Here is a 57,671-nt window from a genome sequence, read left to right as displayed (position 1 = left end):
TACCGAGCAGGCAAAGAGCGGCACAGAATTTATGCGTTACCGTACCTCCAACTAGTAACACGTCATACAAGTCCCTTCTGTAACGAAGGGACTTTCAATCAATACAACAACTTTTACAAATTCGAGTTCTAAAAGATTGGATGTGATTAGACCACCAGCTGTTCCTTTATTAACAGTAGATCCTTATTTCAATGTGTGGAGCAGTAATGATCATCTTTATGACGACCACACGCACCATTGGACATACAATGCAGGCGGAACAACGGGTATCCATGGGATGACAGGAATGATCCGTGTGGACGGTAAAGCATACCGCTTTATGGGTAAACTAGCTACAAACGAAAATGATCAGGAATTAGATCATTTAGAACAAATACAGCTGACCGTCCATCCATTAACTACTATCTACGTGTTTGAAGGGGCTGGAATCACCCTTCAAGTGGAATTTATGACTCCACTTCTGTTGGATAAATTGGATGTGCTATCCAGGCCAGCCTCTTATATCACGTTTGAAGTATGGGCAAATGATCAGGTTCAGCATGATGTGCAGATTTATATGGATGTGACAGGCGAATGGTGTGTACATGATACCAAACAAGAAGTAAGCTGGGCCAGATACACACTAGCAAATGATCGAACCGTGATGAAAATGGGCTCCCATGATCAGCCTGTATTAAAACGTAAAGGAGATGATACACGAATTGACTGGGGCTATCTGCATGTATTGCCCCCTGCTGACCATAGCGATTCAGTAATTGCCTCTAGCGCTGTCCGACAGAAATGGGCAGCAAACGGCGTCTTGCCCGATATAGATGACGAGCATATGCCTCGCAGCGCAGAGAAGAACTGTCCTGTAATGGCAGCTGTGATCAACTATGGTACAGTCGATCAAGACAAGCAATCCAATTATCTAGTACTTGCATATAATGATATTTTTTCGATTGAGTATTTTCATCAACCTCTGCCGGGATATTGGAAAAGAAACGGACAAGAAATAGATGAGATATTGCAGGCAGCCGCAGCTGAATATCCAGCACTCAGACAGGAATGTGCGGTATTTGACCAACAGCTGAACCAGCAAACAACCGCTGCCGGCGGTGCCGCTTACCGGGATATCACTGCTCTGGCATACCGGCAGGCAATTGCAGCTCATAAGCTTGTACTGGATAATCAGCAACATATCTTATTTCTATCCAAGGAAAATAACAGTAATGGATGTGTGGGTACGGTTGATATAAGCTATCCATCTACCCCGCTGTTTCTTCTTTATAACCCGGAACTGGTAAAAGGTATGATGCGCCCTATTTTTCGTTTTGCACGTTCAGAGGAATGGCCTTTTGACTTTGCTCCTCATGATGTTGGCTGCTACCCGATTGCCAATGGACAGGTTTATGGCGATAACAAGTTCGAAAATCAGATGCCTATTGAAGAAAGCGGCAATATGTTAGTGATGATGGCAGCTATCTGTTTAGCGGAGGACAAGATCGATTTCGCTCAGGAAAATTGGGATTTACTAACACTATGGGCTCAATACTTAAAAAATAATGGCTTGGATCCAAAGCAGCAGCTGTGCACAGACGACTTTGCCGGCCACCTCGCCCATAATACCAATTTGTCCATCAAAGCCATTATGGGCATAGCCAGTTATGGTTTGTTATGCGGATGGATAGGTAAACAAGAGGAAAAGAAACAATGGCTGGACCAGGCTCAGCAGATGGCCAAGGAATGGGAACAGATGGCGCTAGATAACGACCATTACCGTCTGACATTTAACCAGCCAGATACATGGAGTTTGAAGTATAACTTAATTTGGGATGATATTTTCTCGTTACACTTATTTTCTGAAGACGTTAAACAAAAAGAAGTAAACTATTATATCTCACAACAGAATCGCTATGGAACACCGTTAGACAGCCGGGAAACCTATACAAAAGCAGATTGGCTGGTATGGGCAGCGGCATTAGCGGAACAGAGAGAAGATACACTCTCCTTAATAGAACCACTTTGGCGTTTCTTACACGAGACTCCAGATCGTGTACCATTTTCAGACTGGTATGATACAAAAACAGCCAAACGGTTAAACTTTAAAAACAGATCAGTAGTAGGCGGCGTATATATACTGTTACTTTTGCAATCAGATTGGAACACCAATAACCATATATGTCTGGAGGAGAACCATGTATAGTACAAACAGATCGGAAGAAAAAACAGGTTTTCAAGAAAGCGCACCCTACCAGCCCACGATTGACTTACAAACAGATTTTGTAATGGTTTATGGAATAGATGATTCCATGCCCAAAAGGATTAAGGAATGGAAACAAAGGGGCTATGTCATCCACTTGATGACAGGGGTAGCTTGGGGAGAATACCAACATTATTTATACGGCAAAGTAGATGGACAAAACCACTGGGATGAAGCACAAAAAAACAGAATGGGCGAAATAATCAGTCATGGAGAAGATGTGCCATATATGGTACCAACGATTTCGTATACCAACTTCTTAACACAAAGGATCAAAAAGGCAGTTGATGCCGGTGTTGAAGCAATTCATCTGGAAGAACCGGAATTTTGGGTCGAGGGCGGTTATTCGGAAGCCTTTAAAAGGGAGTGGCAAATTTATTATAAAGAACCTTGGATACCACCTCATGCATCTGTAGATGCACAATACCGGGCTTCCAAATTAAAAGCCTTTCTGTATAAGCGCTGCTTGGACCGGTTGTGTACAGAACTGAAGGATTATGCGTTGACAACTTACAATCGTGAAATCCGTTTTTACGTGCCTACCCACAGCTTAATTAATTATACGCAGTGGCGGATAATCAGCCCGCAGTCCCAGTTGCTGGATTTACCAACAGTCGATGGCTATATCGCCCAGGTATGGACAGGAACTGCGCGAACACCAAACGTGTACAAAGGAATAACTAAAGAAAGAACCTTTGAAACGGCCTATTTAGAATATGGCATTATGCAGGAACTTACTCGCGGGACTGATCGAAGAATTTGGTTCTTACATGACCCAATTGAAGATAACCCTAACTATGACTGGGATGATTACAAGACTAACTATATCAAAACATTGACGGCATCGCTGTTTCATCCCAATGTATGTCATTATGAAATATCCCCTTGGCCAAATCGTATTTTTAATAAGTCTTATCCGAAAAAAGATGGAAATGGCAAGGAGTCTATTCCAGAAAGCTATGCCACTAGCTTACTGGTTATTATGAACAGCTTAAGGGACTTGCAGCAGGATGTCGTCGAATGGGATGGAAACGCAGATACGATCGGCGTATTTCTTTCTGATACTGCCATGTTTCAGCGAAACCCGCTAGATATTCCTACAGAAGACGAGGCACAGCGGTATGATGGAACGGAAAAGGAAATGCTGAAAAGCGACAAATCGAAGGAATTACTGCACTGGTCTGATTTCTACGGCTTAACACTGCCGCTTCTGAAGTCAGGTATACCAGTCAGACCAGTTCAATTAGATAATGTCCGACGCTTCCCTTCTTATCTGGAACCTTATCATACATTGATTTTAAGCTATGAATTTATGAAACCGGAATCACCAGATATTCACCTTGGCTTAAGTAAATGGGTACAGGATGGCGGCTGTTTAATTTATGTTGGCGATGGCAGTGATACATATCATCAAGCAAAGGATTGGTGGAATACAAATGAAAAAACATATGCCAATCCGGCAGCACATCTATTTGAAGTCTTAGGTATTGACCCACAAGCCAAGCAGGATATGTATCAAATAGGTGAAGGGATCGTTCATATACTGCCTAAGAGCCCTAAAGAATTTGCTCAAAGCGCGCAATTGGCCGAACAATTAAAAGAGACAGTGAAACGAACAAAGGCAGCAGGAAAGCAAGCTGATCAGTGGAAAGAAAAAAATTATCTGTCACTGCGGAGGGGACCTTATATAATCAGCGCCGTGATGGATGAATCGGTTTCTGAAGAACCTTTGCAGCTGGATGGTTTATACGTGAATTTATTGGAGGCTGGTTTGGCGATTCAAGAAAAGGTTCGCGTATTCCCTGGCGAGCAGTCATTTATCTATGATTTGAATGCTCAGCAAGAAAAGCATGCATTTGAAATCATTGCAGCCTCTTCCCGAATTGAAGCAAGCGAAAGGAAGTCATATGATTTCTCCTTTTTAGCCAAGGGACCGCTGAATGTACCAGGAGTATGCAGAATAAGGTGTCCCCAAAAGCCTAAGGAAATTTCTCTTGCAGGACAGCAAGCGAAGAACTTGGAATGGGATGCAAGAAGCCATACACTATTGCTTCATTATGACAATCATCCAGATGGTGTCAGGTGTCACATCAAGCTGTGAATACAAAGTGAACGTTAGTTGCATCAATCGGGCCGTTACTGGCTGTTGGATCTCCCACTTAGAAATGAGGTGTTCCCTTATTTCTTGAAGTGGGAGGCTTACAACCAGTTACACTGCGAGAAACTTAACTACAGAAAGTCGGAGGGTCAGGAATGCCATACGAAAAAATAAAGCCAGATAAATTACACAAGATGAAAGCCTTTATCGCAGACAAGATCTATGAACAGCTTATTCCTCTAAAAGTAGAAGCTTGGGTAACCAAAGAACCTGTTCTATTTGAAGAAAGAGAGCAAGGAACCTATCTTTCCTTGTCTGCTGGTGATAAATGGGGAGAGCTCTGGGACTGTGCCTGGTTCCATTTTACAGGAACCGTCCCGACAGCTGCAAAAGGGCAAAAAATCGTTTTGCTCATCGATATCAATGGTGAATTATGTTTAGTAGATCAAAAAGGCACGCCTTTGCAAGGCTTAACCAATGTGAATTCAGAGTTTGAATTAGCATTAGGGAAACCTGGAAAAAGAGTGGTTGAAATCACTGACCATGCCTTAGGGACAGAGGAAATTTCTCTATGGGCCGATGCCGGTTGTAATGACTTATTTGGCCATTACAGATCCGGCACGCTCAAAGAAGCAGTGATTGCCAGCTGTAATGAGGAAGTGCGATCACTGTACTATGATGTTGAAGTACTGCTGGAGTTGGCTGAACAATTGGAAGATGACTCTGTTAGAAAAGCGAGAATTCTGCAGGCGCTTTACGAGACTTCGCTGTTGCTGACAGATTGGTCTGATACAACAATAAGTAATGCCCGTGAGATACTGGCAGTACCTTTAAGCAAGCAAAACGGCGATGCTGAACTTACCATCAGCGCGATTGGTCACGCCCATATTGATTTGGCCTGGCTGTGGCCGATACGAGAAACGATTCGCAAAGGGGCAAGAACCTTTGCGACCGTGCTTCGCAATATGGAAAAATATCCAGACTATATGTTTGGTGCAAGTCAGCCCCAATTATATCAATGGATGAAAGACTACTATCCAACGCTATATGAACAAATTAAACAACGAATTGCTGAAGGCCGCTGGGAAGTTCAAGGCGCTATGTGGGTGGAACCGGATTCCAATATTCCGAATGGAGAATCTTTTATTCGACAAGTATTACATGGAAAAAAATTCTTTGCCGATGAATTTGGCAAAGAAGTCCGAACGTTGTGGGTGCCCGATATTTTCGGCTACTCCCCTGTCCTGCCGCAAATTTTGAAGCAGTCCAATGTGGACTATGTGATGACACAAAAATTGTCATGGAGTGAATATAACGATCATCCGCACCATACCTTTTTTTGGCAAGGTATTGATGGAAGCAAGGTGCTGACCCACCTGCCTCCTGAAGATACGTATAACAGCCCTGCTGCTCCAAGATCGATTAAGAAAATAGAGCGCGAATATTACGACAAGAATATCTCAGAGCATAGTTTAATGCTGTTTGGCATTGGAGATGGAGGCGGTGGCCCAGGTGAAGAGCATTTAGAACGGCTGCAACGCGAAAAAAATCTGCTGGGGCTGGCACCAGTTGTACAGGAAACATCGATCCAATTCTTCGACAAACTGGCGGAAGCTTCTAATAAGTATAAAACATGGGTTGGGGAGCTTTATTTGGAGAAGCATCAAGGAACCCTAACATCACAGGCACGAAACAAACGCTTTAACCGTTTCATTGAAATAGCCTTACGCGAATTAGAATTTGCAGCCGCCTTAACAATGATCAAGGGAGTAAAAGAGTATCCTGCCGCTGAGCTAGAGACCATCTGGAAGGAAGTGATGCTGTATCAATTTCACGATATCCTTCCCGGCTCCTCGATCGGCCGTGTCTATGATGAGTCATTGGAACGCTATCAAATCATTCTCGATCGATTAGAAGAAATGATCGCCGAACACTACCAAGCTCTAAGCGAGCATTTGGGACTGTCTGGGTTGACCCTGTTTAATTCCCTGCCATGGTCAAGACAGGAATGGGTAGAAGCTAGCGGAACATGGAAAAAAATAGTCGTACCGCCAATGGGATATCTCCCGCTACAGAAAACAGATCAGGCGCAATATATACAGGAAGTACAACCATTACGAGCGGCACCAGACCTGCTGGAAAATGATCTGCTTAAAGTTTCTTTTCATAAAGACGGCACCATTCGCTCAATATATGATAAGGAAAACCAGCGGGAAACCATTGCCCCTTATGCTTCCGCCAACCGATTGACCGTCTATCATGATCATGGCGATGCCTGGGATTTCCCAGCAGACTATCGATCAGCGGCCAAGATGTATCCCGTGCTTGATCATGTTCAAGCCAAGGTTGCTGGACCACATGCGACCGTTACCCAAGTCTATCAATTTGGCCATTCGACCATCGAACAATCGATTAATCTAACGTTATCAAGCAGACGGCTTGATTTTAAGACAAAGGTAGATTGGCAGGAAGCGAACAAAATGCTGAGAACTTCGTTTCCACTCCATGTCAAAAGTGAGCATGTACATTGTGATATCCAATTTGGTTATATCAAACGCACCACCCATCGTAACACATCATGGGATGCTGCCAAGGATGAAATTAGCGCCCATCATTGGATCGATTTATCGGAACCGAACTATGGTGTGGCTTTGTTAAATGATTGTAAGTACGGTCATCGCGCAGAAGGAAATGAGCTGGATATTAATCTATTGCGAAGTTCAGCCAGCCCTGATCCTGAGGCTGACCGGGCTGAGCATGAGTTTACTTACAGTTTCTATCCGCATAAAGGAGATTTTATCGCTGGGAACGTCTATAAGGAAGGATACGAGTTAAACATACCAATTCGTTCCGTCAAACAGACGGTGACGAACAAGGACAATTGTGGACAGAATACCTCTGCCTCTTTTGTCCAGCTTATTGGAGATCGTGTTATGTTAGGCTCCTTGAAAAAGGCAGAAATGGATGATGATATCATTATCCGATTATATGAAACATCTGGCAGTCATTCACAGGCAAAGCTAATCCTTCATTTTGATGTTCAGGAAATCGTGGAAACAAATTTGTTAGAGCAGAAAAAACAAGTCATTGATCTGGATAACCCCATCCCTTTTGATCCATTTGAGATTAAAACCTTTAAACTAAAATGGAAAGCATAGTTATTACAAATATCGCAGTCCCCTTTTTGTCGGAAAAAATGAGGAAGATAATAGAGCACAGTAAAGCCTTGCGGAGGCTTTACTGTTTTATTTTACGCCAGTACTAGCTTTTCTTCGCTACAAATAAAATATTCCGGATGCTCCAGCAGGCAGTTTATTAACCATTTGCCTAAACCCTTTCCCCGATAATCCTCTTCGATCACGACATCTAGTATCTAAGAGAAGACTGCTTTGTCTGTCACAACTCTGGCAAAACCAATTTGTTGTTCACTCATACAGTCCAAAGGCTAGAGAATGATCAATACTCTTCTCTATTTCCGCTTTTGTCCTGTCAGCTGCCTAATAAGTAGCTGACAATAACTGTACAACTGTTGGAATATGAAGCCTCTCTCTACTGTCACTTACAATATACACTTCTTTGTACCATTCCATCGCATTCCTCTTCCCCCTCTGAATTTCCAGTTATTTAATTAATATCTTACCTTTGCTTTAGAAAGGATTCAACTCTGTTTATGACCGCGGAACAGTTAGTATCGTACCAAAATAAAAGAGCCCCTTAACGGAACTCTTTGCAAAATATATCGAATTTTATTTTTTCACGTGGAACATTGTCGTTACAAAAATGGGTTAAATAGAGACATGGATGGTTTTTTTAAAAGATTCAGAAGAGAATACACATGCTTGATAAGCAAAATAACTATTTAAAGGAATAAACCTTTTGAAACCTATTTAGCTTCTTGTAATACAATCTATGCAAGCAAATTACCTGCTAAAAAACGTTACTCAACCTGCTGCGGCTTCCCATTGCCGTTTTGCAGCTTATAAAATGTGGGCAGTGCAATCATTAACCATAAATAACTAATCGCACTGCCCAAGAAAAATAACATCACAATCGGCATCTTGGCCATAAGGAAAAACACACCATACCCGATAATAACCATTAATGTGGCACGAAAAGGAGCCGCAAATGCCATTAACACAGCCATTTTAATATACTGAAACCATTGCAAATCAAAGTGAACATACACAGGAAAAAAATAAACTGCCACTAATAAAAACAAGAAGGCAATCAAATATAGGATTAATTGTACGATCTGCATCATCATGGTTGGCGCAAAATCAAATACAAATACGTCAATATACATAATATAGCCAATCACAGCCATCAGACAGCCTGCACCATTAGCCTTTACAAAGTCACGCCGATAATAATCCCAAAAGGTGGAGAACACAGAAGCGGACAAGTTACCCATCCCCCACTTTCTAATCACGGCAAACATTGCTGCTGTCGCAGGAAAGAAGCCAAATACCAGTAAACCGGCAAGTGTAAAACCAATCCATAATAGATTTAAATAAGCCAACCGTGAAAACCATTCGGCGAAACGGACAAGTCCATTTTTCCATCCCTGTGTTTTCTTCATACTCTGACTCCCTTTTATCATGCTAGATTTATCATTTTTACCCATCATGCAGGATAAGATGTGTTACTCCCGCACTCTTTATCCCGGTACACCAGCTATCCACGAGCCCTTGCTATATACTAATCTCTATCAATAACGGAGATGGTGTGGAAGGACAATCTATCACACAGATGGAAGGATCTGATCCCAACTGGGTGACTGCCGCTTTTTCTCCATTAACCAAGACATTGACAGGCTTCGACTCTGTGGCAAAGGCAAATCGCCCGCCTTCACGCAATTGCACCACCAATCTATCTTCTGATCTGTATAATATCTGATAGCTGTCTGTCGGAATATATTTTTCTATTAAACCGATTGGAATGATGGACTGTTTTGGTATAAAGATATATAATCCATATTCTTCATGGTTTAATGAAATCGGTTTGGTCTCCTCTATTTTCATTATCTCACTAGTTTGGTTGAAATAATCATACACCATATATTCTGAGGCAGTCATTCCTTCGATGTCGCTAGGACTAATCGTTCCCGTAACCATTTCATTCGAATGATGTATATGAAAAACAGCTAACACACCAGCCCCATTATTTTTGTTCCAAACTTTCATCGGTACGAGTGTATTGACAGGATCGACCATTAATGTGTCAGCTGTTGGTTTTCCAGGCTGGTCACAACGAATAATCCGGCCATCCTTATAAATAAGCGGGCGCAACAAATCTGCATCTGTTTGGCCAACTCGGTCACTGGTATAAATGGGACCGCCGCTAATTGCCCTCAATAATGCATGTCGCTTGGCATCGCGGTGGATCGTCCAGAACATATCCCAATCCCCGTAATACAGTTCTCCATGATAAAAAGAGTTATATACATTCTGCAAAGCATGTTCCGCAAAGCCATATTCCTGCACATCTGGTACAAAGTCATCACTGCTCCTTGATACAGCGGAAATAGGGCGATTATACACATTCTCCTGCGCCATGCCCATACAGTTAATGATGCAATGATCAAAGTGGATACCCACTGAGGCCTCTATTGCCTTATGTGTTTCCACCGAAGCTTCTCCTATGGCCATATGTTCTCTTAAGAAGTTATTGATCCCACTTTGTCCATCCACTTTAACAAAATCGATACCTTGCTGTTCTAAAAAATGATGCCATGTCTCCCAAAAACCATAGCCTTTTGCTTTATCCGGATAAGGAACTAACCGGCCGCTATTGGTTTTCAAAAGATGCGAGGCCATTTCCAAAGCTAGCGGACTTCCAGGATCAACCCCACCCCAATAACCTGCTAGGGTATGCCAGACACCGATAGAATCAATATCATAAGTTTCCTTCAATTCCTTTGTAAGTGACTTAAATCCATTTGGAAATTTGGCTGGATCAGGTTCAAATGAACGTAACCTTTGATCATTAACTTGTGACCAGCCATCATCAATCATCAGCCATTTTACCGGTATGTCTTTATCTTTCAGCTCCATCACTTTATTGCGTATACCATCTTCGTTCACTTCTTGATAAAAAGCATCCCAGCTGCACCAGCCTAAATAATCTAAGCGTTCAGGATAGCGTTTGTCAGCGATAGCTTTACCATTTCCCGTTAATTCGAGTACTCGTTTAGTAATATTTCGGGACAACGCAAATGGATTATCTCCTTTGGCTAAGACGAACGCTAATGACTTAGCCTGTGTTCTCCCGCCATCATAGGAAGAAAGCTCCATCTGAAAGCCTGTCGCCGCACCCGTCAGCTCTGTTTTAAATGTGGAGTCTGCGACCGGCAATAGTTGATAAAACTCATGCCCGCATTCCCATAATAAAGATTGTGTTCTGTCCGGTAATGCTGCTAAATCATGACCAAAATAAGGACGAGTCCACCAGTCTTTATGACGATAGTGTGCTACTAGATTGGTCATATCCACTAACTGATCGACCTTAATAATGATGCTCTTTTCTGAAGTCAAATAATCATGATAGCCTTGAGGTCTATCATTATGAACCACTGCCTCCACATAGGCATGAACATAAGAGGCATAACAATGGACAACAAACGTGAAATCAATCTTCTCCTCTTGCTTGTAGACATACTTCATCTGCTGATACTCTCCAAACCGATCTTGTTTGTATTCTGTGGATACCTCAGCCAAATCTAAGTTTATGGTGCCTAATGCATCAACTTGAACTTGGAAATGAATCTGATCCAAGATACTTTTTTGATTATTCAAGAGTTCCAGCCGCTCGCCCTTCTCTGCAATACTAAACATCATTTTCCTCCTTCTCTAAAGAAATCGGGTCCAGTTCTAATTGATATAATTCAATCAGATTGTTTCTAAGCACATGATTGGCAAATTCACAAGCTTCCTTGACTGTCATATCGCCCAGTTCCACTTTAGCTGTCAACGCCTCGGTAAGAATTCTCCGAGCCAGCTTTGCATGTGCATAAGTACCCTCCACTTGGCTATAATCTCCACCAAAGCCTAATATTTTTGATTGTGGCACCATTTCAATCATCTGCATCAGCATTTGCTTAGTAGCTGTTGGTGACAGAATGTAACACCAAGTTAAATCGGCATAGGCATTCGGAAAATTTTTCACAATCGATAAGTACTCATTATAATAAGGATAGCCGCCATGCAGAAGAACAAATTTCGCTTGGCTGTACTCTAATAAAAGCGGAATCAAATCAGTAACTTGCGAATGAGTCAGGATGTTGCCATTTCCAGATACGCTTGGTTCTTGATGTCCTGTGTGGATTTGAATCGGTAACTCATGCTTGATCGATGCTTGTATGACTCGATGAATCATATAGTCCTGTAAAGGCTTGGCCTCTTCCTGTGGAATCCACTCCCCTAAATGATTTGCTTTTATTTTATTAAATGCTTGTGCAGCTGCTTCTTTTGTTGGTTTTTCCACAGCAAGGGTCCGCCAATATGCTGCCCCAATTTTGGTTGCAACCATCCCTTCATTAACATATCGTTCGATTAATGTATCCATAGCTGATACAAGGTCATCCAATTCATAAATAGTCATATCAGCTTCTTTTTCTAGATTAATTATTTCTTGTAATGTTCGCAGCTTAAACACATGATCCGTCCACATAACCGGTCTAAACAGCTCAAAGTCAACCTTTGTAGTAAAAATCAAGGTAAAGGCTAAATCGATCCCTGCCTTTTCCTTTAAAATCTTATGATAGAGTAACGGATCTTGAGAGGCCTGTTTCACCTGTTCGTTCAGATGGCAGATTCCGTCTACTGTCCAGTCTTTCATTCCATATATATCTTCTACCGCCCAGCGCAGCATTTGTGCATAGGTTGTATTTTTGGTTTTTACCCAGTACTTCAGAAATACTGCCGCCTTCTCTCGATCGGACATTTGATTTTTCTTCTTATCAAAGAAAGCCGAATCGATTCCAGCAGTAATCAAATCAGATTGCAAATAATGTAATAGATCGAAGAAATCACTATTCATTTTTTGGCGGTCCTTTTGAGGGATGAGGTGTTCATGACCATCAATCAACTTGATGTTATTTATATGTTGGGCAATAATACTCATAGTCCATCTCCTTTAGCAGATCGGCGACTGCTTGCATGAGCAGTCGCCATTGGCAATAATGAAGCTCAGCTACTCTACGTCAACATTTGGATATCCATTCTTGACGGAATCCTTAAACTTGCTGAGTACGGTATCATAATCTTGGCCATTATCTACAGCTTCTGCTGCAGCATCGTACCATAACGCACTTATTTCCTCGTTATTTTCGGTCGCTTTTACGGCTGGAATCTCCATGACTTGTTCTTTATACGTATCTAGTATTTTTTGGTCTCCAAAGAATTCATGTGTAAATGAATCTCCGTTCTCATCATAGATGGTTGTAAGTGCAGGCATATTCCCTGTCTCTTCCAGGTTGTACTGCTGCCATTCTTCACTTGCAATAAATTTAATAAACTCATAGGCTAAATCTTTGTTTTCAGAACCTTCGTACACAGCTCGATACGTACCGCCATCATAGTAGCCGCTTGGTGTCTGTGCCAAGCCATATTTACCGTTTGCTTGTCCATCATCATTACCGACCATGAAACCTGCCCATGCTGGGTTGGCGAACATGATAACACCGCCTTCATTTAGTGCGTCTCCCCATCCAGCTGAGAAATAGCCAAGTTTCGCATCGACACCTTCCTCTCTAATCTGTTTCATGTTATTAAAGACGGTCTCCCATTCTGGATCAATAACTAGTGTATCGTCTTGTACCCATAGCTCTTGGTTTGCTTTTTCCGTATTAAATACATCACCAAAATGAGAAATTAACTGTACATCGCCATTGCTATCTGCTGCTACCTGCTTGCCTAACTCAATAATGTCATCCCACGTACTAACCATTGCAGAAACCTCGTCAGGGTCGGATGTTCCTAAGTATTCCTCTGCCAAATCACGATGGTACCAGAATGCACCTGGAGACGAGTGATCAGATATGGCACGAACGGAACCATCCTCTCCAACCCCCAGCTCTTTGACATATGGTACATAGTCTTCCACCAATTCATCTGCACCCATCGCCGATAAATCAGCTACAAAATCTTGATTAATAAATTTGCCCATATATCCTCGCTCGAGATCAAAAATGTCTGGGATATCTGTGCGAGAATTAATCGCATTCATTAATTTCGTTTGATATTGATCACCAGGAAACACACTCACATTAACAGAAACGTTTGGATATTTTTCTTCAAATTGCGCACCCATCTTCTCTACATCACCAAAGAATGTCCAAATTTCCAATTCTCCTTCAAAATCTTCCGGCGCTTTTGCTTCTCCATTTTGGCCTCCCGAGTTATCATTACTTCCTTCTGTATTTTCCGAATCGTTACCACTGCAAGCCGCCAGAACACCTAGGAGTAAAGCCAGAGCTAATAATATACTAAGTTTTTTCATCATTTATTCCCCTTCTTATTTAGAATTCCATGCACTTTATCACTAGCAAACACCGCCTTTGCCTACTGTTCTCACCACCTCCTCGAATATTCCAGCTATTTATTATTCTTTGACAGCACCAGCCATTACATTTCCAATAATCTGTTTAGAAAAGATCGCAAATACAATCATGATCGGAATGATGGAAATCACAATGCCAACATATTGTGCACCATAGTCTACATTGAATTGACTTCTTACACTGGCGATCAGTACTGGCAGTGTCTGAAGCTCTGTATCAAATATTAGAATCATCGGCTGCAAAAACTCATTCCATTTTCCGATAAATTGAAAGATTCCCATGGTTGCTAAGGATGGTGCCATTAACGGTAAACCGATTTTGTGAAATATCGCCAGTTCTCTTGCTCCATCTATTCTGCCTGATTCCAGCATAGCTTGAGGAACCGTGTTATCTGCTACCTGTTTAAAGAAAAACAGAGCAAAGGCATTGCTGATAGATGGTAAAATCAGCGGCCAATACGTATTCAACATCCCCATTTCATTTACTAACCGGAAGAAGCCGATAATCCCTAACTGCCCAGGAACCATCATCGTTGCTAACACGGCTGCGAATAGGAGGCTGTTCCCTTTAAATTGATATTTAGAAAAACCATAACCACTTAGTGCGGAAAAATATAAGCCTAGAATAGTGGAGATAATGGTTATAAATAAACTGTTAAGAAACCCTCTCCAAATCGGAACCACATCAACCAGCCGATTGTAATTATCAAAAAAGTGATCCCCTGGCACTAACAGCAGCTTCCTCGCAATCTCTGAGTTGGCATGAGAGGAGGTAATGATCATACTGTAAAACGGCATTAAACAAATACCAGCTGCAATAATAAGCAATATCCATATGATAGTTCTTACGATTAATGTGTTGCGCTTCTTCTTTTTTATATCTGCCTCTGTCAGACTAGAAGATGATTTGAATCCCTCCGCATTTCGCACTTGATTACGCCTCCTTTTTCTTTCTTACACCTGGAATTAAAAAGGTGATGACCGTAGCAATCGCAATAACCACGAAGGCTCCATAAGCAATCGTCGCGCCATATCCATAGTCATATCTAATAAATGCTGCTTCATACAAATTCATAATCATGGTAAGCGTTGAATCATTCGGTCCTTTACCAATCATTAATGGTGCATCAAAGATTTGCAGCCCACCGATAACTGATGTAATAAGGGTAAAGATTAATACAGGCCTCATTAATGGGAGCGTAATTCTGATGGCCGTTTGGAATTTAGAAGCACCATCGATTTCAGCCGCTTCATATAAATCATGCGGAATAGCTTGTAATCCAGCTAAAAATACCAGCATATTAAAGCCAAAATTCTGGAACATCATTACTCCAGCTACAATAATTCGTGACAACCATACATCATTTAGCCAATAAATAGGTTCACTGATGGCTCCAACTGCTTCCAGTAGTTTATTGATACTCCCTGTCTGCCAATCAAACATTAAGGCAAACATCACCCCTAAGGTGATCGGCGTAATAATATTGGGAAAATAGAAAATGGCATGAAATAAATGTCTGCCCCTAATAAACTTCTCATGCAGCACAAGCGCTAAAGTTAACGCAATCGTCAGCTGAGGTATAATGGAAAAAATCCATATAATTAATGTGTTTCCAATCGATTTAAAAAACAAAGCATCCCCTAATAGTCTTTCATAGTTAGCAAAACCAACAAACGAAGGCTGGTTAAACCCGCTCCAATCCGTAAAACTCAAATAAAAAGAATAGAGGATGGGACCTAGACCAAACACAAAAAAACTAATAAAAAACGGGGCAATAAAGTAATAGCCATGTGGGTTCTTGTTTATTTTATTTTTAAACATGAACACTTTACCTCCTTTGTATCATAAGTTCCTGCATGATTGACGAACGACAAGTTTTGGATCTATCAATATCCTCTGCTCTTGAATGTCCTGCTCACCTTTTAACTTAGCTATTAAACCAGTTGCTGCCTTCTCCCCCATCGGATGAAGCGGCTGCTTTACAGTTGTCAAAGGAGGGTATACCCATTTGGATACCTCAGTATCATCAAAGCCGACAATAGATAAATCCCGCGGAACGTGAAAACCAAGCTCACTAGCATAAAGCAGGGCACCAATGGCCATTTCATCATTAGATGAAACAACAGCTGTAATATCTTTAAATGCCAATAATTCACTCATGGCTTTATGACCGCCAGCTTTCGTCCAATCCGAATCGATAATCCATGACTCCTTATAAGATAAGCCCAATTCTTTTAACGTATTCTCATATCCTTTTTTACGCCAATAACTCGCTGAGAAATGTTCCGGACCATTAATATAGGCTATATTCCTATGGCCAATTCTATATAAATAGTGAACTAGCTCGCTTATTCCTAATTCATTGTTCACATCAACAGAGAAGACCCCGCTGTCGTAATCTGCATCTCCTATCAATACAATAGGGATAGCTAACTTCTTTACTTCATCCAACATTTCTTGGGAACGTTTTAAAAAACTAACAAGAATTAATCCATCTACTTCCCCTTCGTTAGCCAAATCCATAAACCCAAATTCCCCTTGGTAATTGGATGTTCTGCTGTAATAAGCACATCGGTATCCATAGCTGTTTAAAACGCTTTCTATTCCTCGTAATATATCAGCATAGAAAATGTTTGCTATATCATCAACTACAATTCCAATGACTTGTGTGTTGTTTTTGACAAGTCTTCTTGCATTGGCATTCGGATGATAGTTTAACTCTCTAATCGCTCGGTCTAATGCTTCTTTTGTTTCTTTTTTTACCTTGTATCCATTCAGATAGCGGGAAACTGTGCTTTTGGAAGTATTCGCTAATTTGGCAACATCGATTATCGTTGATTTATCCATTCCATATCAATCCTTTCCAGACAATTGGTAACCGCTTACTTACAAATCAATACTTAGAACGGTTCAATGGTTTATATTTATACTGTATTTATCCTTTATTACAGGAAAAGACTGATCTAAAATGGGAACGTTCCCATTTTGGAGATCTATAATTTTATTCTAAATCATCAAACAACATAATGCAACATGTTTTTGTGCGAATCCGTCAAAAAAATATATATGTTGACGGATTTTACACACAAAACCACATTTTGGCTGTTTGTTTTTCTCACGCAAGATGAAAAGAGTAGTAATGTCCGTAATCTACGTTATCTTTCACCTGAACTGCACAGCTATAAAGCAAAAAGTCAGAAAACAGAACGAAAAGCACAAGGCGCCCGTTTAAAACGGATAGATTGAGTGGCACAACAGAGATAAAGGGCACACGGCAAGGTACGAACCGACGTTGACTTATCGCAGGACATAGTGCGAAATCTCTACAGTTTGACGTTTAAAACCGGACAAGGCTCTCCTTGTATAAGAATAAGAATGCATGGATGCCTCATTATATGCTTATCTTTCAACACAAAGGGGGAGTATCCCCCTTTGCTGCTATTCTTCCCATTCCAATAGATTCGTTTCTACGACTGGTTTGGCGGTATCTTTAGGAATACGGAATGTTTTAATTTCACAAGGCCCAAAATCTGCCTCAATCGTTCGATTCCATTTAGGCAGTTCAATCACAGCTTTCGTTGCCACTCGATTGGTTTCATATAGGCGCAGGATAATATCATCATTTTCTTCTGCCTGCTTCATCGCACCTACCAGCACATTGTCTTGATTCACAGAGATATACGAATCTTTCTGCGGCAGACTTCCTTCGTGATAGGTTTCGATCAATGCCACTGGCCTCTGATTCACCTCTGCAGCATGTTGCACCGTTCTTGCCTCTTCCCAGCTATCTTCATGTGGCAGCATGGTATAGCGGAAATGCTGGATACCCTGATCAATAAAGGAATAGTGCCCATCTGGATCTGGCACCAGTGGATCATGGTGTGCATAAATAGCACTGCGTAATACAGTAAGGCTGATTTCATTACCTTCCACACTATAACTGTACTTCGCATTATTCGCTATACTTAAACCATAGCGTTCACCAGTTTCTTTTACCGTACCAGACACATCGATCCAGCTTTGGCCAGCTTGTTCTTCCCCGTTGGCTTCACGAATCGTATGACCATAAGGTATTTCATATGTTGCCTTGCGGTGGTGCAGGTTTACTGGATATTTGAGTTTCAGCACCTTGAATTCTTCTCTCCAGTCTACTTTCACATCCACATCAATATAGCCCAAATCTTGATACATCGTAAATTCTTGTACTATTTTCGAATGATGATATTCACTGATTACTCTGATGACAGACTTCACCGGCCCATGCTCCACACGTTTAATGCTTGTCAGTTTAAATTCGCCTGCTACATCTTCATAACGAACAACATCATGTGACCATGTATCGCTGTGATCATGGATAACTACAGGTCTTGCTGCTTCCCCAGCTAATAATTCATATTGTTTTTCTTTATCATACAGACTGCTGATAAAGCCTGTCTCCGGATTAAATTCCAGACGGTGACGACTGTTTTCTAATACATAATCATTTGCCTTAATTGGCGGGAATACCTCGCGTTTTTCATTAGATACGACCTTGTACACGCGATAACCCATCGCAGGTACTTCTGCCGTAAAGCTTAATCGATTACGCCCATTTGCTGTTGCATGAGATTGAACGATTTGAACCGGAACTTGTTTTCCTTGTTCATCTGTTAAAATATGATCGTCTTTCCATGCTTTAAACTCTAATTCCACATTTGATTGGACAGCCCAAGAATGTGGGTTAAACACAACAATAGGAAGCATGTTCTCATCTTGCTCGATATCAATATTCCAAGCTAGTGACTGGACCGCATAGTTCAGATTCCGCTCCGCAATCGTCATAGCCTCTCCATGCATATTGCGTGCATCTTCATATGCCTCTTCAATACTAGTTCCAGCTAAGATATCATGGAATTGGTTAAACATCACATTTTTCCAAGCCTGTATAAAATCAGTTGGATAGGACTGGCCTGTTGTCATATCTGCTATCACGGACAGCTTTTCTGCCTTTGCTAACATATTCTCTGCTTCTCTGTTCCATTTCTTGATACCCGAATGTACAGAGTAACAGCCCTTTGCGTGGTTTTGCAGGTCATGGTGTACCGTTGGCAATGTTATATCCTGCTTCTTCACCTCTTCAAAAAATTGATTAGGAGAACTAAAGATTAGATTTGGCATATCTTCCTTTTCATTAAGCCGTTTAATGCTTTCAATATTTTCCTTGGTTGGTCCGCCACCATGATTACCTACACCATAGAAACTCATCAACTGATTAACCGGATCTTTTAATTCCTTTGAACATCTATAAATATGGTTATCTAAATCTTGTCCCCATGTCGTATATTCAAATGGAATTTGGAAAGTCATCACACGGGAGCCATCATCTGATTCCCACCAGAATAAACGGCCTGGCAGTCCTTTCTCATGCGGTCCCGGCCGCATGAACACATAGTGATCCATACCGCTTTTTTGTAATATTTGCGGCAGCATTCCATTATGCCCGAAACTATCTACGTTATAGCCGACAGTAGCTGTTATACCGAACTTTTCTTTGAAATAATGCTGGCCATACAGTCCTTGTCTGACAAACGATTCCCCGCTTGGGATATTACAGTCCGGCTGCAGCCACCAGCCTCCGCAAATAATCCAACGGCCTTCTGCAATCTTTTCCTTAATTTCTGCAAATAGCTGTGGATCATTGTTCTCCACCCATTCGTACATTACGGCGGAACTTGATGTAAATACAAAATCATCATATTCATTCAAACGATCTACTGCCGAGCGAAATGTTGCTTTTGCTTCTTGAAATCCTTCCTGCCATTGCCATAACCAAACTAGATCCAAATGACCATTCCCAATCATGTGTAATGTCTTGTCTTTCATGTTTATTTCATCCTCCTTGTATATGATCTTTCTGCTATACATGTTTTATTTATTTGCTATTTTTACAAAACCTATCTATCTAACTTTAAGGTAACAGGTTTAACCGGCAGATTATCTCCCAGTTCTTCAAGATAAGCCGTCCATTCTTCTTTATCCTTTTGGAAATCCTTTCCTGTTATCTGTTTTAATTCTGTATGGGCATGCTCTGCTAATAATGCACGGGCATCTTGCAGGTAATCTATCAGCACCTGATAGCCCTTTTTATGCCCACACCTTGCCAGTGCACGCACAATACTTAATTCAAGCATAGCTTGTCTCTCTTTAAAATAATCAGGTTCTACACCAATCCCTGTTCGCAGCTGGTTGCTTACCATATCATAGCTGTGCAATTTTTCCAAGATGGTTATGCAGGCTGAATCTGCTAACCGCTCCATCCCATAACAAATGGCATCTATATAATAAAAAGTGCCGATAAACATATCTTTTAACCCCTCCACAGAAGGATCCAGTTTATCTGCTATTTGCTGCCAGACAGGTATACTGCGTTTATCTTGCGTCATTCCCAGTGAATACAGTAAATAGCATACATCTGGCATAGCTCCGTGATCCGGCGGCAGCTGGGTATAAGCAATATCACTATCCCTTACTGGTAACTGATTACCGCTTTGAGTGAGCTCTTGTTCAATGGCCTCCAGCAAAACCGGAACACCATAAGAAGATTCATACATCGCTAATGCTTGTGCTAAAATCACTTGCCTTCTCGTTTCATGATTGGCTGTTGCCTGATCGAATGCCTTTTCCAAATAAGGTATAATTCTTGGACCTGCCATACAAACCTCTACGATCGCAATACGTTCTGTGTAGACATCGTTCATATCCATATCTGCGTACGTATATAATGGCTTATCACCTGTCAGGGAATCTACTAGTGATGCCAGTTCTTCTTCTTGATATTCTTTATTCTCTATCTTACGATCCAATATTTCTGCTGGCAGCATGCCTTCTGTGATGATACGTTGCTGCAATTCCTTGACATTAATCTCACTTGGTAATTGTTTATGTCGAACAGCTTGCGCCGCAGCAAGGGCAACAATGCCGCCTAAGTTTTCTAAATCTGATTGCATCCGGATAGCGGCAAATCCATCATGGGTAGCAGATATCGCCTTGCCGGCAATGAATAGCCCCTCTATTCCTTTAGGCAGCACCATACGATAAGGAATTTCAATTTCTAAGTTTGGCGGGATCAGCCCTATATGCATCCAATCAGCGCCACTTTTCCCCTTCATATCATGATTACTAAAGTGAATATTAATGACATCATCCCACTGGCGGTAACGCAGCTGATCCGTTAACGTCATCACCACATCACCTAAGATATGGCGCGTTTCTCTTGAGGCAACATAAATCCCATGATCATGCAAATCCCGATTGCGCTTGCGCCGCCTCCCATCTAGAATGGCACGTGTGTAGTCTAAAATATTAGAAATGTGTACAGCACTTGTGAAATTATTTTGAGAACGGCCAGGTTTGGCAAATTGAGCCAGTGAATACCACATCACCACATGATCCCGTTCTGATCCATAAAGGTATTCAGCCCCTGCGAAGGCGGCCACATCTCCATCACCAGTAGCATCAATGACCGTTTCAGCTGTTACGGCAAAAATCCCCCACTTGGAAGCAGCTATTACACCCTTTACTTGATTACCATCCATAATCGTTCCAATCGTAGTGGTATAAAAATAGGTGTGAACCCCAGCTTGTTCTGCTTCATTCAGCAGGGCATACATCTTAGCTTCGATATTCCATTTAGGGCTTTTATGATGTAAACGACGCTCTATCTCATTCACTTTTTGAGTCAGATATTGGTTAAAACCAATCCGCCGGCCAAACCAATAACTGTCTACCGCACCTAATGTTGCGGTCCCGCCAAGTCCTGGATTCATTTCCAGTAATACCGTATCCATGCCTTCTTTGGCAGAAATAATTGCCGCAGCAGCACCACTTGTACCGCCGCCAACCACCAATACATCTGTCTGATATAACACAGGGATCGCTTGACTCGGAACAGATAACATATCATATTTTTTGCCTTGTTGAGGTACTGCCTGTTCAGCTATTGTCCAGTTATGAACTGCTGTCGTTTGCTCATTATCTTGAAGCGAAGACTGCACAGGAACAGAAGCTTTCAGCAGGCTGTCCCATTGTTCTACTATACATTTCGTTATTTCTTCCCCTAATTGGCAGGCAAAGACTGGATCAAACAGCCATTGACTGACCTGCGGGGTGCGTGCCGCTTGATTTAAACACCAAATACGCTTATCAGAAGTGGCAAAGTATGCGAATGCCAATTGCTGACCACCTATATCAAGCACATCATGACAGACAACTTCTGTGTCCCCGCTTAAACGCGGATAATCGGCAGCTAACAGTTCATAAGATGAAGCGGCTAAATAGGCATTACTAAAGGCAGGATGTGCCTGTAACAAATATTCTGCCAAGTGGATCATCACATGTCTGGAGGCAATTTCATCATGCATCTTCTGGTCGAGTCTTTGATCTTTTTCCTTACCCTCTATGGTCAGCCTAAACTCTAACAACAGATGGCCATTCTCTTGAAAACCTTGATGGATATAGATACAATCATTATCTACCCCGATTTCCTTCGGTACTTGTATGACGCCGTCAGTCACTCCTTTTGTCCGATACATCTCGATCGTTTTCCAATAGCTCCGTTTTGCCTGTGTCGGCATTTCTAATTGTTCACCAGCTAATTGTAAAACCGAAGCAGATTCGGTTGCATCAACTACCAGTTTTGCCCTGATAATCTGTCTGCCTGATTTATTGCCGATAATCAGCAGCTTATCCCCGCTCTCTTCTGTATACACTCCTGTTAGATAACTGGCATAAAGAAGATCGATATTATATTCCAGTAGTATATCTTCGAGATGCGTTTTTACTTGATCCATGTAGAGCGCTATTTCTTCTCCTTTTTGTTTACCGCGGCTGATTATTTCTTTTAAAGTGTAAGGTACAGGTGAAGGAACTGCTGACTGCTTTAACCATGGCCGAAGTGTTGCCGAAACCTCTCCGCCTAAATATGTTCTTGACTCAATTAGAGCAACTGTCTTGCCACATCTGGCGTATTCTCTAGCAGCAGCAATTCCAGCAAAGGAGCCGCCTGCAACAACAACATCGACATCAAATAAAATTGGCAATTCCTTTTTTCCGATTGTAACTGTATTTGGCTGATATTCATTTGGTATATTACCCATATTCATCAACATACATCCTTTTTTGGGAACGTTCCCATTATTTTCTATTCTATAATTTCTAATGTATGATAAGTTAATTGTCAATTCGCCGCTCTTTTATAATTTCAATCTCTTATTGCAACATTTTTCATTAACAGTCCATTTCCAAGGTAATGAGGTAGTTTAACATCGTTATCAGCACTGGATAACCAACTGGATGTAAAATTAGGAATTGGCTTGTTCCAATGCCAGTAAAGCAATAGAGAAGCTTGCCAGGTCGCCAATTTTTTCACCTAACCCAGCGGGCTGCACTTCACAAACAGAAAAGGATAAATCAATGGCCTCTTTCTTTAATTCTGCCAATACTAGTGGTTCTAAGATATCTTGCTGTCTGCCATATATACTGCCGATGACAATTTTTTCGGGGTTTAATATATCAATAAGCAATGCCAATCCTCTTCCCAGCTGGAAACCTACTATCCGGAACACCTCTAGTGCTAATTCGTCACCAGCTTGGGCGGCCTCGCCTACTTTTTTGGCAGTTATATCATTCAGTTGATCAAGCGTTGAACAAAATAATGGCGATTGTCCAGCTTCCAAAGCTTGTTTAGCTAAATCTGCTGCCAGCCTTGCTATCCCGCCGCCACTGCAAAAACCTTCGAATGAACCGGCTTTGCCGAATCCGACAGGTCCATTTTCTGCTAAGCGCATGTGACCCACTTCCCCAGCTAAATCATTCGTTCCAGAATAGAGACGCCCATCCAGAATTAACCCAGCACCCATTCCGGTACCGAAAGTTAAGAAAATCATATTGTTCGTGCCTTTTCCTGCTCCCCACCTCCACTCTGCCATCGCTCCAGCATTGGCATCGTTTTGTAATGCGACAGGGATTTGGTAACGATCTTCCAGCATTTTGACTATCTCAATATTTTCCCAGCCAGGTAAATTAGGCGGAGAAATAATGACGCCTTCCCGGCTGTTCAATGGTCCGCCACAGCTAACACCAATAGCTGTCAGCTTGGATATTTGGTGTTTTTCAACTAAGTTGTCCAAAGTACTGGTCATTTTATCTATAGAGGTCTCAGGCGTAGCCGGTGTTGGGAATGACACTCTTTCGATAATATCTATTTCGCCATTCACCAATTCCCCCACTAAAACGGCACATTTGGTGCCCCCAATATCTAACCCTGCTAAGATTGTCATGATAGAAAAAACTCCCTTTCCAACATCATACAAAGTGTATGATAAATAGGTAAATGTCTTTCTTGGATATCTAATGTTTCATCCCACGGAACACAAATAACCGTATCACAAGCTGCTTTCATTTTCCCGCCGGTTCTTCCTGTAAATCCAATGGTTTGCATTCCCTTTGCTTTAGCTACCTTCAATGCCTTCAGTACGTTATCGGAATTCCCAGAGGTGCTTAAGCCGATTAATACATCACCTTCCTTACCATAACCGTAAACTTGCTGGGCAAACACCATATCAGCAGCCACATCATTAACAAAGGCTGTCATTAATGCGGAATGACTAACAAGCGAAATAGCGGGCAATGCCTGTTGTAAATGTTGTGCCATGTAAGCTCCATCTGAAGGATCCGTATCGATTAATTTCTGCTTAAATACCTCATCAACCGGTCGTTTAAGCGTAAACCCTTTCATTAACTCCCCGACAATATGCTCACAGTCTGCTGCACTGCCACCATTCCCACATAACAGAAGTTGACCGCCTTGACGATAACTTGCTGCCAGTATATCAAATGCCCGCTCTATATCTGATGCGCAGACAGACAGTTCGGGGTATTTGTTTATAAGCTTGTTTAATTGTTCATCCATTTCTTCACCTTCTTTCTCATTTTTACAGACAGTTAGCTTCGTGCTAAAGCGAAACACCATCAGTGAGAGTTTTTCTTATCCCACTGATAGCCAGCAAGACTTATCGGGGTGTTGGTGTCCGTTATCCCTCGTTTAGACTCTTTGAAATCCAACAAAGTCCTTAAGTGGAGAGGCTTACAAACAGTTTCACCGGGATAAATGATCAAACGCCTTTTCAATAAATGCTTCATCTCCAAAGCTTCCTGACTTTAACACTAATAAATAAGGCGGACTCGTATGTGATAAACAGGAGGGTAAACCAGGCTGAATCTCCTTCCAAACCCTCATTCCGCCAATACCTAAAACCTTGCATACCGTTGCAGAAGTATCTCCGCCTGCAACGACTAATCGATATTGCCCTGTTTGCCGGATCACTGCTGCAGTGATATTTGCCATTGTTTCCGAAACGAAGCGGGAAATCTCCGTATTCGACCAGCCCAGTTTGGCTCCTGCCTGTTTGGTTTGTTCCACTTGATCAGCTGTATTAGAAGAATGGAGGATCACATGACTGCCCGACTGGATCTTATCAATGATTTGGGCTTGCAGCTGTTGTATAAATGCTTCCTTGTCATTTCTAGTAATAAACAACAGGGTATCCAGTGTAAGAACCCTATGATTATTTCGTTTCATATATTCTATTTGCTTAAATGTTTGAGGAGTTAAACTGCCAGCCACACAAAAAAGCCCTTTGTTTGGAATCATCTTTGGCAATGGCAGATGATTCACTGGATATACCTGTTTACCAACTGCTTTCGGAATTTCCTCAGCCAGCGCCGAACTGCCGCATATGACTTTTTCCTGATGGATAGCCTTGGCAATTTCAGCTAAGTCCTTTTGCTCTGTTACATCTAAGATAACATAATGAAAACGTTTATTCCGCTTTATCTGTTGTATTTGTTGTTTAATAGCAGCAGCTCCCAGTTTTATCACATCATGGGTGATCGCCCCTACTTTTCTGCTAGTCTGCTGCTGTAAAATAGATACTAAATCAGATTGTGTCATAGGGTGGATCGGATCACGATTAAATTGAGAATCCTCCAATTTCACGCCATATACATAGTGCGTAGAATCCACAGTTGTTCTGCCGTTTTGCGGAAAGCCCAACACGACGATCGCAAACTCCTCCTTCAAGGCATCTAACATCGCATCAAATTCGGCACCGATATTACCACGAAAAACCGAACAAGTTTTATTGTAGAATTGCTTAGCTCCTGCCTGCTGTATATCTTTTGTTGCCTTGTAAACCTTTTGATAAGCCGTTTCGGCATGGTCCAGCCTGGAATCTGTGTCAAAAATTAATACATCCGGCTGTTCCGCTAGGATTTCACGCAATACGTCAGCATGATAACTGTAGATATCAGCAATATATCCCGACTTACTGAACATAATGCCGATATCATTCGCCCCTGTTATGTCATCAGCAATAACGCCAAACATTTATTCACCCCACTTTCTTTTTGGCTTATATCCCGAATGCTGAAGAAAATCATCGACGACAGGCTGAGGAATGGAACGCAAATCAACGGAGGCGCCTCTCGCTGTTATCATCATTCGGCACGTAAACTCTAATGTTTGCAATGCCATCCTCGCTTCTTTAATACTTGTATCATAAACAAGTACACCATGATTTTCTAACAAAAGAATATTGGCTTGTTTGGCCTTTTCTCTTACGGCCTCTCCTAACAACTCTGAACCCGGATGCTGGTACCCTATTCGCTCTACACGTTCCAAATAGTACATAGATTCTACAAACCAGTCCGATGGAATATCTATATTCGCACAAGCTGCTAATGTACTGTAAAAAGGAGATGCATGAAGAACTGCTTGAATTTCCGGACGTTCCTGATAGATAGCTAGATGCATCGGCACTTCCTTTGACGGTTTTTTCGTTTGGTCATCCAGCGTCTGGCCAAGGGTACACTCCACCAGATCTTCTGTCGTTAATTCTCCCAGATATGTCCCACTGGCCGTGATTAAAAAACTATCTGTTGCAGTCCGGGCACTGATATTCCCTGCATTTCCCCAAGCTAGTTCATTATCCATCATGTAACGGCCTACAGCCTGCAGCTGTTTATTTATCTCGCTTTTCGTTATCATGTCACATCCACTCCATTATGTTGTCAGACATAATCAGCTCTTCTTCATATACAATTTGAAGTTCTTGGCTTGGTCTGCACTGTTTAAAAAGTTGCTAATTTTATCTATCACCGTTTGTTCAACAGCATCTTGGCCTGCACGCTTTTGATTCTCTGGTAATTGTTTGCATACCGCATTGGTCATTCTTTCTTTCCTTCCAAGTGCACCTAATAAACTTAATTCTAAATCAGTTGCAATATTTACCTTACTGACACCGCCATTTGGAATCTTCATCGCCGCCTGAATCATCTCGGACGGTACACCTGATCCGCCATGGAGTACTAAATGGACAGAGGTTAAGGCACGAATTGCCTTCAAACGTTCGATATCCACTTTTGGCTCTCTCACATTATAGACACCATGTGCTGTGCCTACAGAAACAGCCAGGGCATCGGTATTCGTACGTTTAACAAATTCAAGCGCTTCTTCCGGGTCTGTATAGAGTTCTTCATCTTTATCTGTTTCAATAAAATCAGTGGTTCCAATCATACCAAGTTCCGCCTCAACAGAAACCCCTTTTGCATGTGCATAGGCTGCCACTTCTGCACTGATTTCTGCATTCTTTTCAAATGGATGTTCGGAAGCATCAATCATGACAGACGTAAAACCAGCTTTTATAGCATCCTTAATCACCTGAAAATCTTTCGTATGATCTAAATGAAGAACAGCTGGAATTGTAATCTTCTCATCTTGTATAGCTTGGTAGAATTCTTCTCCCACTTCAAACGGCGTTACGCCATAACGGTCTAACTCCTTTTGAGAGATTTGAACGATAACAGGAGACTGTGTTTTCTCACCCGCTCTTAAAATAGGACGAATCATATCGGTATAACGAGGAGAAAATGACCCGATAGCATAATTGCCTTTTTCCGCTTGCTCCAACGCTTTCTTTAATGTCACCACATTAGATAATTTCTCTGTTTTCATAATAAAAACCTCTCTTTGATTAATGATTATTTCTATATAAAGTGAAACTTCGTGCAGTGGGGTCTCGACGCATAGGATGTGCTAGTGCAAATCACTTCGATGGGATGAGTAATCGCAATCCCAGGCGTTACGACACAGCGTCTCGAACTTAGTCAGCTTTCTCTTGCCCCGCTGAACATTAGTTGAACCAATCGGGCCGTTACTGGCTGTTGGATCTCCCACCTAGATTAGATGTGTTTCCTTATTTCTTGAAGCGGGAGTGTTACAGCCAGTTACGCTGCGATAAATCTCTTAACGGTTCTTGCAGCCTCAGGTAACCGTTCTGATAGATTGCTTGATATTGCTTATATACGGATACATCAGGATGTATGTCTGCCTTGTTTATGTAAGCAAGGGTATCCAGCATTTGTTCTTCATCACGATACATTCCTTTTGCCAGGCCAGCCAGCATGGCAGCCCCCATTAAAGCCGCTTCGGTTATATCGGGAATCCTGATCGGACAATTCAAGACATTTGCTTTCAATTGCATCCAATATTTGTTTTTCGTCCCTCCGCCAACTGAAATAATCGTATCCAGCGGGGAAGACAAAATCGATTCCATCGTGTCTTTCATCCATTTGAATTCATAGGACAAGCCTTCTAAAACAGCTTTTATAATATCAGCCTTATGATGAGAAGCCTTCAATCCAATCAATGCACCGTTTACTGCTGGATCAGGCTGAGGTGCACCACTTCCAGTGATATAAGGAAAATAAAGAATTCCAGTAGGCTGATTATCGCTTTGGCCAAGTAAAGACAACAGCTCTTCATAGGTTAACTTGTCGTCTGCCAGCAAATGACGGAACCATTCGATTGAACCGCCGGACGATTGAAGTGCCCCCATCCAAAATAATCGGTTTGGCAATACATGCACACCATAATTAAAGCCGGAATGATAGTCAGCTTCCGTTATAGCCCTTTCTGGTACAGAGCCTACCAGTGTTTCGGCAGTGCCAATGGAATCTAATGCGATGTCAGGAGTGACAGCCCCGACTGCTAAAGCTGCACACACATGATCATGCCCAGCTATGACTACAGGCACACCTTCTTTGATCCCGCGATGCTCAAAGCCTGCTACCACAGAGCCAATCGGTTGATAACTTGCTTTCACTTCCGGGAAGAGTTCTTCATCCAAGCCGCATTCCCTAATAAAGGAGCGATCCCATTCCTTTATATCGATTCGATAAGCATAAGTTCTAGCCGCTAATGTATAATCTGTGGCCACTTCTTTCGTTAAATGAAAGGCAAGTAAATCAGCAGCAGATAACCATTTAACATCTTGCCCTACCTGATAACCCGCTTCTTTCAACCATACTATTTTTGCTATACCATGTTTGTAAGTATGTTTAATCCCTGTCTTTTTAAACCGTTCCAATTCATCAATCTTTTCGCTTAATTGTGAAGCTACTTGATCCGTTCTTCTATCAAACCATGGCAGGATCGGCGAAATAAACTTACCTGTCCTTTGATTGACTAACAGCCCGCTCTCCGCCATACTTGTAATTCCAATCGCTTCAACAGGGTGACTGTTATGGTTTTGCAGCTCCTCTATTAGTCCCATAACAGATTCTATAAGTGCCTCTGGGTCATAATAAGGAAAAGAATGCTCGTCATAATGTACCTGATGTGGAGTGGTTTTGACATCTATCAAACGGCCTGCTTGATTAAACAGGCCTGCTTTAAGATTAGTAGTTCCTATATCTATTCCTAATAGACTCATCATGCTAGATCCTCTCTGCTATTTCTTTCACGCGCTGCATTCCCAGTGCTGGACTTGATAAGAATTTACTTTGTAATGATTTCGGTAATTGTGCAGCAACTCTGGCCATAGATGCTTGAGCCAGCACCACAAGATCGGACTGGTGAGCCATTTGCTCCAACTGTTCTTTAAGAATGTGGTCATGTTCTTCTTGCTCACCATTCATTAACTTTTGATAGGCTTCATGAGCTGTCACGGTTTCTAGCTCTATCTGTTTTCCCGCCCCCTTCGCTTTCGCTTCTAATAATGCCTTGGTTGGTGTCAAGGTGGTAGCCAGTGTGGCTGCTATTGCTATCTTTGTTCCTTTAGATACAGCCTGTTCTGCCATTGCTTCATCGATTCGGACAACAGGTATATGCAATTGTTTCTCTGCTTCTCCTACTACTTCCCCAACCGATGAACACGCATTAAGAATAATATCCGCACCTGTCTCCTCAGCAAATTTCATGTATTGAATGATTTTTCGTTTGACAAATATCATATGACCAGGATCTTCTACGAGTTGAGGAAGAATAGAATCATCCACAAAATTAATCACCTGATAATCAGGGATCTTTTCTTTTGCTAATATTTTTAAAGGCTCAATCGTTACAGGTGTCGTATGCACAATAGCTAACGTGTTCATAACAGCGCCTCCTTTTGTTGATTTATGTGGTTTTGTGGTAAAATAACGAATTATCATGTACTTATTATGGATTAATTATGCATAAACGTCAATGATTTTTAAAGATTTTAGATGAACTAATTTGACAAAACAAGCTGGACATCTAGATAAAATACTGATATTATTGATTTCCACAATAATTAAATGTACACGAATTATAATTGTTGTTTTGTGTGGTTTTTGTTATATTTACAAAAGGAATACTAGCAAAAGGAGTCTCTCATACCATTGAATCCTTTCTGCAGCATATATTCCAAGCGTTATCTGAAACTGCACAAACCTATCCAACTTGGAAATTATAGTTCACTTTTTTAAAATGGAGGGAAGCAAGATGGTAAGTATACCCAAGTATAAAGATACATCTTTACCTTTTGAAGAACGTGTAAATGATCTCGTAGCACAAATGTCTTTAAAAGAAAAAGCTTCACAATTGATACATAAATCCTGTGCGATCCCACGACTGGGCATTCCATCTTATAATTGGTGGAATGAAAGCCTGCACGGTGTTGCCAGAGCAGGGGTATCGACTATGTTCCCACAAGCGATTGGACTTGCAGCTACTTTTGACCGTGCCTTATTAGAGCAAGTTGGTGATGTAATCGCAACGGAAGGACGAGCTAAACACCATGAATTTGTCCGTAAAAATGACCGCGGTATTTATAAAGGGTTAACCTTTTGGGCACCTAACATCAACATTTTCCGAGACCCTCGTTGGGGCAGAGGACATGAAACATATGGAGAAGATCCCTATTTAAGCGGAAAGCTAGGTGTTGCTTATATCAAAGGGATTCAAGGAAACCACCCAAAATACTTAAAGGCGGCAGCCTGTGCTAAGCACTTCGCCGTACACAGCGGACCAGAAGAGTTAAGACATGAATTTAATGCAGAAGTAACTACAAAGGATTTATATGAAACCTATTTGCCGGCCTTTCGAGATACGGTTCAGGATGGCAACGTAGAAGCTGTGATGGGTGCATATAATGCCGTTAATGGTGAACCTTGCTGTGGAAGTGAAACACTCTTAGAACAAATTTTGCGCCAGCAATGGCAATTTAAAGGACATGTGGTATCTGATTGCTGGGCCATTGTAGACTTTCATGAAGGGCATCGTGTCACCAGCACGAAACAAGAGTCTGCCGCACTGGCTATTAATAATGGCTGTGATCTTAACTGTGGTTCCATGTATAAATATTTAGTGAAAGGCGTAGAAGAAGGACTTATTTCAGAAGCAGCCATTGACAGATCTGTTCACCGTTTAATGATGACACGGATGAAATTAGGCATGTTTGATGATGAGAAGGATGTACCATATGCCAATATCCCCTATGAACGAAATGATTGTAAGGCCCACAATGAATTAGCGTTGAAAGCAGCCAAGCAAAGCATCGTATTACTTAAAAATGATCATCATTTATTGCCGCTTCGCAAGGATAAACTGAAGTCCATTGCTGTTATCGGCCCCAATGCCAACAGCCGGGACGCATTGGTTGGCAATTATGAAGGAACAGCTTCTCAATATATAACGGTAGTGGATGGTATTCGAGAAGCTCTCCCTGAGGCAAGAATTTATTATGCAGAGGGCTGTGAACTATACCACAAGAATAATAGTGGATTAGATCAACCAGATGACAGGATTTCCGAGGCAATCTCCGCCGCAGAAAGGGCAGATGTCGTTGTATTTTGTTCTGGTCTGGATGCTACCATTGAAGGGGAAGAAATGCATGAATCCAATACATTTGGAAGTGGAGATAAGCCGAATCTGGAATTACCAGGCCTCCAAAACCAGTTAATGAAGCAGCTTTATGAAACAGGTAAACCAGTCGTTCTTGTCAATCTTTCCGGCAGTGCCATTGCCTTAAATTGGGCAGATGAATATTTACCAGCCATTGTACAAGCTTGGTATCCTGGCGCACAGGGCGGCAGGGCCATCGCTTCCATGTTATTCGGCGATTACAGCCCTTCTGGACGATTACCGGTTACTTTTTATAAAAGCAGCGAAGAATTACCTGATTTCCATGACTATTCGATGGAAAACAGAACCTACCGCTATATGAAAAACGAGGCATTATATCCGTTTGGGTATGGGTTATCCTATACTAACTTTGCTTATAAACCGGCTAATCAACTGGAATCAAGCTTTACTTCTTCTCAAGATATTACTATTCAAGCGACCGTTCAGAACATTGGTGGGAGGGAAGCTGAAGAAGCGGTACAATTATATGTAAAAAGACTCGATGCAACTACTCGTGTTCCGAACTATGAATTAAAAGGATTCCAGAAAATATCCTTACAACCGCAAGAAACAAAGGTTGTAGCTTTCACCGTTACACCACGAGAGTTATCACTTATCACAGAAGAAGGAACTAGAGTGATGGAGCCCGGCCATTATCAACTATTTATCGGGGGCAGTCAGCCTGACAAACGGAGTCAGCAATTAACAAAAAGTAATATGTTAACCTATAACATCCAAATCACCGGCGAAAAACAACTTCTACCTTATTAACTAAACAGCGGCCACAGCAAATTACATGTTGCTGTGGCCCTTCTCTATTATCCTTCTTACGGAAGAACCAGTACCAATAGAGGGGATATTATTCTTCCCATTCAAGCATGGTGTTCTCAACAACAGCTTGCTTTGGATCTTTCGGTATGCGAATCGTCTTTATTTCAGACGGCTGGAACGAAGTCGTCACTGTTCGATTCCATTTTGGCAAAAAGATCGTTGCTTCTGTAGCATCATTAGCTGCTTCATAAACTCGTAAAATGAAATCATCATTATCTTCCGCCTTCTTCACCACGCTCACTATAATATTATCTTGATCTACCTCAACAAACGAATCACTTAGAGGCAATTCTCCTTCATGATAGGTTTCTATCAAATTTATGGGCTGTTGGTTTAACTCAGCAGCTTTCCTCACCGTATCGGCCGTCTCCCAATTCCCTTGATGCGGCAGTAAAGAATAAGTAAATGTCTGAATACCTTGATCGATAAAGGTGTAGTGTTCATCCGGATCTGGCTGCTTTGGATCATGATGTGCATAAATCGGGCTGCGAAGTATCGTCATACTCATGACTTTGTTTAAAATATCAAAACTGTATTTTCCATCGTTTAATAAACTAAGCCCATACATTTTGCCGGTTTGTTCATGCGTTCCGGAAACATCTATCCAGTTCTGACCCGGCTCCTCTTCACCATTTCCTTCTCTGACAATTGTCCCGTAAGGAATTTCATACGTATTTTTTCTAAAAATTAAGTTAACAGGGAACTGCAGTTTCAATGTTTTAAACTGCTCTTGCCAGTTCACTTTAACATGCACATCGATCTGGTCCTGATGCTTATACATGGTAAAGTCTTGTCTCATCGTCGATTTCCCATATTCACTAATCACACGAATGACACTCTTTACAGGGCCATGCTCCACACGTTTCACAGACGTTGCTTTAAATTGGCCGATTTCCTTGTCATAGCGAAGGACATTATGAGACCATGCATCACTATAATCTTCCATAACCACAGGCCGGCTGCCAGGCCCAGACAATAATTCCACATTACTAGCTTTGTCGAATAGACTTTCCACGAAACCTGTTTCAGGATTTACTTCTACCCGGTATCTATCATTCTCCAACAAGCAATCCGTAGCTTTGACGGTGCAAAGCTGCTCCTTTGTTAATTGGGACTTTTCATTTTTTAATAGTTTATATACGCGATATCCCATAGGAGGTAAATCTGCCATAAAACTCACACGATAACGCCCATTGGCAGTAGCATGTGACTGCACCAGCTGCATTGGTATATGATTTCCTTGATCATCTGTTAATACATCTGAGGCATGAACTCCTCCGACTTCCAGTTCCACATTGTATACACTCCGCCATGCATGCGGATTAAATACAACGATTGGTTTCATCCCTTCCTCCTCTTCAATATGGATACGCCAGGAAAGAGATTGAATTGCATCATTTAAGTTTCTCTCACCAATCGCCATTGCCTCACCATGCATATTTCTCGCATCTTCATACGCCTCCTCCAGTGATGTGCCAGCCAAAATATCATGAAACTGGTTGAACAATACATTTTTCCAAGCTCGATTCAATTCAGCTTGACGGTATGGCTGTCCTGTTATCCAGCTTGCTAATGAGGCATATTTTTCTGCTTTAATCAACAGGTTTTCCGCCTCACGATTCCACTTTTTGATTCCGGAATGAGCGGCATAACAGCCGCTGGCATGGTGCTGTAAATCATCATGCACAACTGGAAAAGGCAAATTCTTTTGTTTTATATCTTCAAAAAATTGATTAGGGGTGCTGAATAGTAAATTAGGAAAATGTTCATCTGCATCTAATCGTTTGATGCTCTCGATATTCTCCTTCGTCGGACCGCCGCCATGATTACCTACCCCATAGAAACACATGAGGTCATTAAAAGGAGCCTTTAATTCTCCTGCCGTTCGTGTCACATGCTTTTCTAGGTCTTTCCCCCATGTACAATACTCAAAAGGTATACGAAAGGTTAATACCCGAGAACCATCATCTGCTTCCCACCAGAAAATTCGGCCGGGCAGCCCTTTTTCCTGCGGACTAGGCCTCATCATGATATAATGATCCATTCCGCTCTTCTTTAAGATTTGTGGAAGCATACCGTTATGCCCAAAACTATCCACGTTGTAGCCTACCTTTGCTGTTACACCAAATTTTTCTTGGAAATAGCGTTGTCCATAAAGCCCTTGTCTGACAAAGGATTCCCCAGATGGAATGTTGCAATCTGGCTGAACCCACCAACCGCCGACAATTTCCCATCTGCCTTCCTTGATTCGCTGTTTAATTTCCTCAAACATTTCCGGCTCATTATGTTCTATCCATTCATAATTCGCCGCTGAGCTGTTGGTAAATACGAAATCGGGATATTCTTTGATCCGATCCAGAGCAGAGCGAAAGGTGGCCTTCGTTTCCTGAAAACCTTCCTGCCACTGCCACAGCCATACGGAGTCTAAATGAGCATTACCGATCATATACAATGTTTGATCCTTATGATTATTCATGATTACCCTCCTGCAATAGATTGATTGTTCTATTCTACATTCGCTGCCGCCTATTCCTATTTACTTTTATGTCATACCGAGCTGTTATCCTTTGGAGCCAGCGGTTAAATTCATCCCTTCAATAAAGTAACGCTGGAAAATAAAGAACAGAATGATAACTGGCAGCAATACCATTAACGATCCAGCCATTAAATAATTCCATTGTGTGGATACCTGCCCCCTGAATACTTGTAGACCAATCTGCAGGGTATACAGTGATTCATCATTCAAATATAGCAATGGTCCAATAAAGTCATTCCAAGCTCCGTTAAATGTAAATATGGCCACCGTCGCAATAGCCGGCTTAGATAAAGGCAGTATGATTCTGGCCCAAATATAGAAGTGGGAGGCTCCATCTATTTTTGCCGCCTCCGTCAATTCATTCGGTATTGTTCTAAAAAATTGTCTTAATAGAAAAATAAAGAATGCCCCTCCGAAAAATTGAGGAATGATTAACGGTAAATAAGTATTTAACCAGCCTAATTTAGCAAACATAACATAATGTGGAATCATTGTTACAAAGGCTGGCAGCATCATCGTCGCTAATAGTATGGCAAAAAATACTTCTCTGCCCTTAAAACGAATCTTCGCAAAACCATAGGCGATAAAAGAGTTCGCTAATGTGTTAGCAAATACCGCAATCATAGTTAGAAATAAGGTATTAAAGGTATAACGAATAAATGGCGCCGCCTTCAGGGTTTCCGGGTAGTTAATCCAATACCAATCATTCGGCCAAAAGGTGGGCGGAAAAGCCATAATTTCCTGCATATCCTTAACAGAGGTGGCAAACATCCACCAAATCGGTGACAACAATAAAACACTGCCCGCCAACAGCACGATAAAAATAATCGTATTAGACATTCTTTTTTTCACTTTTACACTTTCATAATAACTTTTATTCCATATGCTCATTTCTATTTCCCTCCCTCATAATGCACCCATCTTGGCGCTAATTTCAGATTGATGAAGGTTAAGATAAAGACAATGATAAACAATATCCATGACATTCCCATTGCATATCCCATATCAAATGCCACAAACGCTTTATTCCACATATGCAGATTAAAGAAAACTAACGAGTTAGCAGGTCCGCCTTCTCCGCTTTCTGTCATGACATATGCCTCTTGAAAGACTTGAAAACCGCCAATCGTACTTGTCACCACGTCAAAGAAAATAATTGGTGTAATCATGGGAAGTGTTATGTGCCAAAAACGCCGGAATGGATTGGCACCATCTATTTCAGCTGCCTCATACAAGGACTGCGGCACCCCTTGCATGCTTGCTAAATAAAGCAGCATACTCCCGCCGACTTTCCACAAGCTCATAAAAATAATTGCCGGTTTTGTCCAGTTCGGATCAAATAACCATGCTGGTCCTTGAATTCCTACCCAAGACAGAATCGTATTGACCAAGCCTGTATTTGGACTTAGTAATTGCATCCAAAGCAAATAGACACCCACACCAGATAGTACAGCCGGCAAATAATAAATCGTTCGGAACACCCGCATGCCAGGAACCTTTTGATTCATTAAGACGGAAATTAACACAGCACCTATCGTCGTTAAAGGTACAGAGAATACCACAAAATACAGCGTATTTCCTAATGAAATCCAAAATAAACTGTCACTGCTAAACATTCTTATGTAATTGTCAAATCCAATAAAATCCATGCGCGAAGTAATATTATAATTAGTAAAGCTGGCAGCTAAGGAAAAAAGCAACGGACCTGCTGTGAATGCCACTAAGCCAAACAGCCAAGGTAGGATAAAAATATAACCTTGTAAGCCTTCCTTTTGCTCTAAGGTTAACCCTCTTTTTTTCTTTTTCATTTTTGTCCTCCTTCACCAAATGAAGCTAAACAAGGAATGAACCACTCCATCCCTTGTTTAGTTTTCTGATTATGTTTAATTTCCAGCCAAATCTTCGACAGCAGATTGCGCATTTTCCAGTGCTTGTTCTGCAGATTGATCACCTAAACGAAACTTCTCTAATTCAGGATTAATTAAAGACATCATATCCGGCGCCTCCACTGGATACGGTGTCAAGATAGTGTTATCCATATTATCAATGGCTAATTGATACACTTCCTGACCTTTTTCAGATAATTCATCACTTTGGGCAGCAGCTTCCGCACCTTCCACATTTGCCACATTGTCAAAGTTCATTACCGCCCAATATTCTTGCGCTTCCGGTCCTGTTAAATATTTAATAAATTCAACAGAGGCTTCCGGGTTCTCCGCACCGTAAGGTACTTCAGCTACAAATCCGCCCCCCCATGTGGTATGGCCATTTCCTTCTTCCATTTCAGGAAACGGCGCCACACCAAAATTAATATCTTCTCCATAATCACGTAATTGCGTATACATTCCTGTTGGTGTGTGAATAGCCATAGCCAATTTGCCGGCTACAAATGGATTAGCTTGTTGATTGCCAAAATCAGCTTCAAAACCTTGAATCACATTTAAACCATATCTTGATTCAAAATCCCTTGCCCAATTTAGCGCTTCTACGGCTTTATCACTCTCTAGCGTAGGTTCACTCGTCTCAAAATCCCAGAACCCTTGACCTGTGGCATTCATCATCCAGATATCTTGACTTATTCCGTAATTAGGTAAAAAACCAATCGTATGATAGCGTCCGCCATCTTCATCATCTAACAATTCCGCATATTCTTCTAACTCAGCCCATGTTGCAGGCGGCTGTTCTGGATCCAGCCCAGCTGCTTCAAACATATCTTTATTCCAAAAAAAGATTCTCGTATCGGTGTTAAATGGTACAGCATAAATATCATCTTCATATACAGCAGCATTCCACAGCTCTGGATAAAACTCAGATTCCATTCCTTCATCGAGATATTCCGTAATATTTTCGACCTGATTATTGACTGCTCTCTGTTTCACTGTATTAATATCATTGATAATGACATCAGGCGGATCACCAGCAGCAACAGCTGCTAAGTTTTTCGTCCAAATATCTCCCCACGGCAAATGAGTATGCTTCACTCTAATTTCATCCTGGGAATTATTAAAATCCTCAATAATCTTGTCAATCACTGGCTTCCTTGTTTCAGAACCCCAAAAGGTCCAAAAATCTAATTCAATTACATCACCAGAGTCATTGCCTTCATCCGCATTGGTCCCTGCAGTTTCTTCACCAGCATCGGTTGAACAAGCCGCTAAGAACAATACTGCCATCAACACCAATGCTAATACTGCCTCTTTTATTTTCATTACTTTACCCCCAGTTACTATTTTTCACAGCCAACCACTTATGTGGTTTCATGTGGTTTATAAAGATATTATGTGTGAAATCGCTTACTTTGTCAATATTTATATTGGTTTTTTTATAAATTTGTGCGGTTTTATATGTTTTATCCATATAAACTATGGGTTTATCATTGCTTTCAGCCAATTGAATTGACTGTTTGTATATTTTTTGAGGTTTTATGTGGCAACATTCGTCTTCTTGTGCTAACATAAAATCACAAATAGGATTAACACAGAAATGAGGGAGTACTATGCTTGCAATTGAGCGGAGAAATAAAATCAAGAAAATACTTATTGATAAAAAAAGTATTCGAGTCACTGATCTGGTGAAGGAATTTAATGTTTCTGAAGAGACCATTAGACGTGACCTTAATCAACTCGAAACAGAGGGTTTTTTAAAGAAAAATTATGGCGGAGCTATTCTCGTCGATGAATTTCTCAGCAGTGCCCCGATTCTGCCAATCCAAAAAAGAAAAGAAAAATTCTTTGAGGAAAAACAATTAATCGGCAAAGCTGCTGGCAAATTAATTCAAGATAATCAAACTATCATTATCGACGCCGGATCCACAACCTGGCATGTTGCCAGCGAAAGTACACATAAAGAGAATTTGAAAGTAATTACCAATGCGATGAATATTGCCGAAGAGTGCACGAAAAATCAATCCGCTTCTATTTATCTGCTCGGAGGAAAATTAAGAAGAAATTCCCTTAGCACGGTTGGCCCTCAAGCAGAAGAAGAATTAAAAAAATATAATGCTAATTACGTTTTTCTTGGTACTTCCGGTGTCTCCTTAAGACAAGGGATAACCAGCTCTGATTTATATGAAGCGGAAATGAAAAAAGCAATGGTATCTGCCGGGGAGAAGATTGTGGTATTGGCCGATCACAGCAAGTTTGCAAACGCTGGACTGACGTCTTTTTGTGATTTCGAAAAGGTAGATATTCTGATTACTAGTGACTTAGTTTCGGCGCAAGTACTAGAGGAGGTTCGCCAAAAAGGTGTCGAAGTGATTGTGGTTGATATGCCGGCCTCTTCGAAACAAACCTCATCCTAATAAGGAAAGGCTGTGTATAATGGATAACAGGTTATATTCTTTCATGGAATGGATGTATCGGTTAGTATATGTGAACGTCCTTTGGTTATTATTTTCACTTCCCGTCATCACGGCTATACCAAGCTTCTATGCTATGCTGTCTATTATAGACAAATGGAAAAATGACGAGAAGGATTTTGCGGTATTTTCGCAATTCACTTCTGAATGCAAACGATATTTTTGGAAAAGTTATCAAAATAGTTTGCTTTACATCATTATCATCGGGGTATTGATCATTGATTTTTCGATACTAAGGAACTCAGCTAATGAAAGTTTAATAGTAATTAGTTATGCATTATTAACGCTGGCAGCCTTGCTCATCATGGTAACATTCTATGCCGTACCGATATCGGTTAAATTTTCTTTAAAGCATTACAAGGTTATGATGCTCTCACTAGCATTGATGATAAAGCAGCCGGTCCGTTCACTCACTGCCATTGTCATACCCATTTTTTCTATAGCCTTGTTACTTGTGCAAACAGGTTTTGGTATCTTATTCTTAGGGAGTTTCACGGCATACTTTATGGTTACCGCCACCAATAAGGGATTAAAAAAGATTTATGGAAACCATCCCTCTATGACAAGCACTGTCAAGCCACAATCCTCGTAGCTGACAGTGCTTATCAGTTACAGCCTCTACCCATGTCTCCACATTTTTATTTAAATGATATACTGATGAACCTTGCCCTCATCATCTATATACTCAATAGATGACCTATATGTTTTTAAATCAATAAACAATGTACAATATTTATCCGCTTTTTTCCATGACAAATGAACTTCATCTGCAGCGGATTCTAATACTTCGAATTCACCATGAAATGCCGGATATTCATTTCTAAATCGAATCAATTTGAACAGCCTCTGTACCACTTCTTTTTGTATAGACTGCTGAATCTCCTCATGTGTATAATTATGACGATTGATTTCGCGTATTTCGCCACTCTCCTCAGCTGCTGCATAATCGTTTACACCTGCCAATAAGCCTACATAATAGACTTGAGGTATTCCTGGCGCAAAAAACTGAATCGCTCTAGCTGCCAAATAGGCATTATCATCACAACCCAGCACCGAATAATACGTACCGCCAATTTGATGAACATCAAAGCCATCTGCTTCTTTATGCTCATCAGATAGAATCAAACTTAAATTAGCACCTCTTTCCACACAGATATCCACCACTCTTTTGGCTGCTTTTGTATCTATTAAGCCATTTAAATCTGGTAATACCGGAATGCCATCGTGACAATCCAGCATCGTGTATTGATTACTTGGCCGCTCTTTCAGGTATGCACATAATGAGTCGCTTGAACGATTAATCATCGTATCTAACACTTTATACGGCAGGATAAAATCATAAATCCAGAAACCGCGTTTGGCTAATTTATATTGCGTGGTATACTCCGCGTGCACCTCTGGTAATAATTCAATATCTAAAGAATCTGCTAATTCTTTCATCCAATCTAGAAATTGATAGATTTCCGGTTCAACAAAGAAACAGCTGGTCCCTAATTTTTTTATCACATAGCCAACCGCATCTAAGCGAACAGTTTTTACATTATTTTTCTTAAAATTGATAAAAAATTCTTCTAGCAATTGTTTGACCTTTTCTGAATGAACATCTAAATCAATCTGTTCTGACGGATCTTCTTTGCCAAAGGTTGTCCAGACTTTCTGTTCTTCTTCGCTTTCCCCTATTTGAAAAGTGGAATACGGCTTTTCTCTTCTCAGGAAAATTTTATTCAGATCTTCCTGAACAGGTTCCCCATCTGTCCATATTTTATCTAGTGTAATGAAGAAATCTGCATAATCGGATGTTTGGCCTTTTTGAAGAAAGTCTTGAAAATATATTGATTTTTGTGAGATATGGTTAACCATTAGATCAATTAATATATCAAAATTCTCTCCAATCGTCTTTACATCTTCCCATGTACCAAACTTAGGCTCAATTTCTAAGTAGCTAAGCGGAGCAAAACCTCTATCTCCCGAGGATGGAAATGGCGGGAGGAGATGAACGCCTCCTTTACATATATCTGAGAGATGCGTGGTTAACACTTGATTCAAGGCTTGTAAATCGCCACCCAGTGAATCTGGGTAGGTAATAAGTTGAACTTGATTATGATTAGGCACCGTTGCTAACCTCCTATAATAAAAACTCATCCGGCAGGACAGCCACCAGAAGGGATTGCTGATCCTCGACTGATGGTCAGCTGCGTAATAAAATCATTTCCGCTAAAACATGTAAATCCCGTTGATCACAACACCTATTTTTTCTTCGCAAATAGCAAGTAATTACTGATCGATCTTATTTAGATTCTTTTTTCCGTTAACTCCCTGCTTGGGTTCGTAAAGGACATTAGCCTTTCGCTGCCCCTCCCATTGTAAAGCCTCTAGACATATGGTTCTGGGCAAAGAAAAAGAGTATAAAGGCCGGGAGCATATATAAAATCGAATAGGCTGCCAGTTGGCCGTAAGCAGCATACCCATACTGACCGAAGAACTGATAAATCGTTACAGACGCAGGTAATTTACTAGGTGACTGCAGTAAAATATACGGTACGAAGAAATTACCCCAGCTTCCTATAAACACGAAGATACTCACCGTAAAAATCCCCGGAATCATTAATGGAGCCACAATTTTTCTCATACCGACCAACAAAGAAGCACCATCAATCCAAGCCGATTCTTCTAAATCAACCGGCACGCCATCAATAAAGTTCTTCATAATCCAAATCCCAAATGGCAGTTGGGAGGCTGTTAAGAATAACAAGGTACCCATTAATGAATCATGTAAATTCAGAAACAGAAATAGCTGGTAAACCGGCACCATTACTGCTGTGATGGGTAATGACGTCATAAATAAGATTGCCAGCATAAATTTTTGCTTGTTTTTTAATGGAAATCTTGATAATGGATAAGCAGCTAATAACGAAAGTAATACAACTAACAGTGTCTGCCCACCCGATAGGAAGATTCCAATCAAAAAGGCCCTTTGGTTGGCAGGATCTAAAATCACTGACGCATAATTATCAAGTGTTACTTCATCTGGCCATTTAATAACTTGGGTAGCCTGTGCATCAAACGAGGCAAAAATAACCCATAGCAGCGGCACAATAAACAGCACTGCGATAACCGATAAAATGATATAGGGAATAATTTGTTGTGTTTTATTATTTTTCATGGTCAATGCCCCCTAATCATCCGTCTTCAAAAGGCGGATGTAGATTAAACTAATGATAATTCCAATAATAAGGATAACTAGTGAAATAGCCGTACCATAACCTAATTGATAATTCACAAATGCTTGTTCATACATGAAAATAGGTAAAGTAGCTGTTGCATTCGCAGGCCCGCCACCTGTCATCGTATAAATTAATGTAAATACACCTAATGTTCCCAATGTGATAATAACCAAATTGGTAAAAATGGTGTTTTTAATCATCGGGATTGTGATTCGCCACATACGCTGCCAGCGATTGGCGCCATCAATTTTTGCTGCCTCCTCTACAGAAAAAGGAATATTATCTAATGCAGACTGAAACATTAACATCGACAGTGCAGATCCTTTCCAAATATTCGCAACAACAACCGACACCATCGGGAAGGTAAACAACCATGATATAGGTTCGACTCCAAACCAGCTCAAAAATTGATTTAATGTTCCGCCGTCATGTAAAAACGATACGAATGTAAAGGCAACAATAATCTCCGGTGTTACCCAGCCAGCCATAACTGTACCGCCCACAAATTTACGAAATGTTTTATTTTTATTTTTCATTAGTACAGCCAGCAGGAAGCCTAGTACTTGCTGGCCAATAATTCCTGAAAAAATCAAAAACACCATGGTTGTAATAAAAGACGTCTTGAAATTCGGATCACTAAACATACTAACGAAATTTTGAAAGCCAACAAAATCAATACTTTGCGCAGTTGTTCCCGTTAACGACATATTCGTAAAGGCAAAAAAGAAGGTCATAATAATTGGACCAATAAAAAAAATCAATAAAATAACGAGCGAAGGCAACAGAAACAGCAGAGTTTTTCGTAAAATTTTATTTTTTGCAAACGTTAATTGTTTATTTAGCTCAGCATTTTCAACTGACACCATGTCAAACCTCCTTATGAGCAAACCGAGACCACAACCTTAAGGTGATGGTCTCTATCTATGCTATTATTTCGCGATATTGTCTTCACCAACAATGCGTACTAAGCCGCTTTCATAACTTTTTACCGCTTCCTCTGGAGAGGCTTGTCCCGAAGCCACCGTTTCAACGATTTCTTGAATCAGTGTGGAAACAGTAGGGTAATCATCAACAGCCGGACGGAAATGCGTATAACTCAACATATCTGCCGCTTCTTTGTAATTACTGATTGGCTGTTCCAAATATTCTTCCTTCTCCGCAATATCTTTACGAACTGTCATATCCCCTGTTCTCATTACATAATCTAATTGGTGTTCCTCATTAACAGCCATTTTAATAAATTCAGCAGCTAAATCCTTTGCTTGTGCATGTTCAGGAATCGATAATGCCCAACCGCCTGACATAGATGTATATCCTGGGTCCTGTCCATTTTGCGTTGGGAATAAGGTAAAGCCCCATGTATCTAGCGCCTCCGGCCATGGAGTTGCCCGGCCTTCACGCCAGCTTCCAGCAACCCAGTTTCCATCTATCACCATCGATACTTCGTTATTCATCATCAAATCCTCTGACAACAGTGTCCCTACTTGACTGTTAGAGACAACACTCATAGGTGCTCCCAATTCCTCTTGAAAAACGGTATCAATAAAAGTAAACGTATCTGTTAAAGCTTGTTCATCTATCACCCATTTACCTTCATCAAAATCATACAAACTTGAACCTGTACCACTATACAGAACTTGGAATGTTCTCATGGAAGTTGCTTCACCTGTAGCTTTTGCACCATAGATAAACAACGGAATAGTTACACCTGTATTTTCTTTTACAGCTTCAGCAGCCTGTAATACTTCCTCCCATGACTGCGGTTCAAAAGGAACAGACAACCCCGCTTCCGCAAATAAATCTTTGTTATACCATAATCCCTGTACATCAGTACTGAAAGGAACACCATACACTTTTCCATCTTCCGCTGTTACACCTTGTAACGTCGTCTCCTCAAACTTGTCCCATTCGTCCCAATCATTTACCACATCATCTATTGGCGACAAATAACCCGCATTCACATCTGAATTAAGAATGAAAGTATCCTCTACAGCTACATCTGGTGACGTTTCAGGCGAACCCATCATCATTGCCTGTTTCGTTGTGACATCATCATGTAACGGGATCAATTCCACATCTACACCCTCATGTTCATCCTCGAACGCTGTTTCTAAGCTTTTAAACCACTCTTCCCACCATGTTGGGTAGGATACTTTCAGTGTGTTTTGTTCAGATTCTGTGGACTCCGCTGACTCATTCTCCTCGCCGCCACAAGCTGCTAAAGTTAAAAATACACATAATACCAAACTAAAAACCAAGCCTTTTCTTATCACGATAAAACCCTCCTAAATTTAAAATAAATGTACTTTCTATCACAGCGAACCAGTGCTTTCTCGAACGACTACTCTATATGGAACAAGATGCTCCATCTTATAGATCGATCTGCCTTCCAGTTGATCCATCATAAGCTCCATCGCCACAGCCCCTGAATCAACAGGCTTTTGTTTTACTGTAGATAATTTAGGTGAAAAAACCGTCGCTAAATCAATATCATCAAATCCCATCACGGAAATATCATTCGGAACATTATAGCCATGTTCATGTAAGTAATTAATCGCCCCGAGTGCTTGTTGGTCTGAACAAGCAAAGATTGCTGTCGGTTTCTCACTTTGAGACATAATGTGTGCAGCTGCATGATAACCATCTGCAATCGTATGGAATCGCTTAGTCTGCCAAGCAGGCTGTACAGGTAATCCGGCTTCTTCTAGTGCCTCTATATATCCTTGCAAACGATGATCACATGTGGCTTTATCAGACTCCGGCCCTGCCAAAATTGCAATTTGTTCATGGTTCTGCTGGATTAAATATCGTGTTGCCTCATACGCAGCCTTTATATTATCAATCGTTACAAAAGGATACTTACTCTGATTTTCCATCCTTTGCCCAAGATAAACTGCTGGAACTGCCGTTTGTTCAAAAAATTGTTGGTGTTGTTCCGTAAATTGCGTGACAGAGAAGATAATCCCATCTAATTGTCTTTCCTGAAAAATATTTAAATACTCCAATTCTTTTTCTATATCATTATTAGATGTGCTTAATAAAATGTTATATCCATAAGCTTGCGCGATCCCTTCAATACCTTCAATTAATTTAGAAAAAAAGTTATTTGATATTCTCGGAATCAATACACCAATTAAATGAGTCTTCTTATTAACAAGCCCTCTTGCTACTAGATTCGGCTTATAACCCGTTTCATGAACAACTTCTAATACTCGTTTTTTCAGATCTTCACTTACATATTTACTATTATTTAAAACACGAGAAACAGTTGAAACAGATACATTAGCCCTTTTGGCAATGTCTTTTATCGAACTCTTTATCAGAATCCCCCCTTTGCTTTATCAGGAAAACGTTTTCCCGAAACTCTTTAAAAACACTATACATTCTCCAAGAAAGCAAACAATACGTCTCAAAAACAACCAAATAATGGTTTTATCCACAGGAACCGCTTACTTATTGATTTACATATTAACTTCTTTCTGATGATAAGTCAACATAAATATTCAAAATAATTAATATTACAACACAATACCACAAACAAACCCCACTACTAGTTATGAGTGAGGTGTGTAAGAGACAGCAAGTTATACGTACTTGACAACCGCTCTTTCTCTAAAAATTTAAGTTGTAATTACTAACTCACATGGAAAAGGTTTAAAAGTAAGTGCTGTTTCGATCAGAATATGATCTAGCATTTGTAACTCATCGTCGTCCTTATATACTTAATCACCTGAATCCAATGTAGAACCATTGTCTATAAAAGGTTTTATCTCTTCTTTATTCAACCCATATGTCATCGATACTTCTCATACTACATGCGTTTGGCAGGATCATTATGCATAGTTAGAGCCTTCCTTTTTACCTGACTTTTTATCACGGTACTAACCATTCCTAAGATTCATGCCTCTAGAGGCAAGAAGAGTAAAGGAGCTAGGGGGTAGAGAACGCTAACCCCCTGATAAGTTTCGCTAGCCTCAATAGGAAATAAAAACCTCTGCTGAGTATCATTCATCACTTTGTAGCAACAGACTTTTACCACATCACAACCCATAACTACCTGTAATTCGTCATTATTGAAAATAGATCGGATTGGTGAATGCAACCAATTCACGCTCTTCATTGTACACTTCCGCTCGAATCCATGTAAGAGAGTCGGTATCAAGGGGCCTTTCCAATTTTCCCTTGTTAAAATCCCCTGCAGCGATTTTTCCCGTATTAGTCACAAGTTTATATGTTGCATGATCAGGTACCTGATCCATACATAATGATAATAGACTAGATGAAGTAGCTTTCTCTATCGTTTCGCCAATGGTATATGTTATATGCGACTGTTCTATTTCTAAACAAAGCACTGAGTAATAGGAAATAGAGATTCTTCCTTCCCGAATGGATTGTAGAAAGTCATGACGGAATGTCTCGGAATCACCTGGCACATGGACATAAGTAACCGCATATTTAGATGGTGAATGCTGGTTGTGATGCCAGTCACGTCCCGCCGTTGCTGGAATACGGTACCCTTTATTCAGAAGTGCCGTCCAAAATTCAAGCGCTTTTTGATTATAATAGGAAACGCTAGGATGACTGCCGTTCCAAACTTCAATAAAGTCAAACGCCTTGATGTCCTTTATTTTGAACTCCCAATGACACCCGGTTCCAATTGGATTACCAATACGGAATGGGTGGGCAATGCCAGCTATTGCCCCAAGCTTATGTATTTGTTTCAGCCCTTTATGAACATCCGTCGGTCCAATCTTACGCCAATCTGTATATGTAAGTGTCGGATAGCCTAATGTTAACATATGACCGAAGAAGGTCGTCCATTCTAATCCGTATAACAGTCGAAGGGAGGTTTTGCTTTGCTGCTTCTCCATTTCTCTAAGTGGACTAGTGGTATTGTGATCCGTAATCGCCAGTACATCCAACCCTTGTTTCTCTGCAACTTCGACCATTTCAGGGACTGTTTGTTTGCCATCACTATGAAAAGTATGGGCATGTAATTCAGCAGCTATCCACTCATAGTTAGAATGGCGACCGTTAATAGATACACTATTTTCATGTAATAAGTTCTCCGGTATATCGCCAATATGCAGCGGATGTTTCCACGGAATACGAATGGTATCTTGTGATGGCTCTTTATCAGCCTTAATGGTTAAGGCATAATGGCACTGATCTGTGACAATGGCATGGACACTAACTGTGACAGACCATAAACCAGGTTGCACTACCTCATTTAACATGCCTGGTGAAGAATCCTCGTGTGAGATAAAAACATGCTGTTTTGGTGCGTGGCAATGCCTTGCTCCACGGAACCCGTTTGGATCATCTACTGATAATGTGAGTAGATTTTTCAAGGGGCTGTTGATCAATTGACCGGCCTCATTAGGTTCAACTGATTGCGGATAGCGAGATAAAGCTTCTGAAATAATATTTTTTTGTTTTTGTTCATTATCTTCCAATATATCAGGAGTGAATTGGAAATCGATCATAAGTACCTGTGATCCTTCTGGCACATAAAAAGTATACGTCAGATGAGAGTGGATACTTTCTTGTGTAAGTTCTGCTTTCGTTTGAAATAAAATCGCCATACATTTAAACTCCTAACTATCTATGCCACATAATATGTTCGGTTTGGTGCTGATTAAGTGAATAATTCTCCGTTTGGCGGAGACAAGCTTGTAATCCTTGTTCTTTATGATACGTAAAAACTTTTAAACCTTTGACGGTAACTTGCTCTACCGCTTGATTAATCAGACGTACTTTAATGCGCTTGATTTGCGGAAAAGTAAATTCTATTGGCAGAAAGATCGCAACAGCAAAATAATGATCAGGTCCAGTATATGCAGCAGTAAATGATCCCAGTTTCATTTGATCATACGAACTGCTGTACCAATGATCATCACCTTCTAGTTGACAGGCGAAATCGACCGTTACCTGTCCGAGTTCCACATCCCAAATAGATGATTGGATGAATAAGAAGGAGGACAATGTTGCTAATTGATTATAGGCTGGTTGTTTTTCAGTCAGTTGCCGTTTCGCTTCCCATTCCATCACATGGTTTACATATGGGAACCGCTCCATCACAAACTCTCTAGGCTCTTCTTCTGCCTTCCACTCTTTAGGGAGGAAGGAAAAATGATAGCGGCTGGTAATCTCATCAGTGAAATTTCCATTCCCTGTAGCGGTTTGCATAACTGGTCGTTTTCCATCAATAAATGTTTTGGAATATGTGGTCTCGATATGGTTAGCACCCTGAAAGATAGCATGATCAATGGAATGATCTGCCTTAAGATATATTCTAATCATATATTCAATATCAAGTAATCGCCCCCACTTTGCCATCAGCATCATTGCGGGAGTTCCTTCATCTTCATGACTGAATACCATATGGTACTCGATTACTTTACCTTGCTCCCATTCATCGATTCGATAGAGCATTTCTAAGGGCGTATCGGTATATAAATTATCATAATCACCATAAATCGCACGTCCAAATAAGATGGGAGCATGCTGAAGTGCAAGTAAATCATTGGCTGCAGGTGTTACTTTTTTTATGTGAATCGCCTCAATTATAATCTCACTCTGATCGGTAAAAGGTTCGATATGGAGTTGGTAGCTTCCCGAACACCACTCACCTAAATAACGTTCATAATGGAAGCTTACCTGTCCATAAAATAGAACGATGTCTTGTTGATGTAACTCATCCATATATAATCGGACCATAGAAGCCTCATTGCCTTCTTCCAACCATGAAGTGGAACTGTTAACAGTTAACATTATAGAGTAGTATCCTGATTCAGGAAGATCAACAGGAAAAGCTAACCTCTCCGTTAAAGAAACAGGCATATCTAAAAGCTGCATTTATTATACCCCCTTTATTTTAGCTCTTTCTTCGATTCTTTTATATTACTGTAAATATAGAAGCAGCCGACAATAGAACACAGTAAAAACATAAATACCGCTAGACTGCTCGATTGTTCGATTTCATTAAAAACAGAAAAGTGCTGCTGCATGGAAACACCAAGCATCTGTGGTGCATTTCGATCAATTAAAAATGGTGCAGTGAAACTTCCGACAATCCCCATAAATAAAAAGGTAAGTGCGACTAGCATGGTTCGATAGGATAATGGCAAGATAAAGTGCCAAAACAGCCGCCATTGATTAGCTCCCGCATCTTTTGCCCCTTCAATGATTGAATTAGGTATAGATTGCAAGGCTGAGATTAACAACATGGTTGTAAAAGGAATGTTAAACCAAATGTTGATCATTAATAACCCCTTTACATTATAAATAATAGCTGGCATATACTCTTCACCAATTATTCGCGCTACCCATCCGTTATCTCGGTAAAAATTAATAAAACCATATACGGCGATTACACCAGGTATAAACATTGGTATTAAGTATGTCTTGTTAATCCATCTCGCAACAGTACTTTGACTGAAACGTAAATAGATGGCAATGGAATAGGCAATGATTAAGACCAACAGACAAGAAAGCACGGTTACAATTAATGTATGGCGAATATTATTTAAAATCAGTGGTTCTGTAAAAATATACTGATAATGTTCAAATGTGAACTGATCATCCGCACCTGTGAAACTTGTTTTAATCGATGACCAAACAGGATACATAACAAGTACCAGTAAAATTAGGAAAGAGGGCATGACAAGCCCTAATCCTAATAATGCTGACTTCCATTGCTTTCTCATTGTGCAGCAACCTCTTTTTGCCATTGCTCGGTTAATTTACCGCCAAGTTCGCCTCCGTTAAAGATACGATAACCATCCATAACATCTGCGAATTTTTCTTGATCTTCTTCTGATAAGAGATCCCACTTAATTCCTGGATATCCATACATTTGGTCAATCACAATTTCTTGCACGTCTGTGGTAAGGACATAGTTTAGTAATTCTTCTGCCGCTTCTTTACGTGCCTCATCATCGTTATTAGCAAGCATTAAATAAGATGGACCGCCAGTAAACGCTGGTTGTATTTGTTTTAATTTAATCGATTCTGGCAAAAGCCCTTTATTTATTTGTTCTAAGGCCATGTCCGACCATGCTGGAATCATGTCCACTTCACCATTTGCCAATAAATCTAATGTACCCTGATTTTTCTTGGGATAGACACCTTCTTGATACATGTTCGGTGCAAGTTCATTCAACAAGTCAAACCCTTTACCCCATTCTTCCATGATACTTTCATCTTGGATATCCATTGCACCTTCTTCAAGCTGATTGTAGACAGTTGATAACACAAATGAGCTGCCCGCACCACCTGTAGAAGGATCATTATACGCAAAACGTCCTGGATGATCTTTAATCCATTGGTATAATTCTTCCGCTGTGTCTGGAATATCTGTCACCGTTTCTTCATTGTATGCTAGCACAACAGAGGACGCGCGGTAAGGAACAGCCAGATCATTTGCACCCGCTAAATTCGACTCCTGTACATTACTCAAATTTTCGATATTATTAGATGTTAACGGGTAGAAAATATCTCCATCTTCCTTCCCTCGCAAAATATCTTCCAGTGAACCTTCATAAATGTCTACTCCCGAATCATTTCCAGACTCATTGGCTGCCAGGATTCGATCCATTGTTGATTGGCCTCCAGTACCGGAAGGAACGAAGACAAATTCCACCTCAATATGATCATGTTCTTCTTCAAACATTGGGATTACTTCCTCCCAGAACTCCTCTACATTTTTTGAGCCTGAACTGTATAGAGAAATCTCTGTTTTGTCTGAAGTGTCCCCCTCATCATTTCCGCTGCTGCAAGCAACTAATGACAGTGCACTCAAACCAATGATAACCCCTGTAACAATTTGCTTAACTCCATTAAACCATTTCATTTACATTCATCCTCCTATTACTTAGTACTTCTCCATTTTCCTTAAACACAATAAAGTTTACTAATTTGATTGAGATGGTACTGTTTAATTCAAATTGTTCCAGTTGTTGGCGATCTACAAACATTTTGAGAGAACCAATGAGGGTATGTAAGGTTATTTCTGCAAAATGGCCAAGCATCATCATCTTGTCTACTCGTGCTTCTATACGGACAGAACTCTTATCGGCTACATGAATGTCCTCTGGACGTACCCCCAATGTTACCTCACCTGTGTACAAGTCATCCATGGTAAGAGTGATATCTCCAATTTGAATCGTGTTGTTCACTGCCTGCCCTTTGATAAAGTTCATTCTGCCAATAAATTGGGCGACAAATAGAGATGCAGGTGTATTATAGATATCTTGTGGGGGAGCTATCTGCTCAATATGCCCATTATTCATAACAACGATTTTGTCTGAAATGGACAACGCCTCCTCTTGATCATGTGTGACAAAAAGCATGGTCAAATTCCGTTTGGATTGAATGTCTCGTAATTCTTCCCGCAGCTCATGACGCAACTTCGCATCTAAGGCACTGAACGGTTCATCTAACAGCAATACTTCTGGTTCTAGTAACAAAGCTCGTGCTAGTGCAATCCGCTGCTGCTGACCTCCAGACAATTCACTTGGGTATTTCTTTTCCATACCTTGCAGATGGACAAGTGTTAACACCTCTTCGACCCTTTGCTGTATCTCTATCTTTTTTACTTTTTTTAATTTTAAACTAAATGCCAAATTATCAAACACAGTCATATGCGGCCATAAGTTATAACTTTGGAAAACCATAGCACTTGGCCGCTTTTCTGGCGGTAAGTGATGTACATCTTGATCGCTGACTTTGATGGCACCGCCTGTTGGATCAATAAAACCACCTACACTGCGAAGTACCGTTGTTTTCCCACAACCCGAGGGACCTAACAGCGTCACCAGTTCTCCTTCTTCAACATGAAAATCAATATTCTGCACCCCTTCTCCAGTAGGATAGAGTTTGGACAGATTTTGAATTGCTAGTTTGATAGCCAATCAACCATCACTCCTTTATTTCATTTTAAATCCATTTGCAAAAACATCTGCTCCAACAAAGCGTCTTGCAGCCAATAATAGAATAAGTGTTGGTAAAGTAAGAATCACCGAGAACACTGCCCCTGCTGTACTTGGATAGTCAGCAATGATCGAGTACATGATAACGGGCATTGTTTGATAATTTGGCACCCCAACAAGAAACGTACCTTCGGCTTCATTTAGAGATGATAAGAAGGTGAATACGGATGCAACGATAATTCCTGGCTTCGCCATAGGCAAAGTGATATGCCAGAATACACGCATTGGTGAAGCCCCAGCGTCTCTTGCCGCTTCCTCTTGTGATTTATGTACATTTTCAAAAGCAGCTGAAGGTATCCATGTCATAAACATCAAGGTATTGATGATATGAATAAGGATGATGCCAGTGAACGTATTCATCAAGTTCATTTGATAAAATAGTACGGCGATAGCAACATATAAACCCATCTTTGGAAAAGCATTCGTTAACAAAAAAGAAAATAGAAATAATCGTCTTAATGGAAATTGAATCCTTGCAAAGGCATATGCTGCTGGAATACAGATTATTAAGGAAATCAAAGTTACAATAGCAGCAATGAAAAAGGATAACCACATGGATCGAACTAATGACTCATCCTGTAATACAAATGACCACCAATCCAAAGACCAGACCTTTGGCAGAATATCAGGATATTGCCATTCTCCTGCAAATGCGAGCAACAAAAGGTTTAGCAATGGTCCGAAGAAAAATACCATAAATATGCATAGGAAGATAAATTCGATAATTTTACGTTTGCCCACGGTTCGGAAATACCACATATATGCACCTCCCTCATTTGATGTTAAGAAGTATAGACTTTATAGAGAAATTACGATTTATTATTTGATTTTAATCACATTTATCTATAAGAAGTCTATACATCTTATATTTTTACTCTATCATGTAATTGTTAAATAAAAATTATAATATAGTATAGAGTTAGTAAATTATTTTAAAAATTCAACCGAAATATGATGTTCTTCTTTTGCCAAGAACTCATCATAACCTGGAACGTTATTGTCGAAGTATAAAAACAAGGCATAGAAGTATAAGTGGCAGTCAAACGTGGAAACGATACATGACACGCCATGGTAAGCACATTGTATGAGCTGAAAATGCGGAACATGAACAAGCTGGAGGAACACAGAACTAGTGCAAACACTAAGTAGAATTTTCATATAAAAGGCCGCCTATTTTTGCACAAAAGGAAATGACTAGAGGAGAAAATCGAATCGAGGAACATAATGGAAGAAGTCTGATATGTATTTGAAAAATATTGAGAATAAGTTGAAAGAGGCTGAGACGAAAGAATATATATCCATTTATGCAACCCTTCTGACTCATCTTTTGCCTGTGTTAGTCAGGAAATGATTTATATACCAATTCCTACCATTTTGTTATTTAAGAAAAAAGCCCCTCCAAGAGGGACTTTTTATCATAACTAAGTGATTAATTTTTCGTTCTCGTAATAAAAAATTTAAAAATATCGTTCCGAAAGTAATCCAATGAATAGAGAACTGGTACATTGTTCTGATCATAATGTATTTGTTTTAACAACAGGACTGTTGTCACAGGATGGATCAGCAGCTTTTGACAATTAGGATCCGTGTGTAACGGAACAACGATTTCCGACGAAGCTTTATTGATTTCAATATTACATTCATTTTTCAGGTATTGAAAGAGCGAACCGATGGTTTCTTTTTTTAGTATATCATTTCCTACTAAATGATGAGACAAAACGTTTTTGGAGAAAACAATCGGCTCGTTATTCGCTGTTCTAATTCGTTCATGGATGATTACTTTTTCCTCTTGTTGTAGTTGTAACAATTCCTTCCATTCGTCAGTCGGAACCTCACTTCTAAGTTTTTCTCTTCTTTCCCCATCCTCTAAACCAGCATGCAGGATCATGGAGGTGACACTCATCAGGTTCTCTAAACTGTTTGGGAGTGAGGGAAGCGGGGTCACGACAAATGTACCAACGCCATGGCGAACAACCACTTTTCCTGCTTGCTCCAGTAGCCTGATCGCAGATCGAATCGTTTCCCTGCTTACATTAAATTGCTTTGCTAAGTTGATTTCTGGAGGTAATCGGTCGCCAACTTGATAGATACCCTCTGCTATCGCTGTTTCTAATTCTTTCTTTATTTTTTGATACACGGCCATATCCATTCATCCTTTTAGAACTATATGTTGTCTAGACGTTTACCTTTGATTATATCATAATATAAACCTTCGCCACTGATCAAATCATGACATATTTTGTCGATTGGCTATCTTTTCACCGGTGCGTGTTCAACACCTGCATGTCCTGTCCAAGCTGGTTTGTAGCGTTGGAGCCAGCCATCTCTTTTTATCTTCCTATCTTATTAAAAAGACTAGTATGTGCTTCCACTCATGAAAACACTGCCTCCTTAACCTAGCATAGGAGGCGGTATACGTGACTACTTTTTAGAGTGTATCCCTTTCTCTTTATTTATCGGGCGAGAAGAATATCCCTCTACCAAGGTAAAGTCCAGAAAAAGGTGATGAAACTCACTATCTTGATTTATTTTAAGCAGTAATAATTCCATTGCCTTTTCTGCCATCAATTCTTCCTTTTGTTGGATGTGTGTGAATTGTTTTTCCTCTAAAGATTCTTGTGGGTGATCGAAACAAACAATCGAATAATCTTCAGGAATCTTCTTTCCTCTCTTCTCCAAGACCGATTTCAACAGCAAGGCTTGTTCGAACTCCGATGTTACGAATGCCGTCATTTCGGGATGATTCACTACAAAACTTTCTAATCGTTCTTTATCTTCCTGAATAATGGCATTTAATTGATCCTGATGCTTTGAAGCAGGCAAACTGCTGCGGATCTCCGTCATCATATAACTTGGATCTAATTTAATTTCTTGATGAAAAAAAGCTGTTTGAAATCCTTTCAGTCTTTCTTCAATTGTCGACGTTCCATCCACAGGAACGGAAATAAAACCAATTTCTTTATGCCCTAATTGCATCAAGTATTCTGTCAATGTCTTGCTTGCCAAAAAATTATCTGTACCTACGGAACTTGCAGGAATTCCCGTTAGAAACCGATCTACCAAAACAAATGGAAATTCATCGACTGCCAGTTGGAGCAGAGCCTGATTATAATGTTGACCATGCACCGGAATAATAATCAAACCATCTGCTCCGATCTCCCCCATAGAGGTAATACTTTTGGCTTCTTCTTCAATTAACCCATAAGTTCGTTTTATTATTAAACTAATATTTAAATCTGAACATAGCCTTTCGATACTTTTCACAAACGTCATACCAAAGTCGGCCGAAAAATTAGGGATAATTAGCCCAATCATTTTAATCGCTCGCTCTTTTTCTTCTGATTGTGCAAGTTCAAGATCCTCGTTGTTTCGTGAAAAAGAGGTATCAGCAACAAAAGACCCCTTGCCGCGAACACGTTCAATCACCTTCTGTTCCGATAACATTTCCAAAGCCTTTCTGGAAGTGATCCTGCTCACATCAAATTCTTCTGACAATTCTTTCTCAGAAGGGACTCGATCTCCTTGTTTAAATTCACCATGCTGAATCCTGTGCAGTAAGTTTGTATAAATTTGCTTGTATTTAGGAGTATCCATTATGTAATCATCCTTGTTATATAGTTGTTATACTTATAACATAACAAGAATTTAATAATCAAACAAATTGTTTATTACTCCAAGCAAATATCTCACTTGATATACATTCTGATTAATAAAGCCAAGTAAGTTCCTTCAAATGGTGCGACGTACTGCCTCTATCTCTTTCAACCTCATATTGACATGTTGTATTTAACATGATAACATAACTTCATAATATTATATTATATGTTATATACATTAAAAAAAGGAGGGTTTTATTTATTTTGTCTATTTTGGAAGCGTTTTATCTATGTAAAACTTGTTATATCAAGAAACATTGAAAAATTATAACCTCACTTACCAGGATGGGCAACTTTTTATTCACAGTTTTAAAGGGTGGTATGCAAGTTAAGACAGCGCATCTAGCGAGTTTATATCATTTATAAGGACAGCTGACAGGCTGGTTCTCGTACTGCAACCTCTTCAATAACAGCGGATGCTCGGATAAATATAATCCGTACATAACAGAAATGGAACTCATTTTTTTATTAAGCCGTACAGTCAGATAAAAATGACATAACATGTATTAAATGATATAAATATGCTGTTTACCTTTTCAAACCTGACAAGCATTAATCAAAAGGGAAAAGCCATCAACAAAATGAACATTTCAATGTTTAAAAGCTTTTTGTTTAACAAGTATCCAACGCTTGGGAACACCTATCTCTTTCACTGATTAAACAGCTCTATCTTTTCTTTACCCTACCCGCAAGAGAAACCTCATTAAGCACCACTGCCTGACACGCAAGTTAGTTTTAAAAAGTGCACTATATTAATCAACTAGTAATAAAAAATATTTTATTTTTATAAGAGCAAAGGAGCGAGTTCATTGAAGAAAAATATACTTGTTTGCCTTACCTCCCTCAATATACTTTCATTTTCTTAAAATATCGCTGTTTTTCTCTAATTTTCATTGATTAATATTAAAAACATTAGGTAAGTCAAGGAATAT

At 40.4% G+C, this 57,671-nt stretch carries 41 protein-coding genes (1 of these 41 running past the window's edge); 7 read left to right on the top strand and 34 right to left on the bottom strand.

Annotated features, from left to right (window positions below; translation table 11 throughout):
• The 4 genes from JOD18_RS12890 to JOD18_RS12875 form a co-directional block, all read left to right on the top strand.
• On the top strand, positions 1 to 55 hold the final stretch of the coding sequence (locus JOD18_RS12890; protein ID WP_204669450.1) for an extracellular solute-binding protein. 1,577 nt of this gene lie to the left of the window's left edge; only the last 55 of its 1,632 coding nucleotides appear in the window; the start codon falls outside the window, past its left edge; it ends in the stop codon at positions 53 to 55.
• A gap of 81 nt (positions 56 to 136) precedes the next feature.
• The gene (locus JOD18_RS12885; protein ID WP_204669449.1) at positions 137 to 2,185 is read left to right on the top strand and encodes a glutaminase family protein; all 2,049 of its coding nucleotides are present in this window, start codon (positions 137 to 139) and stop codon (positions 2,183 to 2,185) included.
• Positions 2,178 to 4,343, top strand: coding sequence for a hypothetical protein (locus JOD18_RS12880; RefSeq protein ID WP_204669448.1), 2,166 nt, complete (start codon positions 2,178 to 2,180; stop codon positions 4,341 to 4,343). The genes JOD18_RS12885 and JOD18_RS12880 overlap by 8 nt, the downstream gene beginning before the upstream one ends.
• Positions 4,344 to 4,495: 152 nt before the next feature.
• Entirely contained in the window at positions 4,496 to 7,498 is a 3,003-nt protein-coding gene (locus JOD18_RS12875) for an alpha-mannosidase (RefSeq protein ID WP_204669447.1), read from the top strand.
• 92 nt (positions 7,499 to 7,590) lie between these two features.
• Here JOD18_RS12875 and JOD18_RS25025 read toward each other — a convergent pair whose 3' ends face one another.
• From JOD18_RS25025 to JOD18_RS12795, 17 genes are all read right to left on the bottom strand, one after another.
• Positions 7,591 to 7,701, bottom strand: coding sequence for a hypothetical protein (locus tag JOD18_RS25025; protein WP_420827804.1), 111 nt, complete (start codon positions 7,699 to 7,701; stop codon positions 7,591 to 7,593).
• Between the two features lie 576 nt (positions 7,702 to 8,277).
• Complete coding sequence (locus tag JOD18_RS12870) at positions 8,278 to 8,919, bottom strand: YesL family protein (protein ID WP_204669446.1); 642 nt, start codon at positions 8,917 to 8,919, stop codon at positions 8,278 to 8,280.
• 112 nt (positions 8,920 to 9,031) lie between these two features.
• Positions 9,032 to 11,173, bottom strand: a complete 2,142-nt coding sequence (locus JOD18_RS12865; RefSeq protein WP_204669445.1) for a Sip1-related alpha-galactosidase — start codon at positions 11,171 to 11,173, stop codon at positions 9,032 to 9,034.
• Complete coding sequence (locus tag JOD18_RS12860; protein WP_204669444.1) at positions 11,166 to 12,461, bottom strand: amidohydrolase family protein; 1,296 nt, start codon at positions 12,459 to 12,461, stop codon at positions 11,166 to 11,168. The genes JOD18_RS12865 and JOD18_RS12860 overlap by 8 nt, the downstream gene beginning before the upstream one ends.
• A 69-nt stretch (positions 12,462 to 12,530) precedes the next feature.
• Positions 12,531 to 13,841: an ABC transporter substrate-binding protein gene (locus tag JOD18_RS12855; protein ID WP_204669443.1), complete on the bottom strand. Its 1,311-nt coding sequence runs from the start codon at positions 13,839 to 13,841 to the stop codon at positions 12,531 to 12,533.
• A gap of 99 nt (positions 13,842 to 13,940) precedes the next feature.
• Positions 13,941 to 14,828: a carbohydrate ABC transporter permease gene (locus tag JOD18_RS12850; RefSeq protein WP_338029538.1), complete on the bottom strand. Its 888-nt coding sequence runs from the start codon at positions 14,826 to 14,828 to the stop codon at positions 13,941 to 13,943.
• A 4-nt stretch (positions 14,829 to 14,832) separates the two neighbouring features.
• Positions 14,833 to 15,720, bottom strand: coding sequence for a carbohydrate ABC transporter permease (locus JOD18_RS12845; RefSeq protein WP_204669442.1), 888 nt, complete (start codon positions 15,718 to 15,720; stop codon positions 14,833 to 14,835).
• A gap of 21 nt (positions 15,721 to 15,741) precedes the next feature.
• Complete coding sequence (locus JOD18_RS12840; RefSeq protein ID WP_204669441.1) at positions 15,742 to 16,746, bottom strand: LacI family DNA-binding transcriptional regulator; 1,005 nt, start codon at positions 16,744 to 16,746, stop codon at positions 15,742 to 15,744.
• Positions 16,747 to 17,337: 591 nt separating this feature from the next.
• Positions 17,338 to 19,761 (bottom strand): alpha-mannosidase, encoded by a 2,424-nt coding sequence (locus JOD18_RS12835; protein ID WP_204669440.1) that lies wholly within the window; start codon positions 19,759 to 19,761, stop codon positions 17,338 to 17,340.
• 71 nt (positions 19,762 to 19,832) lie between these two features.
• Positions 19,833 to 23,039, bottom strand: coding sequence for an FAD-dependent oxidoreductase (locus tag JOD18_RS12830; RefSeq protein ID WP_204669439.1), 3,207 nt, complete (start codon positions 23,037 to 23,039; stop codon positions 19,833 to 19,835).
• A gap of 198 nt (positions 23,040 to 23,237) precedes the next feature.
• The gene (locus JOD18_RS12825; RefSeq protein ID WP_204669438.1) at positions 23,238 to 24,215 is read right to left on the bottom strand and encodes an ROK family protein; all 978 of its coding nucleotides are present in this window, start codon (positions 24,213 to 24,215) and stop codon (positions 23,238 to 23,240) included.
• Positions 24,212 to 24,847, bottom strand: a complete 636-nt coding sequence (locus JOD18_RS12820) for a D-sedoheptulose-7-phosphate isomerase (RefSeq protein ID WP_204669437.1) — start codon at positions 24,845 to 24,847, stop codon at positions 24,212 to 24,214. The genes JOD18_RS12825 and JOD18_RS12820 overlap by 4 nt, the downstream gene beginning before the upstream one ends.
• Positions 24,848 to 25,033: 186 nt before the next feature.
• Entirely contained in the window at positions 25,034 to 26,323 is a 1,290-nt protein-coding gene (locus JOD18_RS12815; protein ID WP_204669436.1) for a four-carbon acid sugar kinase family protein, read from the bottom strand.
• Positions 26,324 to 26,983: a class II aldolase/adducin family protein gene (locus JOD18_RS12810; RefSeq protein WP_204669435.1), complete on the bottom strand. Its 660-nt coding sequence runs from the start codon at positions 26,981 to 26,983 to the stop codon at positions 26,324 to 26,326.
• Positions 26,984 to 27,016: 33 nt separating this feature from the next.
• Positions 27,017 to 27,949 (bottom strand): class II fructose-bisphosphate aldolase, encoded by a 933-nt coding sequence (locus tag JOD18_RS12805; RefSeq protein WP_204669434.1) that lies wholly within the window; start codon positions 27,947 to 27,949, stop codon positions 27,017 to 27,019.
• Between the two features lie 262 nt (positions 27,950 to 28,211).
• The gene (locus JOD18_RS12800) at positions 28,212 to 29,711 is read right to left on the bottom strand and encodes an FGGY-family carbohydrate kinase (RefSeq protein WP_204669433.1); all 1,500 of its coding nucleotides are present in this window, start codon (positions 29,709 to 29,711) and stop codon (positions 28,212 to 28,214) included.
• A 1-nt stretch (position 29,712) separates the two neighbouring features.
• Entirely contained in the window at positions 29,713 to 30,372 is a 660-nt protein-coding gene (locus JOD18_RS12795; RefSeq protein WP_204669432.1) for an aspartate/glutamate racemase family protein, read from the bottom strand.
• Positions 30,373 to 30,742: 370 nt separating this feature from the next.
• Here JOD18_RS12795 and JOD18_RS12790 point away from each other — a divergent pair, with 370 nt between their 5' ends.
• Complete coding sequence (locus tag JOD18_RS12790) at positions 30,743 to 32,914, top strand: glycoside hydrolase family 3 C-terminal domain-containing protein (RefSeq protein ID WP_204669431.1); 2,172 nt, start codon at positions 30,743 to 30,745, stop codon at positions 32,912 to 32,914.
• A gap of 88 nt (positions 32,915 to 33,002) precedes the next feature.
• Here the strand turns inward: JOD18_RS12790 and JOD18_RS12785 are convergent, their stop codons facing one another.
• The 4 genes from JOD18_RS12785 to JOD18_RS12770 form a co-directional block, all read right to left on the bottom strand.
• On the bottom strand, positions 33,003 to 35,450 hold the full coding sequence (locus JOD18_RS12785) for an alpha-mannosidase (protein ID WP_204669430.1): 2,448 nt from the start codon (positions 35,448 to 35,450) through the stop codon (positions 33,003 to 33,005).
• Between the two features lie 84 nt (positions 35,451 to 35,534).
• Positions 35,535 to 36,401: a carbohydrate ABC transporter permease gene (locus JOD18_RS12780; protein WP_204669429.1), complete on the bottom strand. Its 867-nt coding sequence runs from the start codon at positions 36,399 to 36,401 to the stop codon at positions 35,535 to 35,537.
• Between the two features lie 2 nt (positions 36,402 to 36,403).
• Entirely contained in the window at positions 36,404 to 37,318 is a 915-nt protein-coding gene (locus JOD18_RS12775) for a carbohydrate ABC transporter permease (protein WP_204669428.1), read from the bottom strand.
• A 75-nt stretch (positions 37,319 to 37,393) separates the two neighbouring features.
• On the bottom strand, positions 37,394 to 38,719 hold the full coding sequence (locus tag JOD18_RS12770; protein WP_204669427.1) for an ABC transporter substrate-binding protein: 1,326 nt from the start codon (positions 38,717 to 38,719) through the stop codon (positions 37,394 to 37,396).
• A gap of 287 nt (positions 38,720 to 39,006) precedes the next feature.
• Here JOD18_RS12770 and JOD18_RS12765 point away from each other — a divergent pair, with 287 nt between their 5' ends.
• Complete coding sequence (locus tag JOD18_RS12765) at positions 39,007 to 39,810, top strand: DeoR/GlpR family DNA-binding transcription regulator (RefSeq protein WP_204669426.1); 804 nt, start codon at positions 39,007 to 39,009, stop codon at positions 39,808 to 39,810.
• Between the two features lie 19 nt (positions 39,811 to 39,829).
• Positions 39,830 to 40,459 carry a YesL family protein gene (locus JOD18_RS12760; RefSeq protein WP_204669425.1) on the top strand — a complete coding sequence of 210 codons (630 nt, stop codon included), beginning with the start codon at positions 39,830 to 39,832 and terminating at the stop codon, positions 40,457 to 40,459.
• 50 nt (positions 40,460 to 40,509) lie between these two features.
• On the opposite strand, the gene gtfA is transcribed toward JOD18_RS12760, so the two are convergent.
• The 13 genes from gtfA to JOD18_RS12690 all read right to left on the bottom strand — a co-directional run bounded on the left by gtfA (position 40,510) and on the right by JOD18_RS12690 (position 56,677).
• Positions 40,510 to 42,009, bottom strand: coding sequence for a sucrose phosphorylase (gene gtfA / locus JOD18_RS12755; RefSeq protein WP_239588109.1), 1,500 nt, complete (start codon positions 42,007 to 42,009; stop codon positions 40,510 to 40,512).
• A gap of 196 nt (positions 42,010 to 42,205) precedes the next feature.
• Positions 42,206 to 43,030 carry a carbohydrate ABC transporter permease gene (locus JOD18_RS12750; protein WP_204669423.1) on the bottom strand — a complete coding sequence of 275 codons (825 nt, stop codon included), beginning with the start codon at positions 43,028 to 43,030 and terminating at the stop codon, positions 42,206 to 42,208.
• 12 nt (positions 43,031 to 43,042) lie between these two features.
• The gene (locus tag JOD18_RS12745; protein WP_204669422.1) at positions 43,043 to 43,957 is read right to left on the bottom strand and encodes a carbohydrate ABC transporter permease; all 915 of its coding nucleotides are present in this window, start codon (positions 43,955 to 43,957) and stop codon (positions 43,043 to 43,045) included.
• A gap of 63 nt (positions 43,958 to 44,020) precedes the next feature.
• A complete protein-coding gene (locus JOD18_RS12740; RefSeq protein ID WP_204669421.1) occupies positions 44,021 to 45,364 on the bottom strand; it encodes an extracellular solute-binding protein in 1,344 nt (447 codons plus the stop codon).
• Between the two features lie 39 nt (positions 45,365 to 45,403).
• The gene (locus JOD18_RS12735; protein ID WP_420827805.1) at positions 45,404 to 46,390 is read right to left on the bottom strand and encodes a LacI family DNA-binding transcriptional regulator; all 987 of its coding nucleotides are present in this window, start codon (positions 46,388 to 46,390) and stop codon (positions 45,404 to 45,406) included.
• 771 nt (positions 46,391 to 47,161) lie between these two features.
• Positions 47,162 to 48,676: a CehA/McbA family metallohydrolase gene (locus JOD18_RS12725; protein ID WP_204669419.1), complete on the bottom strand. Its 1,515-nt coding sequence runs from the start codon at positions 48,674 to 48,676 to the stop codon at positions 47,162 to 47,164.
• Positions 48,677 to 48,692: 16 nt separating this feature from the next.
• Entirely contained in the window at positions 48,693 to 49,949 is a 1,257-nt protein-coding gene (locus tag JOD18_RS12720) for a hypothetical protein (protein WP_204669418.1), read from the bottom strand.
• 14 nt (positions 49,950 to 49,963) lie between these two features.
• A complete protein-coding gene (locus tag JOD18_RS12715; protein ID WP_204669417.1) occupies positions 49,964 to 50,800 on the bottom strand; it encodes an ABC transporter permease in 837 nt (278 codons plus the stop codon).
• The gene (locus JOD18_RS12710; protein WP_204669416.1) at positions 50,797 to 51,945 is read right to left on the bottom strand and encodes an extracellular solute-binding protein; all 1,149 of its coding nucleotides are present in this window, start codon (positions 51,943 to 51,945) and stop codon (positions 50,797 to 50,799) included. Before JOD18_RS12710 ends, JOD18_RS12715 begins: the two co-directional genes overlap by 4 nt.
• Positions 51,932 to 53,005, bottom strand: a complete 1,074-nt coding sequence (locus JOD18_RS12705) for an ABC transporter ATP-binding protein (protein WP_204669415.1) — start codon at positions 53,003 to 53,005, stop codon at positions 51,932 to 51,934. The genes JOD18_RS12710 and JOD18_RS12705 overlap by 14 nt, the downstream gene beginning before the upstream one ends.
• 15 nt (positions 53,006 to 53,020) lie before the next feature.
• Positions 53,021 to 53,842 carry an ABC transporter permease gene (locus JOD18_RS12700; protein ID WP_204669414.1) on the bottom strand — a complete coding sequence of 274 codons (822 nt, stop codon included), beginning with the start codon at positions 53,840 to 53,842 and terminating at the stop codon, positions 53,021 to 53,023.
• 670 nt (positions 53,843 to 54,512) lie between these two features.
• Positions 54,513 to 55,226 (bottom strand): GntR family transcriptional regulator, encoded by a 714-nt coding sequence (locus tag JOD18_RS12695; protein WP_204669413.1) that lies wholly within the window; start codon positions 55,224 to 55,226, stop codon positions 54,513 to 54,515.
• A gap of 278 nt (positions 55,227 to 55,504) precedes the next feature.
• Complete coding sequence (locus tag JOD18_RS12690; RefSeq protein WP_204669412.1) at positions 55,505 to 56,677, bottom strand: GntR family transcriptional regulator; 1,173 nt, start codon at positions 56,675 to 56,677, stop codon at positions 55,505 to 55,507.
• Positions 56,678 to 57,671 lie beyond the last annotated feature (994 nt).

This window comes from Gracilibacillus alcaliphilus (assembly GCF_016909015.1).
Taxonomy (GTDB): Bacteria; Bacillota; Bacilli; order Bacillales; family Amphibacillaceae; genus Gracilibacillus; species Gracilibacillus alcaliphilus.
This window is presented reverse-complemented; position numbering and strand designations above follow the sequence as displayed.

Excerpts from the sequence above, each read along its gene's own strand:
- JOD18_RS12780 (WP_204669429.1), bottom strand. The coding sequence starts at position 36,401 with ATGAGCATATGGAATAAAAGTTATTATGAAAGTGTAAAAGTGAAAAAA.
- gtfA (WP_239588109.1), bottom strand. The coding sequence starts at position 42,009 with ATGAGTTTTTATTATAGGAGGTTAGCAACGGTGCCTAATCATAATCAA.
- JOD18_RS12715 (WP_204669417.1), bottom strand. The coding sequence starts at position 50,800 with ATGAGAAAGCAATGGAAGTCAGCATTATTAGGATTAGGGCTTGTCATG.
- JOD18_RS12750 (WP_204669423.1), bottom strand. The coding sequence starts at position 43,030 with ATGAAAAATAATAAAACACAACAAATTATTCCCTATATCATTTTATCG.
- JOD18_RS12785 (WP_204669430.1), bottom strand. The coding sequence starts at position 35,450 with ATGAATAATCATAAGGATCAAACATTGTATATGATCGGTAATGCTCAT.
- JOD18_RS12825 (WP_204669438.1), bottom strand. The coding sequence starts at position 24,215 with ATGACAATCTTAGCAGGGTTAGATATTGGGGGCACCAAATGTGCCGTT.
- JOD18_RS12770 (WP_204669427.1), bottom strand. The coding sequence starts at position 38,719 with ATGAAAATAAAAGAGGCAGTATTAGCATTGGTGTTGATGGCAGTATTG.
- JOD18_RS12870 (WP_204669446.1), bottom strand. The coding sequence starts at position 8,919 with ATGAAGAAAACACAGGGATGGAAAAATGGACTTGTCCGTTTCGCCGAA.
- JOD18_RS12795 (WP_204669432.1), bottom strand. The coding sequence starts at position 30,372 with ATGAACACGTTAGCTATTGTGCATACGACACCTGTAACGATTGAGCCT.
- JOD18_RS12865 (WP_204669445.1), bottom strand. The coding sequence starts at position 11,173 with ATGTTTAGTATTGCAGAGAAGGGCGAGCGGCTGGAACTCTTGAATAAT.
- JOD18_RS12835 (WP_204669440.1), bottom strand. The coding sequence starts at position 19,761 with ATGAAAGACAAGACATTACACATGATTGGGAATGGTCATTTGGATCTA.
- JOD18_RS12820 (WP_204669437.1), bottom strand. The coding sequence starts at position 24,847 with ATGGATGAACAATTAAACAAGCTTATAAACAAATACCCCGAACTGTCT.
- JOD18_RS12700 (WP_204669414.1), bottom strand. The coding sequence starts at position 53,842 with ATGTGGTATTTCCGAACCGTGGGCAAACGTAAAATTATCGAATTTATC.
- JOD18_RS12805 (WP_204669434.1), bottom strand. The coding sequence starts at position 27,949 with ATGAAAACAGAGAAATTATCTAATGTGGTGACATTAAAGAAAGCGTTG.
- JOD18_RS12830 (WP_204669439.1), bottom strand. The coding sequence starts at position 23,039 with ATGAATATGGGTAATATACCAAATGAATATCAGCCAAATACAGTTACA.
- JOD18_RS12880 (WP_204669448.1), top strand. The coding sequence starts at position 2,178 with ATGTATAGTACAAACAGATCGGAAGAAAAAACAGGTTTTCAAGAAAGC.
- JOD18_RS12810 (WP_204669435.1), bottom strand. The coding sequence starts at position 26,983 with ATGATAACGAAAAGCGAGATAAATAAACAGCTGCAGGCTGTAGGCCGT.
- JOD18_RS12695 (WP_204669413.1), bottom strand. The coding sequence starts at position 55,226 with ATGGCCGTGTATCAAAAAATAAAGAAAGAATTAGAAACAGCGATAGCA.
- JOD18_RS12720 (WP_204669418.1), bottom strand. The coding sequence starts at position 49,949 with ATGCAGCTTTTAGATATGCCTGTTTCTTTAACGGAGAGGTTAGCTTTT.
- JOD18_RS12855 (WP_204669443.1), bottom strand. The coding sequence starts at position 13,841 with ATGATGAAAAAACTTAGTATATTATTAGCTCTGGCTTTACTCCTAGGT.
- JOD18_RS12845 (WP_204669442.1), bottom strand. The coding sequence starts at position 15,720 with ATGTTTAAAAATAAAATAAACAAGAACCCACATGGCTATTACTTTATT.
- JOD18_RS12840 (WP_204669441.1), bottom strand. The coding sequence starts at position 16,746 with ATGGATAAATCAACGATAATCGATGTTGCCAAATTAGCGAATACTTCC.
- JOD18_RS12710 (WP_204669416.1), bottom strand. The coding sequence starts at position 51,945 with ATGAAATGGTTTAATGGAGTTAAGCAAATTGTTACAGGGGTTATCATT.
- JOD18_RS12760 (WP_204669425.1), top strand. The coding sequence starts at position 39,830 with ATGGATAACAGGTTATATTCTTTCATGGAATGGATGTATCGGTTAGTA.
- JOD18_RS12815 (WP_204669436.1), bottom strand. The coding sequence starts at position 26,323 with ATGTTTGGCGTTATTGCTGATGACATAACAGGGGCGAATGATATCGGC.
- JOD18_RS12790 (WP_204669431.1), top strand. The coding sequence starts at position 30,743 with ATGGTAAGTATACCCAAGTATAAAGATACATCTTTACCTTTTGAAGAA.
- JOD18_RS12745 (WP_204669422.1), bottom strand. The coding sequence starts at position 43,957 with ATGGTGTCAGTTGAAAATGCTGAGCTAAATAAACAATTAACGTTTGCA.
- JOD18_RS12775 (WP_204669428.1), bottom strand. The coding sequence starts at position 37,318 with ATGAAAAAGAAAAAAAGAGGGTTAACCTTAGAGCAAAAGGAAGGCTTA.
- JOD18_RS12690 (WP_204669412.1), bottom strand. The coding sequence starts at position 56,677 with ATGGATACTCCTAAATACAAGCAAATTTATACAAACTTACTGCACAGG.
- JOD18_RS12725 (WP_204669419.1), bottom strand. The coding sequence starts at position 48,676 with ATGGCGATTTTATTTCAAACGAAAGCAGAACTTACACAAGAAAGTATC.
- JOD18_RS12800 (WP_204669433.1), bottom strand. The coding sequence starts at position 29,711 with ATGATGAGTCTATTAGGAATAGATATAGGAACTACTAATCTTAAAGCA.
- JOD18_RS12860 (WP_204669444.1), bottom strand. The coding sequence starts at position 12,461 with ATGAGTATTATTGCCCAACATATAAATAACATCAAGTTGATTGATGGT.
- JOD18_RS12875 (WP_204669447.1), top strand. The coding sequence starts at position 4,496 with ATGCCATACGAAAAAATAAAGCCAGATAAATTACACAAGATGAAAGCC.
- JOD18_RS12765 (WP_204669426.1), top strand. The coding sequence starts at position 39,007 with ATGCTTGCAATTGAGCGGAGAAATAAAATCAAGAAAATACTTATTGAT.